At 47.4% G+C, this 57,671-nt stretch carries 52 protein-coding genes (1 of these 52 only partly in view); 28 read left to right on the top strand and 24 right to left on the bottom strand.

Translation table 11 applies throughout. The annotated features are described in order from the left end of the window. The 3 genes in view from EA58_RS14840 to EA58_RS14830 are tightly spaced (at most 28 nt apart) and all read right to left on the bottom strand, a layout consistent with a single transcriptional unit that may run on beyond the window. On the bottom strand, nt 1–2,483 hold the 5' portion of the coding sequence (locus EA58_RS14840) for a type I polyketide synthase (RefSeq protein WP_036754422.1). The gene continues 1,915 nt to the left of window position 1, outside the view; only the first 2,483 of its 4,398 coding nucleotides appear in the window; the start codon lies at nt 2,481–2,483; the stop codon falls past the left edge of the window. A gap of 18 nt (nt 2,484–2,501) precedes the next feature. Beyond that, nucleotides 2,502–4,217: a non-ribosomal peptide synthetase gene (locus EA58_RS14835; RefSeq protein WP_036754418.1), complete on the bottom strand. Its 1,716-nt coding sequence runs from the start codon at nt 4,215–4,217 to the stop codon at nt 2,502–2,504. Nucleotides 4,218–4,245: 28 nt separating this feature from the next. Next, a complete protein-coding gene (locus tag EA58_RS14830) occupies nt 4,246–5,235 on the bottom strand; it encodes a hypothetical protein (RefSeq protein WP_036754415.1) in 990 nt (329 codons plus the stop codon). A gap of 1,358 nt (nt 5,236–6,593) precedes the next feature. On the opposite strand from EA58_RS14830, the gene EA58_RS14825 reads away from it, so the two are divergent. The 4 genes from EA58_RS14825 (at nt 6,594) to EA58_RS14810 (ending at nt 11,800) form a co-directional block, all read left to right on the top strand. Further along, on the top strand, nt 6,594–7,814 hold the full coding sequence (locus EA58_RS14825) for a maltoporin (RefSeq protein WP_036754490.1): 1,221 nt from the start codon (nt 6,594–6,596) through the stop codon (nt 7,812–7,814). Nucleotides 7,815–7,928: 114 nt separating this feature from the next. Continuing rightward, nucleotides 7,929–9,890, top strand: coding sequence for a glycogen debranching protein (locus tag EA58_RS14820; RefSeq protein WP_036754412.1), 1,962 nt, complete (start codon nt 7,929–7,931; stop codon nt 9,888–9,890). Nucleotides 9,891–10,024: 134 nt separating this feature from the next. Next, nucleotides 10,025–10,402, top strand: coding sequence for a hypothetical protein (locus tag EA58_RS14815; protein WP_036754409.1), 378 nt, complete (start codon nt 10,025–10,027; stop codon nt 10,400–10,402). 12 nt (nt 10,403–10,414) lie between these two features. Continuing rightward, a complete protein-coding gene (locus EA58_RS14810) occupies nt 10,415–11,800 on the top strand; it encodes a class II fumarate hydratase (protein WP_036754406.1) in 1,386 nt (461 codons plus the stop codon). A gap of 29 nt (nt 11,801–11,829) precedes the next feature. Here the strand turns inward: EA58_RS14810 and EA58_RS14805 are convergent, their stop codons facing one another. Beyond that, nucleotides 11,830–12,612 (bottom strand): EAL domain-containing protein, encoded by a 783-nt coding sequence (locus EA58_RS14805; RefSeq protein ID WP_161781063.1) that lies wholly within the window; start codon nt 12,610–12,612, stop codon nt 11,830–11,832. A 295-nt stretch (nt 12,613–12,907) separates the two neighbouring features. Here EA58_RS14805 and EA58_RS14800 point away from each other — a divergent pair, with 295 nt between their 5' ends. The 3 genes from EA58_RS14800 (at nt 12,908) to EA58_RS14790 (ending at nt 14,949) form a co-directional block, all read left to right on the top strand. Next, nucleotides 12,908–13,612, top strand: coding sequence for an HAD family hydrolase (locus EA58_RS14800; protein ID WP_051642127.1), 705 nt, complete (start codon nt 12,908–12,910; stop codon nt 13,610–13,612). Nucleotides 13,613–13,840: 228 nt separating this feature from the next. Next, complete coding sequence (locus EA58_RS14795; RefSeq protein WP_036754399.1) at nt 13,841–14,383, top strand: cytochrome b; 543 nt, start codon at nt 13,841–13,843, stop codon at nt 14,381–14,383. Further along, the gene (locus EA58_RS14790) at nt 14,380–14,949 is read left to right on the top strand and encodes a YceI family protein (protein ID WP_036754396.1); all 570 of its coding nucleotides are present in this window, start codon (nt 14,380–14,382) and stop codon (nt 14,947–14,949) included. The genes EA58_RS14795 and EA58_RS14790 overlap by 4 nt, the downstream gene beginning before the upstream one ends. Nucleotides 14,950–15,002: 53 nt before the next feature. Here EA58_RS14790 and trpS read toward each other — a convergent pair whose 3' ends face one another. The 4 genes from trpS to EA58_RS14770 all read right to left on the bottom strand — a co-directional run bounded on the left by trpS (nt 15,003) and on the right by EA58_RS14770 (nt 19,572). Continuing rightward, nucleotides 15,003–16,001: a tryptophan--tRNA ligase gene (gene trpS, locus EA58_RS14785; RefSeq protein ID WP_036754485.1), complete on the bottom strand. Its 999-nt coding sequence runs from the start codon at nt 15,999–16,001 to the stop codon at nt 15,003–15,005. 249 nt (nt 16,002–16,250) lie between these two features. Beyond that, complete coding sequence (locus EA58_RS14780) at nt 16,251–17,933, bottom strand: hypothetical protein (protein WP_036754393.1); 1,683 nt, start codon at nt 17,931–17,933, stop codon at nt 16,251–16,253. Between the two features lie 116 nt (nt 17,934–18,049). Continuing rightward, nucleotides 18,050–18,919, bottom strand: coding sequence for an SDR family oxidoreductase (locus EA58_RS14775; protein ID WP_036754390.1), 870 nt, complete (start codon nt 18,917–18,919; stop codon nt 18,050–18,052). Next, nucleotides 18,916–19,572 carry a TetR/AcrR family transcriptional regulator gene (locus EA58_RS14770; protein WP_081819694.1) on the bottom strand — a complete coding sequence of 219 codons (657 nt, stop codon included), beginning with the start codon at nt 19,570–19,572 and terminating at the stop codon, nt 18,916–18,918. The genes EA58_RS14775 and EA58_RS14770 overlap by 4 nt, the downstream gene beginning before the upstream one ends. 203 nt (nt 19,573–19,775) lie before the next feature. Between EA58_RS14770 and EA58_RS14760 the strand changes: the two genes are divergently transcribed. Then, nucleotides 19,776–20,483 (top strand): DUF1223 domain-containing protein, encoded by a 708-nt coding sequence (locus EA58_RS14760; protein WP_036754383.1) that lies wholly within the window; start codon nt 19,776–19,778, stop codon nt 20,481–20,483. Between the two features lie 95 nt (nt 20,484–20,578). On the opposite strand, the gene EA58_RS14755 is transcribed toward EA58_RS14760, so the two are convergent. Then, the gene (locus EA58_RS14755; RefSeq protein ID WP_036754381.1) at nt 20,579–21,328 is read right to left on the bottom strand and encodes a thioesterase II family protein; all 750 of its coding nucleotides are present in this window, start codon (nt 21,326–21,328) and stop codon (nt 20,579–20,581) included. A 262-nt stretch (nt 21,329–21,590) separates the two neighbouring features. Next, nucleotides 21,591–21,770 carry a hypothetical protein gene (locus EA58_RS14750; protein WP_036754379.1) on the bottom strand — a complete coding sequence of 60 codons (180 nt, stop codon included), beginning with the start codon at nt 21,768–21,770 and terminating at the stop codon, nt 21,591–21,593. Nucleotides 21,771–22,278: 508 nt separating this feature from the next. Here EA58_RS14750 and EA58_RS14745 point away from each other — a divergent pair. From EA58_RS14745 to yjjG, 3 genes are all read left to right on the top strand, one after another. After that, nucleotides 22,279–23,208: a chemotaxis protein gene (locus tag EA58_RS14745; protein WP_036754376.1), complete on the top strand. Its 930-nt coding sequence runs from the start codon at nt 22,279–22,281 to the stop codon at nt 23,206–23,208. A 90-nt stretch (nt 23,209–23,298) separates the two neighbouring features. Further along, complete coding sequence (locus EA58_RS14740; protein ID WP_036754374.1) at nt 23,299–23,604, top strand: hypothetical protein; 306 nt, start codon at nt 23,299–23,301, stop codon at nt 23,602–23,604. Between the two features lie 130 nt (nt 23,605–23,734). Continuing rightward, entirely contained in the window at nt 23,735–24,418 is a 684-nt protein-coding gene (gene yjjG, locus EA58_RS14735; protein WP_036754483.1) for a pyrimidine 5'-nucleotidase, read from the top strand. 150 nt (nt 24,419–24,568) lie between these two features. On the opposite strand, the gene EA58_RS21875 is transcribed toward yjjG, so the two are convergent. After that, on the bottom strand, nt 24,569–24,733 hold the full coding sequence (locus tag EA58_RS21875; protein ID WP_200872187.1) for a hypothetical protein: 165 nt from the start codon (nt 24,731–24,733) through the stop codon (nt 24,569–24,571). A gap of 285 nt (nt 24,734–25,018) precedes the next feature. Continuing rightward, nucleotides 25,019–25,879 carry an HTH-type transcriptional regulator HdfR gene (gene hdfR, locus EA58_RS14730; protein WP_036754371.1) on the bottom strand — a complete coding sequence of 287 codons (861 nt, stop codon included), beginning with the start codon at nt 25,877–25,879 and terminating at the stop codon, nt 25,019–25,021. 162 nt (nt 25,880–26,041) lie between these two features. On the opposite strand from hdfR, the gene EA58_RS14725 reads away from it, so the two are divergent. The 3 genes from EA58_RS14725 to EA58_RS14715 all read left to right on the top strand — a co-directional run bounded on the left by EA58_RS14725 (nt 26,042) and on the right by EA58_RS14715 (nt 29,515). Further along, nucleotides 26,042–26,398 carry a MaoP family protein gene (locus EA58_RS14725; protein ID WP_036754481.1) on the top strand — a complete coding sequence of 119 codons (357 nt, stop codon included), beginning with the start codon at nt 26,042–26,044 and terminating at the stop codon, nt 26,396–26,398. A gap of 113 nt (nt 26,399–26,511) precedes the next feature. After that, complete coding sequence (gene gshB / locus EA58_RS14720) at nt 26,512–27,540, top strand: glutathione synthase (RefSeq protein ID WP_036754368.1); 1,029 nt, start codon at nt 26,512–26,514, stop codon at nt 27,538–27,540. Continuing rightward, nucleotides 27,524–29,515 carry a flavohemoglobin expression-modulating QEGLA motif protein gene (locus EA58_RS14715; RefSeq protein WP_036754366.1) on the top strand — a complete coding sequence of 664 codons (1,992 nt, stop codon included), beginning with the start codon at nt 27,524–27,526 and terminating at the stop codon, nt 29,513–29,515. Before gshB ends, EA58_RS14715 begins: the two co-directional genes overlap by 17 nt. 76 nt (nt 29,516–29,591) lie before the next feature. On the opposite strand, the gene EA58_RS14710 is transcribed toward EA58_RS14715, so the two are convergent. Next, nucleotides 29,592–30,110 (bottom strand): aminoacyl-tRNA deacylase, encoded by a 519-nt coding sequence (locus tag EA58_RS14710; RefSeq protein WP_036754363.1) that lies wholly within the window; start codon nt 30,108–30,110, stop codon nt 29,592–29,594. 112 nt (nt 30,111–30,222) lie between these two features. Then, nucleotides 30,223–30,771: an NlpC/P60 family protein gene (locus EA58_RS14705; protein ID WP_081819701.1), complete on the bottom strand. Its 549-nt coding sequence runs from the start codon at nt 30,769–30,771 to the stop codon at nt 30,223–30,225. 297 nt (nt 30,772–31,068) lie between these two features. Here EA58_RS14705 and EA58_RS14700 point away from each other — a divergent pair, with 297 nt between their 5' ends. Next, nucleotides 31,069–31,824: a 1-acylglycerol-3-phosphate O-acyltransferase gene (locus EA58_RS14700; RefSeq protein ID WP_036754361.1), complete on the top strand. Its 756-nt coding sequence runs from the start codon at nt 31,069–31,071 to the stop codon at nt 31,822–31,824. On the opposite strand, the gene EA58_RS14695 is transcribed toward EA58_RS14700, so the two are convergent. The 4 genes from EA58_RS14695 to EA58_RS14680 all read right to left on the bottom strand — a co-directional run bounded on the left by EA58_RS14695 (nt 31,784) and on the right by EA58_RS14680 (nt 34,462). Next, nucleotides 31,784–32,692, bottom strand: a complete 909-nt coding sequence (locus EA58_RS14695) for an alpha/beta fold hydrolase (RefSeq protein ID WP_051642126.1) — start codon at nt 32,690–32,692, stop codon at nt 31,784–31,786. The genes EA58_RS14700 and EA58_RS14695 overlap by 41 nt on opposite strands. A 53-nt stretch (nt 32,693–32,745) precedes the next feature. Then, nucleotides 32,746–33,342 (bottom strand): TetR/AcrR family transcriptional regulator, encoded by a 597-nt coding sequence (locus tag EA58_RS14690; RefSeq protein ID WP_036754360.1) that lies wholly within the window; start codon nt 33,340–33,342, stop codon nt 32,746–32,748. 220 nt (nt 33,343–33,562) lie between these two features. Continuing rightward, on the bottom strand, nt 33,563–33,811 hold the full coding sequence (locus EA58_RS14685; protein ID WP_036754357.1) for a hypothetical protein: 249 nt from the start codon (nt 33,809–33,811) through the stop codon (nt 33,563–33,565). Between the two features lie 360 nt (nt 33,812–34,171). After that, nucleotides 34,172–34,462 carry a hypothetical protein gene (locus EA58_RS14680; protein ID WP_051642125.1) on the bottom strand — a complete coding sequence of 97 codons (291 nt, stop codon included), beginning with the start codon at nt 34,460–34,462 and terminating at the stop codon, nt 34,172–34,174. 396 nt (nt 34,463–34,858) lie between these two features. On the opposite strand from EA58_RS14680, the gene EA58_RS14675 reads away from it, so the two are divergent. The 11 genes from EA58_RS14675 (at nt 34,859) to EA58_RS14630 (ending at nt 45,509) form a co-directional block, all read left to right on the top strand. Continuing rightward, nucleotides 34,859–36,400 (top strand): methyl-accepting chemotaxis protein, encoded by a 1,542-nt coding sequence (locus EA58_RS14675; protein WP_036754353.1) that lies wholly within the window; start codon nt 34,859–34,861, stop codon nt 36,398–36,400. Between the two features lie 149 nt (nt 36,401–36,549). Next, complete coding sequence (locus EA58_RS14670) at nt 36,550–36,849, top strand: DUF406 family protein (protein ID WP_036754351.1); 300 nt, start codon at nt 36,550–36,552, stop codon at nt 36,847–36,849. Between the two features lie 246 nt (nt 36,850–37,095). Next, entirely contained in the window at nt 37,096–37,968 is an 873-nt protein-coding gene (locus EA58_RS14665) for an NAD(P)-dependent oxidoreductase (RefSeq protein WP_036754348.1), read from the top strand. A gap of 165 nt (nt 37,969–38,133) precedes the next feature. Further along, nucleotides 38,134–38,697: a hypothetical protein gene (locus EA58_RS14660; RefSeq protein ID WP_235199620.1), complete on the top strand. Its 564-nt coding sequence runs from the start codon at nt 38,134–38,136 to the stop codon at nt 38,695–38,697. Between the two features lie 940 nt (nt 38,698–39,637). Continuing rightward, complete coding sequence (locus EA58_RS14655; RefSeq protein ID WP_036754345.1) at nt 39,638–40,081, top strand: SRPBCC family protein; 444 nt, start codon at nt 39,638–39,640, stop codon at nt 40,079–40,081. After that, entirely contained in the window at nt 40,069–40,893 is an 825-nt protein-coding gene (locus EA58_RS14650) for a sterol desaturase family protein (protein ID WP_036754342.1), read from the top strand. Before EA58_RS14655 ends, EA58_RS14650 begins: the two co-directional genes overlap by 13 nt. Before the next feature lie 145 nt (nt 40,894–41,038). Further along, nucleotides 41,039–41,581 (top strand): GNAT family N-acetyltransferase, encoded by a 543-nt coding sequence (locus EA58_RS14645; RefSeq protein ID WP_036754340.1) that lies wholly within the window; start codon nt 41,039–41,041, stop codon nt 41,579–41,581. A 362-nt stretch (nt 41,582–41,943) separates the two neighbouring features. Next, nucleotides 41,944–42,255 (top strand): hypothetical protein, encoded by a 312-nt coding sequence (locus EA58_RS14640; RefSeq protein ID WP_036754337.1) that lies wholly within the window; start codon nt 41,944–41,946, stop codon nt 42,253–42,255. A gap of 247 nt (nt 42,256–42,502) precedes the next feature. Continuing rightward, nucleotides 42,503–44,617, top strand: a complete 2,115-nt coding sequence (gene ovoA, locus EA58_RS14635; protein ID WP_036754334.1) for a 5-histidylcysteine sulfoxide synthase — start codon at nt 42,503–42,505, stop codon at nt 44,615–44,617. A gap of 88 nt (nt 44,618–44,705) precedes the next feature. After that, on the top strand, nt 44,706–45,017 hold the full coding sequence (locus EA58_RS21400; RefSeq protein ID WP_081819691.1) for a cysteine-rich CWC family protein: 312 nt from the start codon (nt 44,706–44,708) through the stop codon (nt 45,015–45,017). A 51-nt stretch (nt 45,018–45,068) separates the two neighbouring features. Then, nucleotides 45,069–45,509, top strand: coding sequence for an META domain-containing protein (locus tag EA58_RS14630; RefSeq protein WP_036754468.1), 441 nt, complete (start codon nt 45,069–45,071; stop codon nt 45,507–45,509). Between the two features lie 10 nt (nt 45,510–45,519). Here EA58_RS14630 and EA58_RS14625 read toward each other — a convergent pair whose 3' ends face one another. Next, nucleotides 45,520–47,304 carry a lysophospholipid acyltransferase family protein gene (locus EA58_RS14625; RefSeq protein ID WP_036754331.1) on the bottom strand — a complete coding sequence of 595 codons (1,785 nt, stop codon included), beginning with the start codon at nt 47,302–47,304 and terminating at the stop codon, nt 45,520–45,522. 590 nt (nt 47,305–47,894) lie between these two features. Between EA58_RS14625 and prsK the strand changes: the two genes are divergently transcribed. Together prsK and prsR are read left to right on the top strand one after the other, a co-directional pair. Next, the gene (gene prsK / locus EA58_RS14615; RefSeq protein WP_036754325.1) at nt 47,895–49,979 is read left to right on the top strand and encodes an XrtA/PEP-CTERM system histidine kinase PrsK; all 2,085 of its coding nucleotides are present in this window, start codon (nt 47,895–47,897) and stop codon (nt 49,977–49,979) included. Nucleotides 49,980–49,990: 11 nt separating this feature from the next. Next, nucleotides 49,991–51,337, top strand: coding sequence for a PEP-CTERM-box response regulator transcription factor (gene prsR, locus EA58_RS14610; RefSeq protein WP_036754323.1), 1,347 nt, complete (start codon nt 49,991–49,993; stop codon nt 51,335–51,337). A 395-nt stretch (nt 51,338–51,732) separates the two neighbouring features. Here the strand turns inward: prsR and EA58_RS14605 are convergent, their stop codons facing one another. Genes EA58_RS14605 through EA58_RS14585 form a run of 5 tightly spaced genes read right to left on the bottom strand, consistent with a single transcriptional unit; the run spans nt 51,733 to nt 57,466 of the window. Continuing rightward, nucleotides 51,733–52,902 carry an XrtA/PEP-CTERM system-associated ATPase gene (locus EA58_RS14605; RefSeq protein WP_081819690.1) on the bottom strand — a complete coding sequence of 390 codons (1,170 nt, stop codon included), beginning with the start codon at nt 52,900–52,902 and terminating at the stop codon, nt 51,733–51,735. A 2-nt stretch (nt 52,903–52,904) separates the two neighbouring features. Further along, nucleotides 52,905–54,359, bottom strand: a complete 1,455-nt coding sequence (locus EA58_RS14600) for a TIGR03016 family PEP-CTERM system-associated outer membrane protein (RefSeq protein WP_161781062.1) — start codon at nt 54,357–54,359, stop codon at nt 52,905–52,907. Beyond that, nucleotides 54,334–55,257 carry an XrtA-associated tyrosine autokinase gene (locus tag EA58_RS14595; RefSeq protein WP_036754320.1) on the bottom strand — a complete coding sequence of 308 codons (924 nt, stop codon included), beginning with the start codon at nt 55,255–55,257 and terminating at the stop codon, nt 54,334–54,336. The genes EA58_RS14600 and EA58_RS14595 overlap by 26 nt, the downstream gene beginning before the upstream one ends. Then, nucleotides 55,254–56,807 carry an XrtA system polysaccharide chain length determinant gene (locus tag EA58_RS14590; protein WP_036754318.1) on the bottom strand — a complete coding sequence of 518 codons (1,554 nt, stop codon included), beginning with the start codon at nt 56,805–56,807 and terminating at the stop codon, nt 55,254–55,256. The genes EA58_RS14595 and EA58_RS14590 overlap by 4 nt, the downstream gene beginning before the upstream one ends. A gap of 11 nt (nt 56,808–56,818) precedes the next feature. Beyond that, complete coding sequence (locus EA58_RS14585) at nt 56,819–57,466, bottom strand: XrtA/PEP-CTERM system exopolysaccharide export protein (RefSeq protein WP_051642124.1); 648 nt, start codon at nt 57,464–57,466, stop codon at nt 56,819–56,821. Nucleotides 57,467–57,671: the final 205 nt, after the last annotated feature.

The raw sequence follows: 57,671 nt of genomic DNA, 5'->3' as shown, positions 1-57,671 counted from the left end.
GACAGCTCAGGTGTAGCTGTCTCAGAGGTTCCAATATGAATGTCGCATCCAGAAACCCACAATTGAGACAAAACACGCAGATAAGCTTTGCGAGTGTCCGACTTCTTGCCGCTTAAACTGAGCGGAATGGTTTCATTCAACGAGATAGACTCGGATGTCGCCCTGCTCAGGAAACCATCGTCACTAAAATCGATCAGCAAGATTCGCTCCGACTGAGTCAGTGTCGATAGTTTTTTACCGACCACTCTGAAATCAATCGTACTTTCTAAATGCCTTGACCAATAAGCACGATCATTTGAGCGACTGCTATTGAGCGTCGGAATCCAGTGGGACTCGACATTCGGTTCTGCTGATTGGCAAATCAAGTTAAATTGCTCAGCAGCATCAGCAAGCAAAGGCGAATGATAAGGAAGCCCCATATCCAGCTCAATAAACACAATCCCCGCTGCGCTTAAACTTTCGCGCACCTCGTTGGCACTGTCTGGATGACATGAAATCAGTGTGCGTGTTTCACCGATACGAGCAGCCGTGAATGTACGGGGCGCGAATCGTTTGATCTCTTCCGGAGAGGACGCCACCATAAACATGTGACCCTGAGGTGCCTGCGCCAACACTTCACCCCGCTTCAGCAGTACTTCAATGACCGCTTTTTCGTCCACAGCGCCACCGACTGCTGCCGCAGCGTACTCACCCAGTGAATAGCCAGCGGTATAGGCTTCAGTGACACCCCGTGCACGCAACTGGGCAACAATGGCCATTTGAACAGCCACATGCAGCGCGTGTTCAATGCCTAAAGGCAATGAGGCCTGACCTGAAATGGCTTGCGCCAGAGCCGTCCGATCCAATCCGGCGTAGGTTGCCAATTCCACCAGTTTTTCAGTGAAAACAGGTTCCCAGTTCCATAAGCCCCGCGCCAGGTTCATCAAACTTGTCCCTTGGCCAGAAAAAAGGAAAACAACCGCGTTTTTCTCAGCCACCCAGCCTTCTACCGACGCATCCGGTGCTGCGTGTAATCCACGCACAGCCGACGCAACATCAGCAGCGATCGCAGCCAATCGGTATTTTCCGTGTTCCCGGCCCTGACACAGGGTATGGGAAACCGAGCCTAAATCGATGCCTTCCTGTCTTTCGATAAAATCAGATAACGCGATGCCATTTGAAATACATGAATCAGGACTTGTCGAAGAGACCGGGAGTATCACTGCGGCATCAGTGGAACCTTGCGAGTCCTTGAAAACACGTGTTGAATTCTGCTTTAAAACGACATGGACGTTCGTTCCGCCAAAACCAAATGAACTCACACCAGCCGCTTTACGCTGATCAAAATTCAGCGCTTTTGCAGCAGGCTCAACGATAAAACCATGTTCCGCAACGGCATTCACCGGATGACTGAGGTTTGCCATTGGTGCCATTTCACCATGAGCAATGGTTTCACATGCTTTGATAAAACCGATAACACCCGCACCGACACGCAAATGTCCAAAGTTCGCTTTTGCTGAACCCAAAACGATGCCAGATTCATGCCCAAACACTGAGGCAAGGGCTTCAAGTTCACTTTGATCACCTAATAGCGTCCCTGTTCCGTGGCATTCAATAAACCCCACATCTTCAGGAGATAATTCAGCAACAGTCAGTGCCTGAGAGATAACATCGGCTTGTCGTGACGGTTTAGGGGCTGAAAATGATGCTTTGTCTGAACCATCATTGTTGGCTGCCGAGCCAGCGATTTCCGCTAAAATCGGCCACCCTTCTTTCAGGGCAGTATCAAGATCTGCCAGCAAAACCAGACCACCACCGGAACCAAAGACGGTGCCGTTCGCGGCGGAATCAAACGGGCGACATACACCGTCTGAAGACAAGATCCCACCGTCCTGGAAGAGATAACTCATGGGCTGCGGAAACTCGATATCCATCCCGCCAGCTAATGCAAGATCGGTTTCTCCATTCAGGATCGCCTGTGCGGCTGAATGTATCGCCAAAAGAGACGAGGAACATGCAGAACCCACCGCCATTGCTGGCCCGGTTAAACCCAATTTATAAGAAATACGCGTCGCAGCGTAATGTCCGTCGCCCCCCATCAATTGAGAAGTCGCATCCATGCCACTGCGTGAGTGATCCAGGGTGTGTAATAAATAACCACTCAATCCACTGGCTGCCCAAACACCAATATCATAGGGAATCTTTTTCGGGGATACGCCAGCAGATTCAAGTGCCTCAACGGCACAATGCAACAAAAGGCGCTGTTGCGGATCAATGTCTTCTGCTTCTCTGGGCGAATATTCAAAGTATTCAGCATCAAATTGCTCAAAGCCCTCCAGAAGACCATAGGCATGGACGCGATCGCTTGCGGTCGCACCCACGTTGCTTGAAGCTCTTGTCACAACATCCATGCCTTTAGAAATAATTTCCCAGAATGCATCGGCATCCTGCGCCTCTGGGACACGTAATCCGTAGCCGATCACTGCAACTTTCGATGAACTCATGTTGTACTCCATAATTATTTATTGATTACGCTGACGCACACTGCGACGTAGGGCTGCCTTATTCTGAATATCGAGTGCATTTTGTTTTCTGGGCCGCTGTTTGACTGAATGATTCAGACCCATAGAGAATTGAGAGATTTGATCTTTGATAACGGGATGATCAAAAACCAATCGAACCGGAACTTTGGTGCCGGTGATCCCTTCGAGTTGTTTGATAAAGACAACCACACCAAGAGAATCGAGACCTGTCGCAAAGACGTCCGTATCCAGGCGAACAGAATCGCCCAGTAACTGCCGCCAAATAAAAATAATTTGTTCAGATATCGGCGCTTTGGCATCAGGCGCCGTGCCTGTATTCAATTGGCTCGTATCCAACTTTCCGTTTGGAAGTTTAGGAATACTTTGAACGGTATGAACGCAAACAGGGACAGGTTGAGGAAGTATGTCTGCGATCACACGGTGAATACTTTTCAATGGATCGTTTTTACGGGGAACACAGACGACATTCAATCGACCATACATACTGCCGTCGACAGAAGTCATTTCATCATAAAATGTCGCGACTTCACTGATCCACGCTTGCGCCAATAACGCCCGTTCAATGTCATCCAGGTCAACCCATACACCAGCCAGCTTTAGGGTCCGTGATGCCCTGCCAACAACGAACAGGCCACCACCGACTGCCCACTGCCCACGGTCGCCTGTTTTAAACCTTCTCTCGGGAGACGATTTAAATTTCTCATGATGCATCACACTGTTATGCAGATAACCGGCAGCAATGGAATCTCCGGATACGATAATTTCTCCGATTGATTCCGTATCAGACGGCGGAATAAAACTGCCTTCGTCATTGAGGATTTGAACGTCAATGCCAGAGATCATTTTACCGACATAACCAGCGCGTACGGATGGCCAATTCTCAGCATCAATCACATGTGAAGTGACCTGTCCTGACGTTTCCGTCGCAGCATACGTATTGATGACAGTAGAACCACTGTCTTTTAAAACGCGAGAAGCGGCTTCCCATGAAATACGATGTGCAGGTTCACCACTCAAAATAATATGAGAAGGGATGTATTCCGGAAAGTGATCAACATAGAGATTCAACTCTGAAGGTGTTAAACAGGAAACAACGGTACTTTCTGTTTTCACGATGTCAGCAAGTGCCTTCAGGGTGAGCGGCTCTTCACGAGGCAGAATACGCAATGTCCCTTTAAACATCAGACAACCCAGAATTTCACAAATTGAATACCCAAATGTCATGGGATGCAACTGCGTCCAGATTGCATAGTCTGGGATATCTTCACGCCATTCCGTTTGCAATCCTGTAAATACCGTCTGCAAGCCACGTCGAGTCACCAGCGTTTGCTTTGCGGCACCAGAGCTTCCAGAGGTCGACATAATATATGCGGGTTCATCTTGCTTTGTAATATAGGGTGGCCAAACATATTCTGATTCAGGCTGCCAAGTATCAGCACACTCACCTACCTCAAAGGGAATGCCGTACTGTAAGGCAGTCATAATCGTTACCAATGAATCAATGGTTCGCGCACGATTTATCCGGAGCAATTTTGCGCCACCACATTGATGAATTTCATCAAAACGATCGGACATTGCCTGAGTTAATTGCGCATAGGTCAGCGCTCTTTTGCCATCTGTGACAGCAATTCGTAAATGATCTTCGGCTTCCCAATAATCTGCCAGCCCAACAAGGCTGAGAAGTGATAAATCCATATCCTAATTCTCGATGAATATAAACCGATCAATATTTTGCTAACAATTGATGAAATTTAGATAAAGCTTCGATTTCTTTGCGTTTTAACGCATCCACATCCGCGATCAATTCCAATCGATTGAGAGACGATCCTGAGAATCGTTTTTGCACCAGCGCATTCCGGATACTTTTCGTAAAATCAGCAAGATGATTGAACTCGGGCGTTAATTCTCCGATCGCAGGGATAGACTCCGAAAGCCGAACTGACCGATCCAGCATCAGGCGTTTATGCTCCCATAAAACCTGCATGTTTCTGAGATTTAAAAATTCGCCATCATTGAATTCCTGCGCAAGACTTTCCTTCAGTGGCTCGTATGTTTCCACACCGTATACAAAGTCGCGGGGAACATAACCTGCAGCAAAATGTTCAGATGTATTGAACCCGGAGAGGTATTCCTCAATCGTGCGCGTAATCAGTGAAAGATTGATTGGATATTCTTTTCGAGGGTTTGGCCTGTAAAGGACAACCCGGGAATGCGAGAGATCCTTCTGCATAGCACTCATATAGGCTGCATATATTTCTCTCTCGTGAGTCCAGACTGAGGTTAAAAGCAGATCCTTATCATAGCCATAAATCAGAAACGCATTCGCTTCTTTATCATAACCATAGATGAGCGCATCATGTACAAACTCCCATTGACGGTAAGACTCTCTTGAAGGAAAGTAGAACTCATCAAAAAAAGTATAAATATACCATCCATCACTGAGGGCTCTTTTCAGACTATCAACGATATCGCCGTCTTCGAACCATGACATCGACATCGACATGACATCCAAAAGCGGGTTCACCGAATAGTCACTCATCGTGAAGCTGAATGGTACCGGCGCATGCTCCCCTCGCGTGTCAAATTCAACCTGAATAAAATTGGAGGCGATCCAATCTCGACTGTGGTGCATCGTTTGATTCACAGCCAATGGAAACGCATAGTACTGGTAAGCAGATGCCTTGGGTACGGGTAACGGTAATTCTATTTTCATCTTTCTCATCATCCCTAAAATAAATGAAATCAATCATCTGTGGACAATAAAACGCTCACTTGCATTTTCTGGATGTATTCAAGTGTCCGCCACAGAAATGATTCAATTAACATTGCATCAGATTCGAAATCACGAAATCTACTGCATCCCCTCAATTCAACACGGCTCTTCTATTGAATACAGGTTTGTAAAAACAGGTTTGAAAATAAATTTTTAGAACAGTACACCTGCCCATCTCTGCTCGCAACGTGTGGATCACCGCAAAAGATAAGATTTTTAAAACCACAAAAAAAGATACTACTCGTCTTTATTTCAAGAAATATTTTTTTAATAAAACATTTCTTGTTTCAATAAACAGCCGCTCATGGTAACAAGCTATTTCCCGCAGTATCACTCAGTAAGATAACCGAAAAAAAACCAAAGTTGACAACACTGAGGTGCATTTTTCTCACAGTACCGCTTACCCAAGCTGACTCTTTTTTCATTGTCTTAAATTTCTTATTTGTAATCGGTGACATATCATGAGTCACCCTAAGAATAACAACAACCTCACATCAGAATATTTGAATCTTCAAATCTACAGCGCATGAAATTTATCAACTTTCAAAATATGAGTCTGCGTCTAAGTTTCCATTCTCATTTCAATAGAACCGCAGAAAAAACTGTTTATCATCCCTGAACTGGAATGAAAAATTTGTAATGGAAATAACCTTGATACAACGTCCGGACACTATCGATGCGCACCAAATGTGTCAATATCTCCACTTATAAAAAATGAAAAACACAATATATCCAACAGAAAAATGTAAATGATACAAAACACAATTTTCATATTGATGGTATGGCTTGCCAGAACTTGAAACACTGCCCGCGTTCACGGAATTCACGTGCGCCTAACGCTGATTTTTCCTGACCGATTGAACAACACTTCCTCATCGACTTCGAGAGCCTCCTCCCCGACAAACAGTGATCTTGCTTTCGTTTTTTAACTGCTTTGTCATTTCAATAAAGCGATTTCGTGATCAATCCTTCAAAAAATCTCTACATCAACCTCGCTGAGCGGTCCTCCCCTACAAAGTGTGATCTCCGCACTCATCCCCCCGACTCCTCCGTGAATCAAGGGCCTAAAGGAGGATGTTACCGCTTGATGACAGGCGCAGAATAAAACCATCCAAATCGGACGCCCTCTGTGCAAAATGTACTCGGAATTTCTTGCGCCAGTGCAGCCATTCCGCTGAGGGACGAACAAATCAGGGTGACACAGCTCTGTACCGGTCACTCTGATTGCCTGCTCAGGCCATTGTCGAAGCAGAGCAACATAATAAAAAATGTATCCATCAAGGAGTTATGCAATGAAACTGAACAAAATCTGTCTGACAGCAGCAGCCGTCTCAGCAACATTGATGTCTGCCGCAACTTATGCAGAAGTCGATTTTCATGGGTATATGCGTGCCGGTGTTGGTATCAGCGGTGAAAACGGTGCACCTTTCGCTTATGAGAAAAACAAAGTTGGCCGTTTCGGTAACGAGAATGATGTTTACGGCGAACTTGGACTGGGGAAAGAAGTCTATAACGAGAATGGAAAATCATTCTATGTCGACTCAATGCTCGCCGTTGCAACCGACGGATCAAGTGACTGGGAAAGTCTGGGTGTGAATGATGATGGGTCTGACAACATCGCACTGCGCCAGTTCAACGTTCAGGCAAAAGGTTTCATTCCGGGTGATGCAGACGCCACACTGTGGGTCGGTAAGCGTTACTACCAGCGTCACGACATCCACATTTCTGATTTCTACTACTGGGATCTCTCTGGCGCGGGTGCCGGTCTTGAAAACCTGGGCGCGGGTCTGGGTAAACTGTCCTTTGCTGTCATTCGTGATGACTCCGATGAAGTGAACGTCAATCACATTGACCTGCGTTATTCTGAGATCAAACTGTCACGCAACCTGAGCCTGGAACTGGGTCTGAACTACGCGCTGGTGAATGCGACCGATGCACAAAAAGCCACAGAAACCTTCAATGATGGTGCGATGCTCACTGGTGAACTGACTATCGGAGACTTTTTTGGCGGCTTCAACAAATCAACCATTCAGGCGGGTGCAAACGGGTATGGCGAACAAATGGCCGGTCTGGGCGCAGGTCACTACTTTAATGCAAGCTCAAATGATGACGCGCTGGGCTATCGCCTGATTAACTGGGGTGTGATTGCACCTTCAGCGTCCTGGGAAGTCGGCCATCAGCTGATTTATGCAAAAACCAGTTTTGACAACCGCGATGATCACACAATCATGAGTGCCGTGGTTCGCCCGGAATACAAATGGTCTGATAACGTGAAAACCATCGTCGAAGCGGGCTACTACGATGAAGCAAATTACAAAAATTCAGATGGTTCAATTATCGACAAGTCTGGCAGCAAGCTGACCATCGCTCAGGCATTCACTGCTGGCCCTGGCTTCTGGGCGCGTCCTGAACTGCGCTTCTACGCCAGCTACCTGTCTGACTACGATAACGATAACGCCTTTGGTACGGGCAACGACACCGAATACAACATTGGTGCTCAGGTCGAAGCCTGGTGGTAATCACCGTTTAATGTTGCCTCCAAGCAGCCAGTCTTTGTTGACTGGCTGTTCTTATTTCAGCCCTTGAGGTTTTGCATGAAGACATCTGAGTCCGAGATTACTTTAGGAGCCGACATGAGCTTAGCGCCCAAAGTGGCTTTCGGTTCAACACTCACTACAGAAGGCTGCCACTTTCGCCTGCATGGCCCCGACAGCCATTCACTGCATGTGGCATTGTTCGGCAGTGACGGCCAGATCACGGAAACACACCCGATGGTCAAGCAGCACAACGGAGACTGGTCTCTGTTCATTCCCGCGCTTCAGGCAGATACAGCTTACAGTTTTTATCAGATAGACCCGGTCAGTCAGTCGCGTCAGTGGTTGCTGGATCCACATGCACACAACGTGTTACAGCGTCACAAAATCATGCGCCGACTCTCTGAGAATGCAGACACTGAAACCGACACACCTGAATGGGTTGCACTCACAACCTGTCATCGCTTTGACTGGCAAGGCGGGACACATCCGGCAACGCCACTGGACAGCACGGTGATCAGTGAGATTCATCTCAAAGGGTTCACTTTCCTCCACCCGGATATCCCGCCCGAGCTGAGGGGCACCTATCTGGGTCTTTGCCATCCGGCAATGATTTCTTTCTTCAAGACAAACAACATCACCTGTTTGCAACTGTTGCCCATTGCGACAAAAGCAGACGAAAGCCATCTCAAGGCGAAAAGACTCTCGAATTACTGGGGATATAATCCGCTGGCATGGTCAGCACCGGACCGTCGCTTTGCCATGGAAGATCCGGTGACTGAGTGCAAAACCATGATCCGAACCCTGCACGCCCACGGGATCGAAGTGATTCTGGATGTCGTTTACAACCATACAGCTGAAGAAGGTGACGGCGGGCCGGTGTATCATTTCAAAGCGCTGGATCACCTCACTTACCTGCACAATCGAGACGGCAGTCTGAAAAACTTCACCGGCTGTGGCAATACCGTGGATCTCTGTCATCCCGCTGCACTGGACGCCGTATTACAATCGCTACGGAACTGGGTTCTGAACTATCAGGTCGATGGCTTCCGTTTTGATCTGGCCGCCACCTTGGGCCGGAAAGACGAGACGTTTTGCAGTTACGCTAAATTTTTCAATGCAATCCAAACAGATCCTGTCCTGAGTCGGGTCAAGCTGATTGCTGAACCCTGGGATATCGGTCCGAATGGTTATCAGCTGGGCCAGTTCCCGGAAGCATGGCATGAATGCAATGATACATTCCGTGATACCTGGCGAAGTTACTGGCTGCAACGCGCTACCAACACTGAAATCGCTTCCTTGCTGTTTGGCACACAGCAGCACTTCCCTTCCCGAAACTGGCCTGCAAAAATGAGCGTCAATTATATCTGTTACCACGACGGATTTACGCTTCAGGACTTAGTTTCCTACGGTGATAAACATAATCATGCCAATGGTGAAGCCAATCAGGATGGCCACCCGGATAACCGTTCGAATAACCATGGCATTGAAGGGCCAAGCGACGTTACAACTATTGTCAAAAAACGCGAGCAACAGAAACGAAACCTGATGGCCAGCCTGCTCTTCAGCTTTGGCATTCCTCACGTATTAGGTGCCGACCTTCGCTCACACAGCCAGTTGGGCAATAATAATGCTTATTGCCAGGATAACGCGATCAGTTGGATCAACTGGCAAAATACCATGCAGTCGAACAGATTCTCGTTGTATTGCCAGTCATTGCTGGCATTACGGCAAAAAATCATGCCTGCGTTCACCCAAGCACTGTCAGACTGGGAGCAGCCGGTTGAGATTCAATGGATCAATGCCCTCGGAGAAAAGCTGTCTGAACAGGCATGGGCTGAAAACGCGCCTTTTGCGTGTCTGATCCGTAAACCGGATGATGAAAGCCTGATGTATTTATTCAATTCAGATGCCTGTCCCGTTCGATTTCCCCTGCCCGATACATGCTGGACATGCCTGACAGATACTGCCGATTTACATCCTCAACTGAAAACGCTCCGACAAGCCTCCACCTATGTTCGCCCGCATTCCATGATCATCCTTCATCGAACACCGAACTAATTGCAACTGAACTTTGTTCATGGTGCTTTCACCCGTCAAGCCTGCGACCTCGTATAAACTTCAGAAAGCAGGCTTGAAACTCAGGCATGGTAATGATAATAATTATCATTATTTTATTGAGGTGTGGAGCGTTTATGGATAAAACCAGAGAGCTGTACCGGCAATATTTCCTGGCAGAAGATCGTTTTCTCAACCACCCTCTGATTCCGGGATATGAGCAGGACATCATCATTGATATGACGCAGGCGGGCATGAATCTGGCCGCTTATTACGGACAACCAACACCAGTCAAAAACCCGTTACTCCAGGAACTATTTCTGCGACGGGTCTTTTTTCATTTACTGAACACAATCGACAACCGGCATCAATCGAGAATTTTTCGCCGCATCTGTCTGGACTATTTGTACTGTCCGCTTCTGGCGCTGAAAAAATTCTACGGCGACAGCCATACCGACAAATTCCTTTCTCTGAAACACAATCTTCTACAGTTACAACATTCGTCCGGATTATAAGGAACTGCTGACATGACGAAAGAATACCGAATTGAAAAAGACAGCATGGGTGACGTTGAAGTTCCCCTGAATGCGCTGTATCAGGCTCAGACCCAACGCGCGGTGAATAACTTCCCTGTCAGCGGACTGACCATGCCAACCCGATTCATTCAGGCACTGGCATTCGTCAAACAAGCCGCAGCAAGAAGTAATCTGGAGCTGGGCCTGCTGGATAGCGATATTGCTCACGCCATTATCGACAGCTGCCAGGAAATCATTGATGGTCGTCATCTCGATCAATTTCCGATTGATGTCTTCCAGACGGGCTCTGGCACAAGCTCGAACATGAATGCCAACGAAGTCATCGCAACCCTGGCAACCCAACGTGCGACTCAGGCCGTCAGCCCGAACGATCATGTCAACATGGGACAAAGCAGTAATGATGTTATCCCCACAACCATTCAGGTCAGTGCTGCACTTGCCTGCCATGAACATCTGTTCCCGGCCATGACGCACCTCTGCAAAACGCTGGATGAAAAATCAGCAGCCGTAGGTCATATCGTCAAAACAGGTCGCACGCACTTGATGGATGCGATGCCAGTCACACTGGCGCAGGAACTGCAAGGCTGGAAAGCTCAAATCGAAAAAGCACACCACGGGATTGTTCAGAGTCTGGAAAACGTCACTGCACTCGCTCAGGGCGGCACCGCAGTTGGGACGGGGATTAATGCCGATCCGCAATTTGCGGCCACTTTTGCCAATAACCTGTCTGTCTCTGCTGAAATCTCTTTCACCAGCAGTGACAATTTCTTCTATAACCTGAGCAGTCAGGACGCCATCGTCGGATTATCCGGACAACTGAAAACGGCGGCTGTAGCCCTGATGAAAATTGCCAATGATCTGCGCTGGATGAACTCCGGCCCACTGGCTGGTTTAGGAGAGATTGAACTGGAAGCCTTGCAGCCCGGTTCATCCATCATGCCAGGCAAAGTTAATCCGGTGATTCCGGAAGCAGCCGCAATGGTCTCAGCGCAAGTGATCGGGAATGATTCAACCATCACCGTGGCAGGCCAGTCGGGTAACTTCCAGTTGAATGTAATGCTGCCTGTCATTGCTTATAACCTGCTGCAAAGTATTGAATTACTGGCAAACGCCTTCACATTGCTGGCCGATAAAGCGATTGCCAGCTTTCATGTGCGTGAGGATAAACTCCAGGAAGCCCTGGCAAAAAACCCAATTCTGGTGACAGCACTGAACCCGGTGATCGGTTATTTAAAAGCGGCTGACATTGCCAAGAAAGCTTACAAAGAAAAGCGGGACATTCTGGATGTCGCCGAAGAGGAAACTGAGCTATCGCGCAGCGAACTGGAAAGTTTACTGGACCCGCAAAAACTCACCACGGGTGGCGTCGCTCACTAAGCACACAAGTGATAGAGCAAGGGTTTACCTCAGTAAACCCTTGATTCCAGCATTTCAGATAAGAGCTGCGGACGACCAAGATAAAAACCCTGCATATAATCGACCCCCAAACGAGTCGCGACTTCCCGTCCTGCTTCGTTCTCAACACCTTCCAGCAAGAGTGTCGCCCCTAATTCATGAGCAAGTGCCACAACCTGATTCAACGGCTGTGTCTCCCCAGCCAGATAGTCAGCCAATAAAGAACGATCAACTTTAATCATATCCGGATTTAACAAACGCGCCCGGCGTTCAGAAGAGGCTTTCACACCATAGTCATCAATCGCAATTTTCAATCCTTGCGCCCGCATCTGATGCAGAACACACTGAAGTTCATGATTGCATGAACAGTCGTGTTCAAGTAACTCCACATAAACCTGACTGGACAGCCCACCAAATTCGTTACGTTTTTCTGCTGATGCTTGCCTGTGATGTGCCAGGAGCATGTCTGGCATCATATTAATGAAAAGGAAATGGGTCGGAAAAAAACGGGCAAAATTTTTCACATGGATCGCTCTTGCCAACCTGTCCAGGTTGACTTGATCCGTGATATCAAGATATTCAGACGTAAAAAAAGGCTCTGTTTTCAGCTCATCACCCGCCTCATTATAGACACGGGCCAAGGCTTCATAGCCAAAGATGTCACCATGAACGGTATGAATCGGCTGAAACGCTGTTTTAATTTGATAGGCATCGTACGCAGCACTCATACTTCCGTCAGATTCCGTTCTCAGGTACATATCAATGTCTTGGATTGTGGCGATAATTTTGCTCACATTTATCTCTTCACACGATGAATGAATTGGCATACGCTCCGTCGGGCAAGCGATCCAGCTTGCTTACATCCTCACGTAAAACCGCCGAACTATAATAGAGAGTGGCGACCAAAAACTGTCTCAAATTTGAGACATGTGAAGTTTATGCGCTCACGCTGGGAAAAATGTCACAAAAAAGTTAATTTTCCTGAATCCACACAGGCGAGGTGACTTCAAACCGACATTTCACTGAAACATTCGTGTCATGCTTCGCACATAATCTTAGCCCTTAAATCTGAAGGAAAGGAAAGACACGTTGTTCTCCAACACGCAACCCATCACAAAATTACCTAATCTTGCCATCTTCGATTTAGATGAAACCCTGATTGCCGCAGACTCGGCTTCGCTATGGGTAAGATTTCTGGTCGATAAAGGTCTGGCGTCAGAGCATCTGCTCAAACAGGAACAGGCACTGATGCAAGATTATGCGAAAGGCAAGATGGATATGAAATCCTACATGGCTGCGACGCTTGCGCCAATCACGGGTAAATCAGCACAGGATCTGCTGCCATTCATTACAGAGTTCGTTGAACAACGAATTCAGCCTGCTATTTTCCCAGATGCCTCAGAACGCATTGCATGGCACAAGAAGCGGGGGGATACCGTCATTATTATCTCCGCAACAAGTGAGCATCTTGTCAAACCAATTGCTGAAATGCTGCAGGTTGACGATGCACTTGCAATTCATCTGGAGACCATCAACGGTATCTACACCGGCAGTACCACCGGCACGCTCAGTTATCGTGAGGGGAAAGTCACGCGATTAAATGCATGGCTGCTCAATCAAGCAACCCAATTTCAAAGCCTGTATTGTTACACCGATTCGATGAACGACCTGCCACTTCTTCAGGCCGTTGATTTCCCTTTCGCAGTCAACCCAGATCCTGCCTTAGCATTGCATGCCCAAATGCAGGAATGGACGATCATGAACTGGCGTCACGAAAATGACATTCAGCGTTAAGTGAATGATTAAGAAGCAATAAACTGCTGAACGACCCTCTTGAAAAGAGGGTTGTCATATCTATTTACAATTTCCTCTTCTTGATTTCTGGTCAATTACATCGCGATTTCATTGGCTTTTCCAGACTCGTTCGATTTATTCGAAGAGCTTGTTCAACATAATGCACTGATTTTTGAAACATTTGCCTCTAGAATAGGGAAGTAGTTCTCATTCAGGATATCCGGATACATGAAACAAGAGGTCACTCATTACGATTGGGTATCAATTACCCTGCATTGGCTTAGTGCTGTTGTGATTATCGGGCTCTTTGCGGTCGGCCTGTGGATGGTCGATTTGAATTATTATTCTTCGTGGTATACCACTGCCCCACACTGGCATAAATCGATTGGCCTGTGTCTGATGGCTGCGACCCTGTTTCGCCTTCTCTGGAAAAGGATGAAAAAGCAACCAGCAATCAATGGTTCTGATTTCGAAAAAATCTCGGCGAAATTGGCACACGCCGTCATTTATATACTGCTGTTCGGATTGTTTATCAGTGGCTATCTGATTTCGACTTCTGATGGTCGTGGCATTGATGTTTTCAACTGGCTGACTGTACCGTCGATGGGTGAACTGTTCCCGGATCAATCCGACATTGCTGGTGCAATACACGAATATCTTGCTTATACCCTGATTGGATTAGCTGTTCTGCATGCAGCAGCAGCCATAAAACACCATTTTATCAATAAAGATAATACCCTAAAAAAAATGTTGGGAGTGAAGGAAAAATGAAGAAGCATCTTACCGCTTTAAGTCTGGCTGCGGCTCTGGTTGTTCCAGGATTTGCCAATGCGGCAGATTACATGATTGATAACAAAGGTGCACATGCATCTGTCAACCTGAAAATCAGTCACCTGGGCTACAGCTTCATTAAAGCGCGTTTTAATACTTTTGACGGCAGTTTCAGCTACGATCCTCAAAATATCGCCGCTTCAAAAGTAACTGTGAATGTCGACACCACCAGCTTCGATTCAAACCATGCCGACCGTGACAAGCACGTTCGCAGCGAAGATTTTCTGGAAGTTCGCAAATATCCTGAAGCGACCTTTACCAGCACCAAAGTGACCGATAAAGGTAATGGCAAACTGGCCATTGATGGTGACCTGACCCTGCATGGACAAACCAAGCCAATCACGATTGATGCTGAATTTGTAGGTGCTGGTAAAGATCCGTGGGGCGGTTACCGCGCTGGTTTTACAGGCACCACCCGTATTGAACTGGCTGATTTCGGTATTCAAGTCATGGGTACCTCCAGCTATGCAGACATGGAACTGCATGTTGAGGGTGTTCGCAAATAACGCGAATTCACCCTCATCAATCCATCCGGCTGTATCTCTACAGCCGGATTTTTTCAGAACAGGGCAATCCCTAAAGCTCGCTTCACATCAAGTAACACGCCTTGACTGACTGTATTGGCTTTCTCTGTGCCAGCTCTGAGCACCTCAATCAGCATGGCTTTATCGGCCAGTAATCTTTCGCGCTCTGCCCGGATAGGATCCAGCATAGATTGCAAACAATCTTCCAGGATCTGTTTCGTTTTTCCGTCACCTAGCCCACCCCGACGATAATGTGCTTTCAGTTCCTCAACGAACGTTTTGTCCGGATGAAACGCATCCAGATAAGTAAATACGACGTTCCCTTCTGTCTGTCCCGGATCGTCAATGCGTAAGTGATTTGGGTCGGTGTACATCGCTTTCACCGCTTTGCGTATCTCATTCGCTGTGGCACCCAGCGAAATTGCTGTACCTAACGATTTCGACATCTTCGCTTTGCCATCAATGCCGGGAAGCCTTGGGAAGTGACTCAGCATCGCCCGGCATTCACAAAGCACCTGATCATGAACGACTGAGTTAAAACGCCTGACAATTTCATTGGTCTGCTCGATCATCGGCAATTGATCATCGCCAACAGGCACTTGTGTCGCCCGAAAAGCTGTAATGTCAGCCGCCTGGCTGATCGGGTAAGTTAAAAATCCGGCCGGGATCGTTTTTCCGAATCCCCGGTAATGAATTTCGTTTTTAACCGTCGGGTTCCGTTCCAGCCGGGCAATCGATACCAGATTCGAGTAATACATAGTTAATTCAGACAAGGCCGGTAATGCCGACTGAAGACAGATCGTGGTTTTTTCTGGATCAATCCCCACAGCCAGATAGTCTGCGACAACATTCAGAATATTATCTGAGATCTTTTGCGGATTCTGGCCGTTATCAGTCAACGCCTGTAAATCTGCAACCAGAATGGTTTGGTCGTGGGAATGTTGAAGTGTGACCCGTTGCTGAAGTGACCCGACAAAATGCCCTAAATGCAGGGGGCCGGTTGGTCTGTCACCAGTAAGAATGCGTTCTTTCATCTTGAGTTTCCTTGAATAAAGCCAGTTCATAGCAGCCAAAGGAAACATCAGATCGGAGAGATTGCGTTCATTGGCTGCCATTTCCGGCGGCAAATGAACGTAAAAATTCAGTGCCGCTCCCTTAGGAGCGCCACCAGCGAATAGATAAGGTGAATTGAGGAAAATTCGAGTTCATGTTCAACACACTAACGGCATACTCAATGGATTGCAAGAACGACTGATTCGTCGCTCTTGCCAATTACTGATGTATCAATAAATTGCCACACTACTGTTCAGATCATTGTCGGTGCCAGTTCCCTGAGGATTTCTGAGCTTTAAACCACTGGACCCAATTGCAACAGCACTGCCATCCTGACTCAGATCAATCGCATGACCAAAATACGCATGCCCTTGGCTTTCTCTGGCATGAAAAATGCCACTTTGCTGCCAGTTTTGCTGTTCATCTAACCTGTAAATATAAACGGCACCTGCTTTGGTAATTTGAACTCCCGGATTATCTGGATCAGCCACATCCGTAGCCATTGCCCCAATGGCTATCACTTGACCATCCTGACTGACACTCAGCCCACGCTGCCCAAAATCACTGTATTTATCCTGCTTTGGATCAGCAATCTCTGCACTGAAAGTCCAGTTGCTCGAAGACGTTCGTGTGTACACCCGAACTACTCCGGTTGCAAACCCATGTCTGCCAGGCATCGCAATCGCCAGTGTTTCGCCACGACTGTCCATATCAATTTCTGAGCCAAATTTAGCAACAGGTTTCCTTTCTCCGTTCAGAATTGCTTCGAGCTGCCAGTGGCCATCTGCATCTTTTGAATAAGTGAAGACTTCACCATAACGATCAGTACCACCAGAATAAGGCATCCCGACGACAAGTTGCGTTCCCGCACCGTCCATCGCCATGGTGTAACCATAGCCTGCCTCTCTTTCCAAGCCGGCTGCTTTCAGGTATTGTTTTTCAGTCCAGGTACCATTGGACTGGCGTTCAAACACATACACACCCCCCGTGTCTATTCTGGAGTTATCCAGCGGATCATCAGTTGTCGCTGCATCGTGACCGATGGCGGCGACAGCCAGCGTTTTCCCGTTACCGCTGAGTTCAACCTGTCCGCCAAAGTGATCCCATAGATCCAGGCTGGAAGCACTTTTGATGTACGCCGTTTCCTGCCAGTTCCCATCACCATTGGATTCGAAAATATACACAGCACCAACGGCATCATTCATATTTTCCGTCGGCCGGTCAACGAATGTGGACTGTTCGCCACTGGCTCCGACTGCCAGTGTTTTTCCGTCATCAGACAAGCTGATACCGATACCAAACCAATCGTAGCCATCGCGATTACTGGCGACAATCTGAACCGGATCTTTCCAGAAACCGGCTTCATCGCGTTGGTAGATGTAAACAGCACCTGCTTTTTGTTCAAAAAATGAATCACTGATATTGTCAAATGGTGCAGCAACCGCAATGGTGTTGCCATCCGCACTCATACTCACATTCGATGCAAAGACAGACTTTTGCTGGTCCGTGGCGGGGAGAAAGACCTTTGACGCTTTGGTCAGCGCTGCAACCGGGAGTGCCATCAGATTTGAATCGGTATAACCGTCTGAATTGATTGCGCGTATGAAATACTGGGGTTGTGTGAGTGCCTTGCTGTTTTGAAGCGTAAGTATCCGTTCATGACCTGTCGTTTCACCAATAGCTGTACACTGGCGCTGTGCTTCAATGCAGATCTGATAGCGTTCTGCCCTCTCCGACGGCAGCCAGGCAAAACTAACCCTTCCGGAGCCTTCCTGTTCAACCGTAACCTCCGTCAGGTTAAATGCTGCTGGCGGATTCCCCTTTTCTCCGTCACCACCACCGCAGGCAGCGATACCAAATAAAGCAACAACGGAAATTCCCCAAACTTTTAACCCATTGTGTTTGCTTCTCATATTCCTGTCCCTGATTGTTATATGCATTTATATGTGTATTTCTGATGCATTATCTAAAAACAAAACTGACTGTAAGCCAAACAATCAGTACAAAATCCACCCAACGCACTAAAATATCAGTCGCCACGTTGTGCATGCAGTGACTGGAAATAGGCTTCAAGCGTATGCTGGCCATAAACAGGGGCCACCATATCCTGAGCGGTCGCAGCCGCAAAAAACTCTACAGGGCCAGCGACTTGCTCAGGTAGTAAACGAGCGACAGCCAGCACGCTTTTTCGTAACCAGTCGGGCAAGCAAGTGACTTTTGCCGGCTGTTGCAGAACTCGGAAAGCAATATCAGCAATTTCCCGGTGGGTCAGAATTTGAGGCCCACCAACATCCAGCTCTTTGTCATCAGTCTCGATGGCTTCCAGACAAAAATTTGCCAGATCATCACCATGAATCGGATTCAACTTCAGTTTCCCGGTGCCAAAGAGGTATACACGCCCCCGTTTTGCCATCTTATAGAACTCGGTCATATCCGAGAAAAATCCATTCGGACGGATAACACAAGGCTTCGCGATCGTGGAAATCAACAGCCGCGAAGCAAAACGTTCTTTCGCTTTCAGTAACCGAACCATCTGAAATTTGGGCGCATTGAAAGCAGAAATATAGATAAACCGTTTCACGCCTGCGCGCTCTGCTTCCAAGAGCAAATTCAGATTGGCCTGGTAATCCACGTCCATATAACCCAGCCCGTCTCGCTGGCGGGTAATGCCAATGCAGGAAATCACAACATCAACCCCGTCACAGCATCCTTTCAGGGAGGCAGGATCAGTCACTTGTGCAATACGAATTTGGTGATCACTGAGTCCCATCGCATTTAGCTTTTCCGGATACCGGGCTAACGCCTGAAAATCACATCCGTGGCGCAGCAACTGCTTCGTCAGATGCGTTCCCAGATAACCCGTTGCACCCGCGATTAATATTTTTTCAGACACAGTTATTCACCCGATTCCCGTTCCAATAGGTTCATAAAGAATTGCGTTCTGTTTGCCACATGCTGTTCAAGCTGTTCTGGTGCCAACGACATCTTTCCCGTAAACCGGAGTTCATCGTAAAAATCACTTTTCCAGAGCTGAAACAGCATATCGGCCAGTTGCGCATGACTGAATAGCGATGAACTTACCCTGGCCTGAATCAGCATCTGGCTGATTTGACCCACGACACTTTGGGGGCCATGACGAAACAGCTGTGCTTTGAGCCCCTGAAACTGGGGGCCGGCCGCCGCAATCGCGTTATCAAATGCAATGACTCTGGGTTGGCTAATCAAAGTTACAACTTGTATTCCTAACCGAGTGAACGCCTGTGCCAGAGAAAATTCTCCTTGCGATTGTTCTTCTGAAGAAGGCAGGTCAAGCGCCGTTTGCGTAAAGCTATCAACATAAGCACTAATCACACCTTCAAGGTTGGTAAAGCGTCGATATAAAGTCACTTTCGACACTTTGGCTGTACTTGCAATCCGTTCAATGGAAAGACGGGCTATGCCTTCAACCGCCAGTATTTCGTCAATGGCTGAGAAAATCTGCTGCGTTTTTTGGTGATCAACGGGTCTGCCGGCCTGAGCAGGACGAACCTCTTTCTTCATCATGGTCTTCATCGTGCGTTTCTTTGAGAACAATCATGGTGAAAATATACTCACCCCAATTATGAAACGCAACCGTTCATTAATTATTACTTCGCAGTATGCCGAAAGCTGTCGCGAACAAGTCATGCTCAAAAATCCAATTCATTCACACCGTCTGAAATACATTCCTTGCAACCAAGGTCTGCTTCAAAAAGGCATAGAAAGAGAATAAAGCAATGAAAATGATTCTTGCCGCTGGCTTGTTCGCTGTCAGCCCATTCACCCTGGCACAAACCTGGCAACACTCGGGGCAACCTGCGCAGGTGATTGAGCTGTTTACGTCGCAAGGATGCTCCAGTTGCCCACCCGCCGATCATTTCACTAGCTCACTGAAACAACAATATCAGCTCTGGGAAGCGATCCTTCCTGTCGTTTACCATGTTGATTATTGGGATCATCTGGGCTGGAAAGACACATTTTCAAAGCCTGAATACAGCCTGAAACAGCGGCTCTATCATCAATATCAGGTCTTGAGCGGTGTCTATACCCCGGGCTTTGTCATTGACGGCAAAGAGTGGCGTGGTTTTTTCCGTGGGCAGCCTTTACCAGCCCGCCAGCCTCAGACGGCTGATAACCTGACTCTGAAACGCAGCGGTGATACATTTCAGCTCGAATACAAGGGGAAAGGCCGTTATGTGGCGCATTTAGTAATTCTGGCCATGAATGAAAAAATCCAGATCCGGCGGGGTGAAAATGCCGGAAAACAGCTTGAATATGACCATGTGGTGCTAAGCGACGCCCGCGATGTTTCAGAATCCACTTGGTCATTCCCAAAAATGGACATCCCGCCCAATGCAGACGCTGTGGCCGCCTGGCTGACCAGAGAAAACAGTTTTGTCCCGGTTCAAACCGTTGCAGGATGGCTGGAACAATCAGTACGCTAAGTACTCACATCAGTTCAACAGAACGTCAGAGCAACAGCGCAAATCACCCGATGCATTGAACATCTCATCGGGTGTAAGCACTGGGTTTTGCCCAATTACCGGATCACGCGTATTGACCGAATGATCAAGGCAATCATCTCGTTCAATACAGAATCATCCTGGATAAAAAAATGTCCCCCGGGAAACTGATGAACCTCAGGTGGCTGTACAAAGCCATTTTTCCATTCCGCCAGTTCTGACTCAGTAATTTCATCTTCAACTCCGGCAAGAACAGTCGCATGCACGGCTAATTGACGCGTTTCATCAGAACTATATTGCTCGACAAGCTGATAATCAGATTTAATAAATGGCGTACAAAGTGCCATAAGCTCTTTATTATTCAACACCTCTTCGGGAAAACCGCCTTTTCTTTTCAGTTCGTTGATAAACGCATCATCATTAAGATGACTGATGAATTTCGCCCGATTTTTTTTCCAGGGTGACTTTGCCGCAGAAAAAAATGCGTTGACCGGCACATGCTCGTTCTCCAAATGCAACTTTCTGGCGACTTCATAAGCAATCAGCGCGCCCATACTATGACCAAAAATAACCAATGGCTTATCTAAGTAGTCTTCCAAGCCGACCCAGATATCATCCATATATTCCTGCATTGTCATACAACTGGGTTCCGCCATGCGCTGAGCCCGTCCCGGCGGCTGATACGCCAATAGCTGAACATGCGACGGCAGTTTCGCCACCCACGGATGAAAAACCGCAGCACTCCCGCCCGCAAACGGAAAACAAATTAAATTCACTTCTGCTGTTGGATTTGGCTGATAACAGATAAAACGTCCACGAATATTCATAACATCCCTTTGAAACCGAACTCGAACTTCCATTACAATCGTTCATTACTGTCGTTATCCGGATTAAAAACAATTCAACACACAAGTGCAAATAGATTGTTAAACGCAGTCATTCAATGAAATCCATTTTCCACGTCATTTAGAAAAAATAAAACATGAATCGCATTTTTAGCCGACAGTCATCAGCATCACTTTTGCTTCAGAAAATCAAAAGCCAGCAAAAATAAAAAAAGCCAGAGCCGACATAGCTCTGGCTAAACATTCATTGATTCGAAGGATATTCACCTTCTTTTTTCTGACGGGACTGCCTGATCGTCCAGTGTTCATTGGGATCATAATTTTCATCGCATAGATCAATCGAGAATCCCATGTCGACGATTTCTTTTAACGTAAGATTGTCTGCCAGATGGGCAATGTCGCCCGTTCTATTCCGTAATTCCATAACCGCACCTATCTCCGAGTTCAACCGTCATCAGCTTTCCATGCGTTTCACTGCACCGGGTTCACTGCCGCTTCCTTGTATGCCTTTTGTCTATAACTATAGCTGTTCTCATCCCATTCCGGCGACATTCAGCGGATAACATCCAAGGCCGCACAATTGATTCGACTGGACCCATTTGATTCAGCCCGATTGGCTGACTTTACACATGTTCCAGCAACGCGATTGTATTTCTTAGCAGAGGAAACGAAGTACTGGCTCAAGCCATATCCACGCAGTATGAAATCGCAACCATCGTTCTCTCTGGCCCCGCCCCATGGGCCTTCTGGTGCCGAATGCCGGCACAGTTCCAGAGAAAAATCTGGATCAGCCTCAAAGTTCAGGTACTAAGAATAAAATCAATACGATGAATTCCTTTTGCCCAGGCTACAGGCTACTATAATCGGATTAAAATCTTGTCCTCCTCTGTAAAGACAGAAGGCATTTCGACGGGTGGAAAAGGGAAGCTGCAATGCTCAAAACCGCAACCAATCAATCTCAGGGGATGCTGCTTTTTCGGCTGAATTCCCGGCAACTTTTTGCCATCGGCACACTAAAAGTGAAAGAAATCGTACCTTTTACACCTTTAACCGCGATTCCACATTCCCACCCAACTGTTTTAGGAGCAGCCAGCCTCCGTGGTGACACGCTGCCCGTCATCGATATGGCGAAAGCCATCGGTTATCCGGCGCTCACACCAGAAGAGCTGAAGCAATGCTACATCATCATCACCGACTGCCGTCGCAAGCTGGTTGGTTTCCTCGTCCGTGGAATCAACAAAATTACTGAGTGTAACTGGCACAACATTGATGCACCGCCCCCCTCTCTGGGTCGGAACATTTTTGTTACGGGTGTGACAAATATTGAGAACCAGATGGTTCAGTTGTTAGATATTGAGTTGTTGTTGTCTAAAGTGTTTCCTGATTCTCCTGAAAGTCTGCATCCGGTTCTGACCGATGTTCAGCGTGAAATTCTGCGCCCCCTGAAAATTCTTCTGGTGGACGATTCCGCCGTCGCCCGTCGCCAGCTCTGCCAGGCAATGGACAGTGTCAGCATTCCTTATCACATCGCGACAACCGGAACCGATGCCCTCAGAATGCTGAATCAGGCTGCCGATGCCGGCCATCCTTTTGAAATTCTGGTCAGCGACATTGAAATGCCCGGACTGGATGGCTACGAGCTGGCATTTGAAGTCCAGAATAGCGCCAAACTCAGTGGCACTTATATGATTCTGCATACATCGCTGTCGAGCGAGATCAGTGTCTCTCAGGCGCACCAAGTCGGTGCTCATGAAGCACTGACTAAATTTGAAGCCAATGAGCTGATTCATGCCATGTTAAGAGGGGCGCATCAACACCAGGAAAATGTGTTGACTGAAGATCAAAAAAATTATGTCGAATAATCCAAATTAACAGAAAGCTGACATTCACTGCGGCAGCTATGGCACAGTTGCCGCTATGAGCAATATTCATCTTTTATTGACGGAACCCACATGTTTCAGCGCATCATTCTCAGTGCCATTCTTCTCAGCGCCTCCAGCTCAGTTTTTGCCAAGCCGGAACTGCTCGCGCCTGATGAAGCAAGTCATGGTTACTTTCAATTAGTCGAAACCATTGAAGTCAAAGGTGATATTGACGACAGTATTGCCCAGCTAGTCAAAAAATCCCTGAAAAATAAACCGGGCCAGTTTTACACCATAGACACCATCAAAGAAGATACGCAAAAAGAAACCCTGACCCTCGTGATCAAGCTTTACAATGAGCCGACAGGGATGATGACCGACAATCTGGCCGTCTAGTTATCGCGTCATTCTCACAACGCCTGTTACCGATATCAACCATCTATTTCTACGGGTGTCTCGGTTTATTTTGTTGCCGGACGTTGAAAAGAGTAAGATGTGGCTTTCCTCAACTTCACAGGCTTACTCTATGAAATACCAGTGGATATTGTTTGATGCTGACGAAACACTTTTCCATTTCGATGCTTACAGCGGCCTCAAACTGATGTTTTCCCGTTTTGAGGTTGATTTTACCCCTGAGCACTTCTCCGAATATCAGCGAATCAACAAGCCACTATGGGTGGACTATCAGAACGGAGATATCGGTGCCGACCAAATCAAACATCAGCGTTTTGAATATTGGGCTTCGAAACTGAATGTCACGACGGCCACGCTAAACAGCGCATTTCTTGAGGCCATGGCAGACACCTGTTCACTGCTCCCAGGCGCGGCTTCAATGCTGGAACGACTGAACCCAATTGTCAAAATGGGCATTATTACCAACGGATTTACAGAACTGCAGGATATCCGTTTACGTCGCACCGGGGTTGTCGATTATTTCTCGACACTGATTATTTCAGAACAGGTCGGCGCCGCTAAACCTGCCCCTGAAATATTTGATTACGCGATGAAGGCCATCGGTAACCCTGAACCGAGCAAAGTGCTTATGGTCGGCGACAATCCGCATTCAGATATCCTGGGCGGCATCAATGCCGGTATGGATACTTGCTGGCTGAATCATCACCGTCATGAAACCCCTGAGGGAATCCACCCGAGTTATATTGTCAGCCATTTAGATGAGTTGTCTTCACTCTTACTCAAAGACGTGGAATAACGTGCAATAAAAGCTGCTCTGACTGAATCAGCAATACCGGGGAAGAAATCCCCAACAATGACAAAGCGCACCACAGGGTGCGCTTCTCGTATCTGGTTACCAGTTGAAGATAAACAATTTCAAACCGGCGGCTATATTATGATGTTGTAATTACTCGTAGTCGAAATCCACGTATTCACCGCTGTCCTGACGCTGGCGCGATGGGCGGCGTTTTTTCTTCCGCGCCTGCTGATTGTAATCAATAAAGTCATCATCAAAATCATTCTTGAGTTTGGACTTCGACCCTTTGCGGAACTTCTCATCTAACTTTGCCATGCTTGTTTCCTGACACACAACCAGATAAAAACATTAAGGATATAAAGGCCAGCCACAAAGTGGCTGACCGTCACCACTAAGCATAGGGGAACAATTCCAAAATACACAAATGCTCAGCGGAATAACAAGAAGGCTGATGCTTTCACTGTACATAGCCAATACAGCTGGGCTTATTTTCCCTGAACCACCCTTCTTCTCAGCAGCGAGACTAATGCAAAGCCTGAATCCCTGTACAACAAGATATTTTAATCACGACAATAAATTAAATTACTCGTCAAGCCACGCTTAAACACTTTCACTGATCTCGCTGAATGCGACGTCCAGCAAGCGATCCAGCAACTCAATTTTCTCGTTGTCATCACGCCATATCAGATACAACGTTTGCTCCATCACCGGCGCATTTTTGACAACATAAAGCTCACCGGCTTCAACACTGTGGGCAATGACAGGAGAAGGCAGATATCCGACACCGCCATTATTCAGTAAGTGCTCCAGCGCCATCTTACTGGAATGCGTATGCAGAATCGGTGTTTTCTGCAATTCATAAATGCGGCTATGCTCTACCGCAAAACGGGTTCCCCAGTCCAGATAAACTAAAGGCAGCTCTTTCACACCGGCCATATCACAATCTGGCTGATGACACACAAGCTGTAACTGGTACTCCCTGACTTTATGGACGATCAGATTATCAATCTTGGGCGGTTCACTGGTAATGACGACATCAATACTTTTGTTCAGAATCTGTTTTGCCAGCCCTTGCCTGGAAACCGTTTCAAGCCGCAGTGCAAGGTCAGGGATTGCACCATAGATACGGCTAATCCAATCAGAAATGCCATCAAACTCCCACACGAGTGCTGAAGCGCCCAGCGTAATCTGATTGTTACAGGAATCGGATAATGCAACATCCTGCCTTGCACGGCTCCAGGTTTGTAAAATGGCCTCTGCGTAAGGCTGCAGCCGCTCTCCGGCAGCCGTCAGGTGTACATTCCCACGCTGACGAGAAAACAAAGCATTCCCCAATTGCGATTCAAGCTGGCGTATCCGAAAGCTGACGGCAGACTGCGTCAGGTACAGATTGTCGGCGGCCCGGCCAAAGTGCCTTGTTTTGGTAACTTCAAGAAATGTTTTCAGTAATTCGGTGTCCACAAGTTAACCCGTATATATAGAAGAAGGGACTCATGGCGATACTACACTGAGCTTCCCAGTCTTATCATTAAAAAGTTTTATCGTAACGACGAAAAAGCTTTGATTTACAACTCGACAAACCTGAAAGAATATCAGCGCAAATCTCACATGGCAGGTGATCAGATGAGAAATGTAGGCAAATTTTACGACGATAAAAATTTCCCACGCGGCTTTAACCGCTCAGGCGTCTTCACGCTCAGCGAAGCCAATATTCTGGAAAGTTATGGACGGACCATGCGTGGTATCCAAGAAGGTTTACTTCAGCCTGAAAATCCAGAAGAAATACAATTTTTTGCTGAAATTACAGGTCAGCAGGAAGTGGCTTCTGAGTTCGCGAAGTGCTGGATGAAGTACCTGAAACAAACATCGACCAAGGTACGTAGCTATACCTTGTGCAATTCTCCTCGCAAATCTTCAGCAAGCAGTTTTGAAGATGATAGCGATGATAGCGGCGGTAGCGATGAAGATATGGATTACTAAGTAATCTGTTGAATATCGCCATAGCAAGATGCTTTACCGAGCCATTCGCATAATCGCGCATGGCTCTTTTCTTTTTTGCCCCATGCAACCGGGCAATAAAATGGTTTATTGAAATGAAAATTTGTTTCGTGATGTACCCTTGGCACAAAGTAGAACCAGAAACTGACTCTACTTTACGATTAATCCATGAAGTTGCCAGCCGTGGCCATACTGTTGCGCTGACAACGCCAAGTAACCTGACCATGCGTGACAGTATGGCAATTGCCTTTTGTCGAGTGCTGAAGAAGACTGACGTCTCTAACAATGTTCCCAGCTTTTACCGTAAAGCGGAATTCCGCAAAGCCGAACTGCCACTGGCAGGGTTTGATGCGATTATCATGCGCGCCAATCCACCACTGGATACCATGGCACTGAACTTCCTGGACTCGGTACGTGACGATACATTTATTTTCAATGATATTGATGGCCTGCGTGTCGCGAACAACAAGCTTTATACCGCTTCCCTGCCCGATCCGAATCGTGAATTTATTCCGGTCACTCACGTCTCTAAGAACCGTGAGTATCTTGAGCGTGTGCTGGAAGAAAACCCAAATGACCGCATGATCATGAAACCATTAAATGGTTACGGTGGCAAAGGCGTGATTCTGGTTGAAAAAAATGCAAAATCCAGTGTGCGCTCTTTGCTGGACTTTTATATCGGCGATGACCACAACTATGTGATTTTGCAGGACTACATTGAAGGCGCTGAACAAGGTGATGTACGCATCATGATGCTCAACGGTGAACCGATTGGCGCCATGAGACGTGTCCCGGCCAAAGATGATGTCCGCTCAAACATTCATGCTGGCGGTCAGGAAGTGAAACACACCCTGACCAAGCAGGAACTGCGTCTGTGCCGTCATATCGGCCCGAAACTGGTCCGTGATGGCCTGTATTTCGTCGGCCTGGATGTAATCAACGGCAAGCTGGTTGAAGTCAATGTACTCAGCCCGGGTGGCATTACCCGTATCAACCGTCTGAACCGCACAAAACTGCAACGCGAAGTCATCGATTTTGTTGAAAGCGTTGTGAAAGCGAAAGACGTCAGCATCGCGCGTAAAAATAAATTCAGACAGGTCATCGAAGATGCGGCAGCTAGCTGAGCATGAAGTGCTGGCCCTGATCCAGCAACACATTCCTTTCGAAGCTCAGCTGGCTGATGGCAGTCTGACCATCCGTATTTCTGAGTACCAGCCGTTTGTGGCCACTGCCATTCACCACGGCAGCAGAATGCGTCCTGAACTGGTGGCCAAGTGCCACCTTTCAGAGCAGGAAAGGTATTTCGAAGAAGACCCTTATACGGGTGAGTTCGTCGCTTCCATGCCGATTGTGTTGCAGGGCGAAGATTCCCGGTATGAGTACGACCTTAATCGCGATCCAAAAAGCTGTATTTACACTCAGGCTTGGGGAAAAGATGTCTGGCACGCCCCACTGACTGATGCTGAAAGATTTGCCTCTCTGGCAAAGCACAGTTGCTACTACCGAATTTTTCATGCGCTGATCACGGCTCTGGAGCATAAGTTCGGCTACTGTGTCGTCTATGACATACACTCATATAATTACGAGCGCATTAGCACACCGTGTCCCACCTTTAACCTGGGTACGGCACAGGTCGATCGTAAAGAGTGGCAGCCTGAAATTAAGGATTTACTGACACGGCTGAGTCAGGTGAACCTGCCCAACCTTGCAGTGACTGCCGGTGAAAATCTGGTCTTCCAGGGGATGGGATATCAAGCCACCTTTGTTCGTGATCATTTCTCCCGCACCCTGATCTTACCGATTGAGATTAAGAAGGTGTATATGAATGAAAGTGGTGGTGAAAGTTATCCTCTGGTCATTGAGCAACTCAAAACTGAGCTGAAAGGCACGCTGACTGGCCATGCTGCTTTTGTGATCGAATCACGCATGAAGCAGCCGTCAACACGTCGCCGCCAAAAAGCGCATGTACTGGACTCCAAGCTGCCAAAGGAAGTTGTACAGCTTGATCGCCAGTTATATCGGTTTGCCCGTGGCCTGAATACCCTCAGCTATATCAATCCGATTAACCTGAAGCAGGAAAAAAGACGATTCCTGCATAACCGTGATGCCTACCAGCCTAAATTTACCTACCGGCAATTGGATCTGGATCCGTATAAATTCCGTGAGCAGCTCTATCGCCTGCCTGTAGAAGATATCCGGGATGCTGGCATCCAGGCGATGTATCGCAAGGTGATTGACCAGCTTGCCGTTCGTATCGACCTGTTAACCAGTCTGGGACATGAAGAGTTTCTTTATAACTCATTGCGCTACTATGGTCGTCCGGATGAGAGCGACATCGCCAATGCCCGCTTCATTTTGCATGCCCGTGAATACGCTGAGCACGAAGCGGCGACAATCAGCGCAGAAGAAGCCATTGATGCATTCCATCAGGCTGCCAATGATTACGGCTTCAGCTGTAAGATTCAGGGCACAACCAAGCTGATTGCCCGGGCTATGGTCAGCGGGCGCACCGTGAAGGTCAACCTGAACAGCCGGTTCAGCCCAGCCGACCTGTACGCACTGATTCACCACGAAATGGGCGTACATATGGTGACCAGTGTGAATGCAGAGACTCAGCCGCTGAAGGTCCTTCAGCTTGGTCTGCCCGGGAACACCCATACGCAGGAAGGTCTGGCAATTTTGTGTGAACATCTGTCGGGCAACTTCCCGCTCCACCGGCTGAAAACCCTGGCGCTTCGTGTTGTCGCAGTCGATATGATGGTGAATAAACGCAGCTTCAACGAAACCTTCAGCACGCTGAAATTCGATTACGGACTGTCTGACGATACGGCGTTTACGATCACAACCCGGGCTTACCGGGGCGGTGGTTTCACCAAAGACTTCCTCTACCTGCGAGGTCTGAAAGATGCGCTCCGCTTACACAGAGAAACCGATCTGACTTCTCTGTTTATCGGGAAAACCGGCTTTGAATTCAAACCATTGTTAGACGAGCTGATTGAACGCGAAATACTGTTACCCCCACAGTACATGCCGAAGGCTCTCTCGATGAACACGGAGACTGACCCGATTATTAATTTCATGCTGAATTGCATCGATTAAACATCGCAGACAAAAAGACGAGATGCCTGCAAGGGGATCTCGTCTTTATTTTTTCAGGCAGATAACTTACGGCCTGCTATTCCCATTCCCAGTGACGTCCGTCATGTTCCTGAGTAAACAGCATCCGATAGCCTGAAATATTGCGATGAGGAATATCCCGCATCACTTTATGGAACTGCTTGTTATTCAGATGGATCAGGTTTTCATGGTCCCCTGATTCGATATACAGTTCATCTTGCTCAAGCAGCAAATCGTCCACCAGCATATTGATCTGATATGCCTGTCCCAGTGAAGGAACCGCACCCGGCTCGCAGTCCTGGAAGATTTTGGACAATTCATGCTCGCCCATCAGAAAATACTGTTTCCCCATTATCCGGTTGATTTTATCGATCATCACCCGCCGGTTTGAAGGGACAACCGCCATCAGATGGTCTCCCTGTTGATCTTTCAGTAACACCGCTTTCGCCACTTGCGATGTAGGTACATGTGCAGAGATTGCAGAGCTGAAAGACGTATCAGTATGTCTGTGGTGTGTCAGGCTGAAGTCCACATTATGGCTATTGAGGAATTGCCCGACTGTCATTGCCATCGCCATAGATCACCTCCTGGAAATCCAGTCCCACACAAATTATGAGAGGGGTCAGGCCATTTTGCGAGTCAGAGGCTCAGAAAAAATAGTCAAGTATGTAAAGATGGGTCGCCAAGCGTCACTGTAACCGGCGTACCTGCCAAAACGCACGTCGCCAGTATGGGATATCCAGACTGGACACAACAACACCCTGCGAGGTAGAGGCATGCAGGAACGCATTGTTTCCCATGTAAATCCCGACATGCCGCAGGGTTCGTCCCGTACGGAAGAAAATCAGATCACCTTTTTTTGCCAATGATAAAGGCACCGGCTTCCCGATACGAGACTGCTCTGACGTTGTCCGGGGCAGCATTCGTTTGTATACCTCGGAATAGGTCAGCTGCACAAACGCTGAACAGTCAATGCCGCTTCGGGTGGTCCCGCCCAATCGGTAAGGCGTTCCCTTCCAGCTTTGGTATACCGTCATAAAACTGGGCGGTGGCGGCTGGATGGCAATGCTTGAAGGTATTTGAGAAGACGTTTGGGTTGCCAGTGTCTTTTCTACAGGTTCATCGTTCGTTTCAGGTTTGCTACTACAACCGGCCAGGATGAGGACGGCAGCAAGGGGAAAGACTTTCAACCATTTCTGTCGGAAGCAGAAGAATAAAGCCCACTTTATCTTGACCATCTCAACCTCAGCGCAAAAAAGTACCACAAAAGCGTGATTATGCATGAAGCCTTGCTCTGATGCACTCATGTCGCAACCATCTGGATAAACTGACAGCACTTTTGACAAACACCTTTTCAACCTGCGGGTCAGCTGCAATTTCATTGAAATACGAAATCCGCAAGGGATTGTTTTCTTTTTCAGTGAGTTAGCATGCCATTTTGTGAGTTGTTGCATACAACTCATCAGACCTCTTTTGCGAAATTCCCGGACTGGATTACGCTAAAGAAAAGCAGTTTGTGTATATAAGGAGTTGTTGTGCTCGCTTTTATCCGCCTCTTACTGGCCACGGTTTTTATCATCTTCACTTGTCTGTTCGCGCTGATTTACTGTTTATTCAGCCCACGAGACCCGAAACATGTTTATTTTTTCAGTCAGTGGTTCAAAGTGCTGAGAAAAATTGTCAACGTGCAGATTATTGAGCGCGGGGAAGAAAAAATTGCAGGTGTCGGTAAAGCGGTCTACATCTCGAACCACCAGACCGTCTTTGATTTCGTCACATCCCCAGGCATGGTCCGCCCGAGAACCGTCTCCATTGGCAAAAAAAGCCTGCTCTGGATCCCATTCTTCGGCCCGTTATACTGGATTACCGGGAATATTCTGATCGACCGGGAAAATAAAGCCAAAGCCCGGGATACCATCAAGCAGGTGGTCACAGCCATCCACGAGCGGAATTTGTCAGTCTGGATGTATCCAGAAGGCACCAGAAGTAAAGGCCGGGGCTTACTTCCCTTTAAAACCGGTGCTTTCAGAATGGCCATCGAAGCAGGTGTCCCCATTGTGCCAATGGTCGTCAGCAGCACTTACAATAAGATTAATCTCAGCAACCGGGATAATGGCACAGTGATTGCCGAGTATCTCGACCCGATAGATACCTCAAGCATGACAGTGCAGGACGCGAGAGCACTGGCAGACCGCTGCCATGAGATGATGCTGAATCATATCGCAAAACTGGATGCTGAAGTTTTGGCCCTTAACCCTCAACCTGAAACGGTTGCAGCGAAATCGAGCTAATGCGATGCCCCGATGCCATCGACTGACTGATGGTATGAAATGCATCAAAAACAGCCTGACTGTTCAGGATCCGGCTATGCCCTAACCCTTCGGTTTCGATCAAATCGACGTGGTTCAGGGCATTCGCATTTCGGGATTGTTCAATTTGTGCAAACCTATCCGCCATATCATGCACAATCAGAACCTTGCCCTGATGTTCAGACAGTCTTGCATTCGTATCGACTGTATCAATCGGATATTGGTACTGTTGCTCGATTTCCCCAACCACATCACGAAATAAGCGAAGCGAAAAACCAGAGATATCCACCATTCGATAGAGGTTGTCCCTGTAGTTCAGTACCGGGGCAATCAATAACATTGGTTTACCCACCAGCTTCGGATGTCTGCTTTCCAACACCATGGTACAGCCCATACTGTGAGCCACAACGCCAGCCAGTTCATCAACTTCCTGATCAATCACAGCCTCCAGCCCTTTCACAAAGCCCGGTAAATGGCCATGCTGGCCCTCGCTGTTGCCATGAGCCGGATTATCAAACGCCAGTGCTGTATAGCCTGCCGCTGCGATTGTTTCCATCAGCGGGAAAAACTGACTGGCTGAACCTGACCAGCCGTGTCCCAGCAACCACACCGGGCCTTTTCCCAAGGCATAAGTCATCAGGTTACCTTCTGAACTTTGAATTGTTTTGATGCGCATCCCTTCAGGCTGTTCCGATGGCTTAAGTATTTTTTCTGGGGTCAGTAATAAATTCCGCGCCGTCTTTACAGCATGTGATGGTGCGATTTTGTGATATGCACGTGTGATCAGATTCGTGGCACGGCGTCTGAGGTTCAGGCCACCGGATGTATTGAAGTAAATTTTGCTGCTCATTGCTTGTCTCCACAAAAATAGAACGGTCGTGCTTTTTTATGTCTTTTAAAAATTTATTTTGTTGCTCGCCATTCGGTAAAAATGGCCTCCACTTCCTGCCAGAAACGACGGCTCTCATCATCTTCCAGTGCCAGAGAATGAAAGAGCTGGCTACTCAGATAAGCGCCATACAGCCTAAAAACTGACTGCCATGTGTCTAGGTTTGCCCTGAACTCTCCTGACGCCTTCCCTTTTTCTACCTGACGACAAAGGTAGTCCAGCCAGCGACGCGTAATCATGTCCAGTTCTAACTGGACTGAATCATCACCATGTCGACGCTCTTTCCAGGCATCAATGAACATACACCGGCCCTGAAAAGAATGATTCCAGGCCAGCCAGTGAGTGAGCAGTGACCTGAGTTTTTGTTCTACCGAATCAAAATTGATCTGACGCACCGGTTGAATCACATGAAGTGCAAAATAATCACCTGCATACTGCAACACAGAGACTTGCAGGTTTTCCTTCGAATTAAAGTGTGCGAACAACCCGCTTTTCGACATTCCGGATGCTTTCGCTAGCTGACCAATTGTCAGACTGTCCAGTCCGTCTTTACTGGCCAGATCGAATGCCGTTTTCAGAATGTGTTCGCGCGTGACTCGCCCTTTACTCATTGCACTTCCTTTCCCTGGTGCTGCTGCATTGTCTGCTTAGATTCAAACCCTATCTGAGTGCGGCCAAAAACACGGCATCATTCAACAGACCTATCAAGTAAAGCACGATCGTTCTATTTCAGACAAGGAAAGAGTGGTCGAACCAGCCTAAGCTATCAACCACTCCGTCTCGTATCCAATGACCCATCCTCAATGTCCGGAGGACAGGCGTCATCCATCGTTAACGTTCAGAGAAGTGGAACAGACTATCAACTTTCATCGGACAATCGCCGATTTCGTGAACGATATCCTCCGCTTGCTTCAGTGAATCATAACTGCACGGAATGCCATACACATCCGTCAGCGGGTAATCATTCCCTTCATTATCTTTGAAGTTCACACTCCAGCCGGCACTGAGAAAATCATGAACCAGCCGGGCCTCAACCAATGTATGTTGATTGAACATTTCGCGACATTCAGAAAGAACCATATTCAAATCCTCTCAACTGCTCAGGTAAGGCATTGAAATTCCTTCTCCACCTCATCACGATTCTTATCAATATAAATATAGCTAATTCTGGCCATTTCCCGAGTTGCAGGTAAACCGTTCCTGCGGGTGCTCACTTCAGTCAAGGGAGGATTACGAGACATTGAACCATCGATTCCGACTAATTTGGCGTTTGAAATCAACCGGATTTCGAAGAGAAAGATCAGCAGACTCCAGCGTGGGATGTTGTTCAGGCTGGTTAAAATTTGGTTCTCCGAAGAGAAAGTTTAAACAAGAGGAGACGAACTTCACTGAAGCCTGCACACGCAGGCTCCAAATTTAAGATGACATCGTCAACAAAATTTATTCGCCAATCGCAATAAATGAGAAGCTTCTGTTCTGAAAGCTCCCATCCGCACCACCAACGTTGGCTGAAAACCCTGTTGTTTCAACAAATGGAAAAGCAATATTATCGAGTGGACTTTGATTAGAGCTATCGTAGTCAGTTTGAGACCCGACAACACTTGGCACTAAATGAAAGGCTTGATTAAAACCAACTTTGTACTGGCCCGTACCAACATTTTCAACGGTGAAGTCACCACTACCAGATACAATACTTCCATTCTTATCTATGTTTCCATAAATAATTTTCATAAATGCTCCTTATCTCTGATTAACCATCATGTGAATAAGTACCTTTATGAATTCAAACACACATCAATTCAATACCCCAAGAGCATAGCAAGGAAGGCAGTGATGTCAAATTAGCCAAACATGTTGTGTATATCTTATATACCCCTTTGAGATATCACAGATATTTCATCTGAACTGTTCCTCTGTTCAGCCTCACAGAACAATAAGCGTTGCATTGAATATCAGTTTTTTAGCGTGATCTCACACCACCAACGCCTTTTGCCATTAATTTTCGTGCGGTTATAGAGGATTTCGCTATCCACCTATTGAAATTTCAGCTGCATCTATGCTCTTATTCACCCGATAAAAATCATATTAGAACAAGGGTTATACGTGTCTGCTATTTCCATCCACACCATGAAGGACGGTGAGGTCACTTTTCCGGCTGGTGAACAGCTTGTGTCTGCGACCGATCTGAAGGGAACCATTACTTATTGCAACCCGTGCTTTTGTCAGGTGGCGGGCTATGCTGAAGCTGAATTACTCGGTAAACCCCACAATATTATCCGACATGCCGATATGCCCAAAGCCGCTTTCGCGGATATGTGGCGTCACCTGAAAAAAGGAAATGCCTGGCGCGGCGTGGTCAAAAACCGAACCAAAAATGGCGGTTACTACTGGGTTGATGCCTACGTGACGCCGATTTATGAGCATGGCAAGTTGGTTGGTTATCAATCTGTTCGGGTTAAACCAACCCCGGCCATGGTAAAAACCGCCGCGCAGGCTTATAAAGTCCTCCGAAGCAATGAAGGCAAAAGTTCACTGAAACTCTCAATGCCTGCCGCTGCGCGCTACAGTTTACTCGGTGCCGCGACTTTGCTTCCTGGCTTATACAGTCTGATGCAGGAAGGCTTCACATGGCATGCCTTCCTTGCACTATTGCCATTATTGGTGCTGGCGGTTTGTTTTCGTGAAGAGCTGTTCACAACGCCACAGCATCTTCATCAGCTCAGACAAAGTTACGACAGTATCAGCCGCCTGATTTATTCCGGAAACACTCAGTACTCCATTGCCGACTATCACCTGAAAATGGCATCGGCACGTATGCGTACCGTCCTTGGCAGAATGACGGACGCTGCCCAGCCTTTGCATGCTTTGGCTGAAAATCTGAGTGAAACGGCAACCCGGGTCAATCAGGCGATTCGTCATCAAAATGACAACATTCGTAATGTTGCCAATGCCTTAGATGATATGACCGGCTCTGCTCAGCATGTGAGCCAACATGCTGAAGAATCAGAACAGTTGCTACAAAATACACAAAATTTCAGCGATCAAACGCGCCATCAGTTGGATGCAACCCAACAAAACCTGCAAGTTCTTTCCGCTCAGGCTGAACAGGCGACTGCGGCAACCCAGCAGCTCAGTGATGAGGCAGCCAAAGTCAGCACGGTGATGACTGAGATCCGCGGTATTGCCGATCAAACCAACCTGCTTGCACTGAACGCAGCGATAGAAGCTGCGCGTGCTGGTGAACATGGCCGTGGTTTCGCTGTGGTCGCTGATGAAGTCCGTGCTTTATCTTCCAGAACCCAAACGGCAACAGAACAAATTCAGAACAGCATCGAGCATATGCTGAGCACGATCGACGAATGGCGTTCGGTCATTGAACATAATCGTGATCAAACCAATGAGTGTGTTTCGATTGCTGCTGAAGGCTCAGAAAGCCTGAGTAGCATGGAAGCGAACATGATTGAAATGAATCGCCTGATTCGTCAGATGGCTCAGGCTGCCGGCAATCAGGAACTACTCACTGATCACACCCGACAGCACATCCATTCCATTGCTGCTGCATCTGAGCAAAACTTTAAAGAGTTACTGCTGGTTGAAGAGTCAAGCGCAGGGCTGAGTGATAAAGTGGATGATTTTGAAGCGCTGGCGAAGCGCTTTGAGGAAAAATAACTCCTTCGATTTAGCTGACCTTACCTCAAGGTCAGCTTTTTTATGCTTACCTTGATCTATGACAAACCTTTCTCTTTGACTGCCATAGCGCATCTTTTCATCCGCAGATACACTCATACTGAGTTGTCGTAAGAATTGAAGGATATGTTATGGCTAATCTGCAACAAACCGAAGAACCCTGTGAAGCCTGTGGTGTCGTTGCCGAAATTGGCTTTTTGATCCGTGAAGGTGATGAAGTTTCAGAGCTCACCTTTGAAGGTGAGAATCAAGCTGCGATTGAAGCTGAATTTGCCCCTTTCCTGACACTGGCAAAAAGCGTCAACCAGAATATGCAACATCAGACAATTTATCGCCATGACGGAAAGCAGATGACTGCACGCCTGCAATTTGAATGTAGCGCAGAGAAAATCATCTTTGATCTGAAGTCCCGCTCACTGAACACACGTTAACCCTGATCCTTTGCACGATGTAGCACATTCGTTGTACTGCATCGTGCATACCAGCCTGAACAATTCTCCCTTCCTCTGGCGCTGTACTTCGCTGGGTGTGATAGAACCATCCTGTTTTCTGCCCACGATGCGATGCTCGACAAAAATACCCTCCCTGCCCTCATCATCGCTGAATGACAGTCCCACTTTCGCAGTTGGGTTGTGATATCATGCCGGCCGGATAGAAACGCAATAGGATGCACAATCATGACAAATAAAACAATTGCCTTTATTGGCTTAGGCACTATGGGTTTTCCTATGGCCGGACATTTAGCGAGAGCTGGATTTCAGGTTGTTGTCTTTAACCGCACGACAGCAACGGCAGAAAAATGGCTTGAGACCTATGACGGGAAAATGGCCCTAACACCTGCTGAAGCCGCACAGCATGCCGATGTCGTCTTAACCTGTGTGGGCAATGATCACGATGTTCGCGAAGTGTACTGTGGAGAACAAGGTATCCTGTCAGCTGTCCGCCCTGGTACCTTACTGATTGATCACACCACTGCATCCGCCGAAATTGCTCAGGAAATCGCTGAAGCCGCTCATCAAGTGTCCGCTTCATTCCTGGATGCGCCTGTGTCAGGTGGCGAAGCTGGTGCTGTCAATGGTTGCCTGACCATCATGGTCGGCGGAAGTGAAGATGATTTCAGCAAAGCCCAATCCGTATTCCAACCCTATGCAAAAGCTTCGACTCTGATGGGCGGCATCGGTTTTGGCCAAATCACCAAAATGGCAAACCAGATTTGTATTGCTGGCGTACTGCAAGGACTCTCAGAAGCCATCACTCTGGCAAAAGCAGCCGGGCTGGATATTCAAAAAATGACCGACGTTCTGAAGCATGGTGCTGCGGGATCCTGGCAGATGGAAAACCGAGCGATCACAATGGCCGAAGATAAATTTGATTTCGGTTTTGCCATTGACTGGATGCGAAAAGATCTTGCGATTTGTTTTGAAGCCGCTGAGAAATTAAACGTCTCACTACCGTTAACACATCAAGTTGATGCTGAATATGAAAAACTACAGCAAAAAGGTTTGAACCGGGCAGATACATCCGTCTTAATTAAGCAATTTGATTCATGATTTCAATGTTGCGCTGTATTCCATGCAGCGTAAATGGATTGTTTTTTCACGCCATGAGCTTTCGGTGATACTACTCCCATTTTGTTTCATGGCGCTGTCTTTTCTATATTTCCTGTTTACAATTCCACGTAATCAAAACAAAAGATAAGCTTATCTATGAGAAGTATGTCGAAAAGACTCCGCCAGCTCTGTCATTTCAGCATGTTTGCCCTCAGCCTGTCTCTTTGTCAGGCTCAAGCATCAAACCAATTTGTTTCTGAATTAAAACTGCTGAACTACACGGACAGCTATGGCAATGTGTCGTTAAGGCATTCCAAGCGCATCCGCTTACCCGACCCGCTACATGTCAAAGGGAATTTGGATCTGGAAAACAGTGATATACGCATCTTACCGAAAACAACCCGGGTAGACGGTAATCTCGATCTTGCCTATAGCGACATTACAGCATTGCCCAGAAAACTGGAAATTGGTGGGTATCTGAATCTGGCTCACACGAAACTCACCTATTTAAACCCGAATTTGCGAGTTCCTGGAGATTTAAGCCTGATTGGTATGCCACTCACTCAATTACCGCCCTATTTGCATGTTGGTGGTAACCTATACCTTGCTCATACCAAAATTACAGAACTTCCGGCGGGTATTACCGTGAAAGGAAGTATTTATTTAGGTGGGATTCAATTAAAATCGATACCGGAAAATATCATGGTTGGGGGAGAAATATACCAATAACGTCTGAATTCGACTTACCCTTGCCTCTACAACACTTACCTATAGACCTAATTTTCAAAATTTTTGAACATTCTATTGCTCTAAAAGCACTTAAGCCAGAAACACAATTCATGGGTGTTTCTGGCTACTTTCAATGGTTGGAATCAATTATCAATCTGATCGTTTTCTTTGGGTCGCTTACGTGCGAAACACGTTATCTACTTCTTAGTTTCGACTTAGAAGACTGCGATTGATAATAGAACCATTGTCTACGGCTTCTATTTGTCATAATTCACCTCTCGATAAAACATAGATAAAAAGCCAGATTTCATTCAAAGCTTTACTACCTAATCCGTATCACTTTATCCAAATACCGATGACAGTAAAATGACATTTGGATATCGTTTACGTGACTCATTCCAAAACAAACCTGAACTACACCACCAACAGATCGCTGTTGTGTCCTTAGTACTCAGGGTCTGGAAGTAAGATAATCATGAAGCGAGATGGCTTGCTTACTGAATTTCCTGATTTGATAACCAACCTCTCAAAACGTTTTGGGAAACGCTGTATACAGGGCTGATTAACTTTCGTGGGGCTCAGGTTATCCAAGTTTTTTTCAGTGTTATCACCATCTAGTCCACATCAACAAAATCAATATAAGAGCCACGGGCAATTTTTTCAACTGTATTTTTGACCTTTTTTGTGAGTTTTTGCTCACATTTTACTTAACAGCAAATCATACAAATTACAAAGCAATGTGAATCAATACGTTAACAGAATAAACAAATCAGACACACCAGTTCACAACGAACTGCATATAAAATCTTATCTAAATTGAAGAACCAATGGAGAAAAACAGAGTAAGTCATTGTAAATTAAGAAAACTATCATTTTGGACATATTTGACATCATAAAATTCACTGTTAACATAATGTTACCAAATTAACAGGAATCGATCATGCCAGTGCATACTATCTTACTGGAACAATCTGCCCAGGCTCCAAAAAAAATCTTGTTCGAGTTATTAACAGATCATCAAAACCTTGGCCGTTTCTTCGATGGGACTTATCACCTGGTGAAACCAGGAAAACCCAAACCCAACGGGATTGGCGCCATACGCCGTGTCTCAGCTGGCCCATTTACTTTCGATGAACAAGTCATTGACTACAAAGAAAACGAGCATTTGCATTACAGAATCGTAAATGGTGGTCCTGTTCAAGAACATGGCGGCTGGATCCAAGTGCAAAGCCTGAATGCGGATACCAGTAGAATTCAGTACCGTATTAGTTTTTCACCCAAAGTGAAAGGAACCGGCTGGCTCATCAAACTGCTATTGAAAAAAAGCATACAGAAAGCACTCATCAACGTTGCACGATATGGTGAATCGTCATGGAAGCGCTAATTTTACTCGCCGTCAGCCCCCTATTCTTCCTGGTCATGGTATGGGAATATCGACGATTACGCCGCCTTCAGGGGAGCCAGGATTACCACTGGAAAGAAGTCGTTTGTAACCTGACTTTGGCGGGATTGCACCAGACTGCTGATGTCATTGCCACCCTGCTGTTAATGCCCTTTTTTCTCTGGCTCTATCAATACAGACTATTTGATTTTCACTTATCCTTCGGCACTGTGGCTCTCGCGTTCATACTTCAGGATTTTTGCTACTACTGGTTTCATCGGGCTTCACATCACATTAATTGGTTGTGGGCTTCACACATTGTGCATCATTCATCACAGCACATGAATTTCACAACAGCATTCCGACAAAGCCTGACCTATCCGATATCCGGCATGTGGCTTTTCTGGCTGCCCTTAATTTTGATCGGTTATCCTCCCGAAACCGTCGTTCTGATTGTCGCGATCAACCTGGCCTTTCAGTTCTTTGTACATACCCGGGTCATTCATCGCTTAGGCTGGCTGGAGCTGATTTTTAACACCCCGTCGCACCACAGAGTCCACCACGCCCGTAACCCGGAGTACATTGATAAAAACTTCGCCGGCGTCTTGATTATCTGGGACAAAATGTTTGGGACTTTCGTCCCGGAAAACGACGACACAGTGATCCGATACGGCATCCGAGAAGATTTCACCGGCTGGCATCCTGTCACAGCCACCTTCCACCATTGGAAACACATCTTTCATCGCGCTATGGCACCGGAACAGTCAGTGAAGTCTCGCTTTTATCGGTTGTTTGGCCCACCCGGCCAGGACTGAACCCCTGCAGCAGACGAGGATCAGTGGATATTCTGTCATTTCACTGATCCCAATGCGCGTATTTTTGATCCAGGTTCAGTTCAATCCAAATGAAACAAATCTAATATAGGCTTTATTTTATCTATCCGGTTATCGGGAGTGAAAGATGAAGCAACCGAGCTTAACAACAGAACGTTTGTTACTCCGTCCGCTACAACTGGCAGATGCGGGACGCATTCAAAAAATGGCAGGCGCCCCTGAAATTGCATTAGGCACAACGAATGTGCCCTACCCTTATGATTCTGGTATGGCTGGTCAGTGGATTGGACGAGCCCTGGCAGGTTGGGATCAATGCACTCTGGCGATTTTTGCAATCACGCTAAAAGACACAGAACAACTCATCGGAAGTATTGGCCTGCATCATATCCAAAACAATACAGCACAGCTTGGTTTCTGGCTCGGCGTGCCTTTCTGGCAACAGGGTTATTGCACCGAAGCTGCCCGGAGCATCGTGCATTTTGGTTTTACGCAATTGAAGCTCTGTAAAATCTTTGCTCAGCACCGACGTCTGGACCCAAAACCAGGAAAAGTGCTTGAAAAGGCTGGCCTAGCATTCGTTTGCGTGAAGCCAGATGCCATTCGGGTCAACCGGGTCACAGAAGATTTATCTTATTATGAAGCGATGTCTCCATCCTTAGTCGAAGCCTGATATTCAGGCTTTCTTATCGCAAGAAATTACCATTTCTCAAAAAAATACCACAAAATTATTCACTTCATTTACACCCTGAAATGAAATAATCATCCGTTCATTTTGCGGGTTACTATAATAATGATGATGGTTAAGCAATGATTAAGTTATCAATCACTATATTCACTAGGGTAATAAGTGGGCAGACATACGAACCAAGCGGATACAGGAAGTGGCCACCCAAACTGGGATAGACTTAACACAGGATTGAAATTTCTTGGTACTAAGTAGGTCTAATTGTGAGAGCCCTGTAACAATTAACCCTAAGAAATTTAGGCGCAACCTAATCAATGGCTTTGCCACTGATAAATGAGGTGAATATTATGACTAGCTTTAAAGTACTCACTGCAACAGCTGTACTGCTTATGTCTACATCAGCCCTTGCTGACATCCGTGTAACCGATGCCAACAATGGTGCTTGGGTTACTGTAACTGAAAATGGCCAACCAGCAGCGAACGCATCAGTGTCTGTTGCAAACGTCCCTCAACAACGCAAAACCTATACGACCGATGAACGTGGTCGAGTCTTCATCCCACTGCAACTGAACTCTTCTCGTTCAGTGAAGTTTGAAGCAACCACAAAAGATGGTAAAAAATCATCACGTTATGCTTTTACTGGTTCACGTAAAAACTAAGCTTAATAATTTGTGGTTAGACTAAAGGCTCCCAGAAGGGAGCCTTTTGGTTTGTGCCTTCAGACCAAAAACCTAAAGACCCAAGAACCCAAGAACCCAAGAAAAAAGACATCGACTTGGGCTTGCTTGTGCTTGGAGAGCTGAAGTTGCACCGTCAGTGAAAGCCGAAAAGTTGGTGCAGCGAACCTAAACGGGCACGTTCAAGCACATCAGAAAAGGATTTACTGTGACAGGAGAGTAAGCAGCTATGGTTCAATTTCCGACAACAGCAACAAGAAGTGTGTTACTTACCGGAAGCTCCGAACAAGCCAAACGGCAAGCATTAAAAGCCGCATTCAACCACACATGGGAAGTGTATGAGTCTCTTTTCTCTTTGATTAGCAATCACCAAGCCTATTACAAGAAAGCCGAACCCCTTCGCCACCCTTTAATTTTCTACTTCGGCCACACAGCTGTCTTTTATATCAATAAGTTAAAGCTGGGGAAATACATCAGCACACGATTAAACGCTCATTTTGAATCTATGTTCGCCATTGGTGTCGATGAAATGTCCTGGGATGACCTGAACGATGCCCATTACGATTGGCCAAGTGTTGAGGAAGTCCGTGGTTACCGTGATCAAGTGAAATCCACTGTGAACCACTTCATAGACACCATGCCACTGTCGTTACCCATCAAGGAAGATGATCCGGCCTGGGTCATTCTGATGGGGATCGAACACGAACGAATTCACCTTGAAACCACCTCTGTCATTATCCGCCAGCTTCCCCTTTCAGACTTAACGCCCTCCCCTCAATGGGCTCCTTGTGAAGAAACCGGAAACGCGCCGACAAACCAGCTGGTCGCCATATCTGGCCGCACCATCACCCTGGGAAAGCAAGACGATGCAGAGACCTATGGCTGGGATAATGAGTATGGTGTGCAGCAATACAACGTTGATGATTTCAAAACCAGCAAATACCTGGTTTCTAACCAGGAATTTCTGGCATTTGTGAAAGATGGCGGTTATCAGCAAGAAAGATACTGGACTGAAGAAGGGATTGCCTGGCTTCAATATACAAAGGCACAAATGCCCCGATTTTGGATAGAGCGAGACGGGGTTCTGTTACAACGTAACCTATGTCATGAAATTCCACTCCCGCTCAATTGGCCCGTTGAAGTCAATCAATTAGAAGCCAAAGCGTTTTGTAACTGGAAAGCAGACACAGAACAACTCCCTGTCCGCTTGCCGACTGAAGCCGAATGGTATCTGCTCCGCAACAACTTAAATACAGCTTCACCAGACTGGCAGGAAGTGCCGGGCAATACTGAACTGGCTTACTTCGCCTCTTCATGTCCGGTAGATCGCTTTGAACACAATGGGTTATGCGACATCATCGGCAATGTCTGGCAATGGACAGAAACAGCCATTGATGGCTTTCAGGGCTTCAAAGTTCATCCTTTATATGATGACTTCTCAACCCCGACCTTTGATGGCAAGCATAATTTGATGAAAGGCGGATCCTGGATTTCAACCGGCAACGAAACCATTCCGGAGTCACGCTATGCCTTTCGTCGCCACTTTTATCAGCATGCCGGTTTTCGCTATGTAGTTTCAAAACAGGATCCGGACAGTATGACGCATCTGAACATCTACGAAACCAACGAGCTGATTGCACAATACCTGGAATTCCATTACGGCAGCCCGTACTTCAACGTCACGAATTTTTGCGTGAATGGGGTCTCACAATGTCTGCAAGAGATTTCTCTGCATCATACACATCGAGCTTTGGATATCGGCTGTTCCGTCGGTCGTGCCAGTTTTGAGCTGGCGAAAACATTTGATCACGTCGACGGTATCGACTTTTCTGCCCGATTTATTCAGCAAGCCTATACTCTGCTGGAACAAGGAGAAAAGCGCTACACCATTCCCACAGAAGGGGATCTGGTGGAGTTCAAGAGTGTCACACTCGACGACCTCGGGTATCGGAATCTCAAAGACAAAATTCACTTCAGCCAAGGTGATGCCTGTAACCTTAAGCCTCAGTACAGCAACTATGATCTGATCTACGCCTCAAATCTGCTGGACCGCTTAGCCGATCCAAAAGCGTTCCTGACCAGCATCGCAGGCCGGATTACGGAAGGTGGTTATCTCGTGATAACCTCACCATACACCTGGCTTGAAGCATACACACCCAAAGACAAATGGCTGGGAGGGATCAAAGTCAATGGGGAGAATTTCACCACCCTGGATGGTTTAACCGAAACCCTTATCCCTTACTTTGAACTGATTGCAGTGAAAGAAATTCCGTTTGTGATTCGTGAAACCAAACGGAAGTTCCAGCATACCGTCTCGGAGATGACGATCTGGCGTAAACGCTGACCGAACTGACTGTGCGACGACCTCAGGCCATTACTTTTATGTGGGCCTGGGGTAGAATGCCCGCTTTTCACTGCAGTGAGTCAAACACGTGAAAACCCTTTGCGTTGCAAAATGTAAGAATCATGAAGGCATCTGTCGTGGCTGCCTGAGAACCATGAAAGAAATTAGTGAGTGGCGACTGATGAATGATGAAGCGCACACCCAGACGATTGCTCAGATACAGGGAACGAAAACGACCCATGACTGCATATTATGCGGACAGCCCGCGTACTGCGGTGTTGAGGATGGCAAGCAGGAGTGCTGGTGTTTCGAACTGGCGAAACGTGACACCAGTGGCCTGCCTAAAGGCCAATGTGTTTGTCGCGCTTGCCTCTCTGGGCTACCGCTTCTGCAGGCGTAAACTGCTACTATTAATAGGGACATCGACTCTATGCTTGCGAGTGACGCTCAGATGAAAAAGTGGTTCCTATTTGCAGTCTTGCTGAGCCTTCTGGGCTGTGACCAGCCCCCAAAAGCAGGATTTACCGCCAAAGATTTGCAGCAAGATTGGGTGCTCACCAAGATTGATGGCAGAGATCTGTCTCAGGCTGAAAGTCGTTCCCCGATCGGCCTGAGTCTGGACAGTCAGTTCAAAGCAACCGGATTCAGCGGCTGTAATCAATTTATGGGACTGGCTGAACTTAAAAATGGCAACCAGTTTCGCATCACCGCTTTCGTGTCAACCAAAATGGCCTGCATTCAGAATGAAATTGCAACCATAGAATCCGTTGTTGTCAGCTCCCTGCAACAATGGAATACCACGGCCCTGGAAAGTAATACGCTCACACTCACCACAGAGCAACATGTGCTGACTTTTGTACCAGAAGAACTGCACATGCCGCCTGCGGGTTAGCCTTCAGAGATTATGCTTTCCCATCGTGATAAGCCAGATACGCAGATGCCTTTTCCGGATCCATGTATTTTGCCAGTGTTTTTTCCGGAACCCGGGTTAAATCAACCACAATGAGTCCGTCCAGCGCATCATTGAAATCCGGATCCACATTAAAACAAACCAGCTTGCCATTCAGGCCAAGATACTGACGTAGCAAAACCGGCACACTTTTCCCTGTATCCATACGGGCTATCACCCGCGATAACAGCTGTACATCTGCCAGCGCCGTCAGCATATCCGGCTGCCAGAAGACACGTTGATCGCTTGCCAGCGGATAAGTCGGAGCCACCAGCTTTGCACTATCCTGATCCGAATGGTGCACTGTCATACAAGTCGCCATTAACTGTCTGGCTTCCTGGCTATATTCATCACTGATACTGACCGGCCCAAACAGATGGGTATATTTCGGATGGCGACACACAAAGGCTGAAATCCCTTTCCACAGTAGTAAGAGTGCACTCAAACTGCGTTGGTATTCTTCTGCCACCACTGAACGTCCCAGTTCAATCGACGCACCATACTGCCCGATAAAGCGTTCGTCATAACGGAACAACGTCCGGGAGTAAAGCCCTGCAAGGCCGTTTGCAGCTATCAATTCATCGGTCAGACCTAAACGATACGCACCCACAATTTTTCTGGCCTGCCGGTCCCAGACAAACAAATGAAGATAGTTCTGATCAAACCCATCCAAATCTGTCGATTTTCCGGTTCCCTCGCCGACCGCTCGAAAGTTAATTTCGCGGATACGACCGAGTTCTTTCAAAACCGATGGAATTTGGGCGGCTCTGGCACAATAGACGTCAAACTCACCACTGCTAAGCATCCGCTCGGCTTCTCCGAGGTTCGCGATATCTGCTTCCAGCAAAGCAGCCGCTACAGGGGGGTCAATCGGTTCTGCTTCTGGTATTACCCGGGCGGTTGGCTTCATTGAGATGAAGCCCGACACGCTTCGATTGGTCTGATTACCCAACAGGTAGGTGTTGAACTTCAGGTAATTCACCAGTTGTTGATCGTCCTGAATATTTTTGACTTCGCTGTAACGAATACTTTCACCAATCGCAATCGGGATCTGAGTGGCTCGCTTATTCAGCATTTCGCGGCCCAGCATCAGGGTACGCAGCATCGGGTGAACTTTGCCAGCCATATAAAACTGACGACTGTTCCGCCCGCCAATAAACACGGGGACGGTTGTCGCTTTATGTTTGTGGATCAAACGACTGACCGATTTACTCCAGACTTTATCTCGCAGCTGTCCGGATTTTCTGTCGTAGACAGACACTTCACCAGCCGGGAACATCAGCAGCAACCCACCAGCCGATAGGTGTCGGTTCGCTTCGCGTAAAGCCCTGGCATTCGCACGAACAGCACCTTGCCCCTCAAAAACATCCACACCGATAAACAGTGCATCAAGTTCAGGGACATTTTTCAGATAATGATTGGCAAGAATTTTTACATCCGGACGAATCTGACGCAGAATCTGCGCCAGAATCACGCCTTCTGCACAACCCAGAGGATGGTTCGCGACAACGACCGTTGCCCCCTGTGCAGGAATATGCTGACATCCGCCTTTGACAACCTGATAATCGATACCAAGCACATCCAGGGTATACCGAAGGAATGCCTCAGTATCTTGTCCGGCCGGACGTTCTGCATAAAAGCGACTCAATCTGTGCAAACCAGTTGCCCATTCAGTCAGTTTTTCACCAACCCCAAATGGGGTTTTCCGTGGCAAACGAAAAGGACTTGCGGTTTCCATACTATCTCCATCCGAAGTAGGTATTCGAGACAAGTATGAGAATGATTTGTGACTCAACCGTGTCAGTTGTGCGGCAGTATGATGAGAGAAATACGTCAGTTTCATGAATCAAATCGAAGCTACTGTTCTGATGACAAATTCATTCAACCGTTCTTAACATTAAGTCAAAATTTGACCTGGGAGCAGACTATCTTTGTGATCATCAGAGAAGAAATTTTCCACTAAGGAAGGAGGGCTCCGGAAAAAAGAGGATGAGTTGCTGTGAAAAAAATCATGCTGATCCTGGTCCTGAATTTTGTGCCACTGCTGTTTTTACTCTTGGCCCTGACCTGGCTGCCCGAACATTGTGAGAATACAATGGCTGGATTAATCCACTGGCTGAACCATCAACCAGAGGCTCCCCTACATTCGATCTGTCACACATCTGCTACAAAGTTATTCAGCTCACAACACCTGCCAACAAATTGACACTTTCTGAACTATTCTCTCAATAGAGATCACAAAAATGTTCTAGTGCGCGGCTTAGGTCTGCGCAACAAAGAACATCTCAACCCAACGGATGATCCCGGCATCAAAAAAGGAAGTGGCAATTGGATACTTTGCTTGGCACGATTGGCTATTTGTCAGCCGCAGCAGGCTTTCTGTTCGTTTTCTTACTGCTGTTGACCACCAAAGCAAAAAGCTTACCCAAACGGTTACTGCAAATTACCTGCCTCTTGGGCACCGTCTGGGCAACGACGTCATACCTTCAAGTTCATTATCAGCTATCGATCCTCCCTGTACTGTTCACAGAAAGTCTGCTCAGTCTGGGCTGGTGCCTGCTGGTCACCAGTAGTTTGTCAGATACCCATCACTTCACTCGGATCTTTGCTGAAAAAACCCCGACTTTTTTATGTCTTGCGATACTGATGGTTGCATTGACAGAAGCAGTTCGTTTTATCTGGCCAGTACTTGAACAACGAAACTTTCTCTTCCTGCACCTGTGCCAGTCCATTATTGGCCTTTGGTTTGTCGAACTTCGCTACCGCCGGACAGTCAGAGAGGAACACTGGGCGATCAAACCGCTCTGCCTGGGACTCGGGATGTTTTTTGCCTATCATTTTGCCCTCTATGCTGATGCATTTCTGACCAATGTACTGACCCCTGGCTTCTGGCTGAGCCGTGGCTGGATCACGCTGATCGCCCTGCCCCTGATTTTGCTGACCGCCAGGCGCGCTGAACACTGGCAAAGCCGAGTCTATGTCTCTCGCGACATCATCTATCACAGCAGTTTATTGCTGGTCGCAGCAGGCTATCTGCTGGTCATGTCGCTGGCCGGTTTTTACATCAAATCCATGGGAGAAACCTGGGGCGATACCGTCCAGATCCTCTTTTTTGCCCTGAGCGGCCTGGTGCTGGCGAGTTTGTTTCTGTCTGAGACATTTCGCAAAAACATCATGGTGTTTATTACTAAACACTTCTTCGCAAATAAATATGAATACCGTGAAGAATGGATGCAATTTGCCACCGCGCTTGAAAACACGGAAGGCACTCAGTACGACACCGCCTTACAGGCCATGCTGCATCCCTTTGGCTGTGACCGTGGCGTTCTCGCCACGCTCCAGGGACCGAGACTGAAAATACGGGCCTGCCAGTCAATCGACTGCCAGCACCCGGATATATCGCTTTTACTTTCCACCGTCGCCCTGCCCGCTATCGAACATCAATGGATACTCGACATTGAACAGGCCAGACAGGGAAAAGAACCCGCACCGTTTCCAGTCGATGCATCCGCTTTAGCCGGTGTATCGGAACTGGCCTATCTCATCCCACTGACCAGCAGCAGTGGCACCCGAGGCGTGTGTCTGTTATCCAAGCCCACATCGACCGAGAAGGTCAACTGGGAAGACAGAGATTTAATGAACGCCATCAGCCGCCAGCTTTCTGTTTATCTGAATGTATTTGAAACGAACCAGAAACTCGCAGAAAGTCAGCAGTTTGATACCTTCAACCGCATGTCCGCCTTTCTGGTTCATGATCTGAAAAATGTCCTGGCGCAACTGCAACTCCTGACAAAAAATGCGGCCCGTCATAAACACAACCCGGATTTCATTGATGATGCCTTTGACACCGTCGACTCCGCTGCCAACAGGCTGACGAAAGTGTTATCTCAGTTGAACAATAAACGCGTCGAAACCCAGTCGGTGGAGACTCAATCTGTGGCGATCATCGATGTGGATGAACTCATCCGACAGGTCTGCGATCACCGGTCCGTAAAGGCGCCAGCTCCCCTTTTCATTGAATGCGCCACGGCGCCATACCAGCTCACTGCTGACAGAGAGCGTTTCAGTAATATCCTGTCTCACTTGGTTCAGAATGCACAGGAAGCAACGGATGAATCCGGCTATGTTCATCTTTCAACGGCCCACTGTGGAAATTTTTACCAAATCACGATTACAGATAACGGTGTCGGCATGAACCGTGATTTCATCGAGAACCGATTGTTTAAACCTTTTGACACCACGAAAGGCAATGCCGGCATGGGGATTGGTGCCTATGACGCAAAAAATCTGATTGAACAGCTGGGCGGTTATATTGATGTGGCATCTGAACCCGACAAAGGCACCACAATCTCCATTCATCTGCCGTTCAACACCTCATCTAATTCTGCCAGCAACCGTGAAACTTGCCAGTAAGGAATGAAAAGATGGACACGTTACTTGTCATTGAAGATGATCCAGGCATTCAAAAGCAACTGAAATGGTGCTTCCCGCAATATGAAGTGGTGATGGCACAAGATCGCCGTTCTGCCATCACCGCTTTACGCCGCTATGAACCCAAAGTTGTGACGCTTGATCTTGGCTTGCCTCCGGATGAAGCCAATGCCTCTGAAGGACTGGCCGTGCTTCAGGAAATACTGGCACTTTCTCCCGATACCAAAGTGATTGTCATTACCGGGAACGACGACAAAACCAATGCCTTAAAAGCGATTGAACTGGGTGCCCACGATTTTTACCAAAAACCAATTGATGACGACATACTGGCCGTGATCATCGATCGCGCTTTCGTTGTTGCCAACATCGAAATGGAAAATAATCAGCTTCGCCAGTCGTCATTGGAAGCCAATGGCTTTATCGGCAACAGTCCGCAAGTTCAGCATGTCTGCCGTATGATAGAACGTATCGCGCCCACTGAAATTACCACCTTGATTCTTGGCGAAAGCGGCACCGGAAAAGAAGTGATTGCCCGGGCAATTCATGCGAAAGGCCCCAGAGCGAATAAACCCTTTATCGCGATTAACTGCGCCTCTATTCCCGAACACCTGCTGGAAAGTGAGCTTTTCGGTTTCGAAAAAGGAGCTTTTACCGGCGCACATAAAACCACAGCAGGCAAGATTGAATGTGCCGACGGTGGCACCCTCTTCCTGGATGAAATAGGCGATATGCCCTATCCGCTTCAGGCAAAGATTCTCCGCTTTCTGCAGGAAAAAGTGGTTGAGCGTGTCGGCGGTCGTCAGGAAATCCCGGTTGATGTCAAAATCATCTGCGCGACACACCAGAATCTTGAACAAATGATGTTAGAGAAAACTTTCCGGGAAGACCTTTTCTACCGCATCAGTGAAATTACGATTCAAAACCCACCCCTTCGTGAACGCGATCAGGATATCCTCTTACTGGCCCGATATTTCCTGCAGCAGACGAATCAGCAAAGCCAGCATAAAATCACCGGTTTCACCGATGATGCCATTCGCGCCATGCTGCAACATCCTTGGCCCGGTAATATCCGGGAGCTTCAAAATAAAGTGAAATCGGCAGTGATCATGTCAGATAACAAACTAATCAGCACCCTCGACCTGGCACTTCAACCCGCAGAAGATGAAGCAGAGCCCATCGCTTTGAATCTGCGTCAGATTCGCGAAGCCGCCGAAAAGCAAGCCATCACCAAAGCCCTGTCCCTGAGTAACGGAAATATGTCCAATACCGCCAACATCTTAGGGATCACCCGCCCAACGCTTTATTCCTTGATGGACAAATATATGGTGAAAAATGAGTGAACTCAGAACCGGGGACCAGAACCGGGGACCAGAACCGGGACAGTCATCGCTAGTCTTGCGACCGTCAACGTGTGTCTGTCCCTACAAACTGCCTACAAACTGAGAAACTGTCTTTCTTTCCCGCGATATTGAGTCTATCGACAAGCTTCAATTGCAGCCTGAACTGAAACCGCAGAACTGGGACAGGCACTTTCAAGCCCACTGACACAAAATGAGGACAGGCACACTCAAACCCAACGTGCAAAAGTGCCTGTCCCAGAAAGCCCCGAAGAAAACCAACAGAACCAGGACAGACACTGACAACCCTTGGTTAAAGTGCCTGTCCCGATATCCCCTCTCGATAAACCAATAAAAAAGCCAGTGGAACGCCACTGGCCTGTCAATTCAGATAAAAGCTATTCTGATGATTTCATTAGTTGCCTCACCCAGTATTTTTCACGTAAACCGGGCGGATAATCTTCATTGAGAATCAATTCATCGTCGATGCCTTCTTCCCCTTGTTGCAGCAACATTTTTCGCTTCATGATCAGCAACTGGTCCAGTTTTCTGATCGTCGCGATTTTACGCTCAATCACATTGTTCAACACTTTTTCAATCTCATTGAGTGCCTGGAATGCATTTGATGAACTGGACGACTTAGGAGGTTCACGATGATCTTGCGCATGATAATTATCATATTCTTCCCGGGCTGAGTATTCATACCTGGGCGCTTTGTCTTCTGCCAAACCACGGGATGCCTCCCGCGGTGTTTCTTCAGGCAATTCATGACTCATTTCGGCAATCACTTTTTCAACATTCACGGTATTGATTGCGCTGAGCCCTTCCATACACGCAAACAGAAAAATGCGATCAGCCAGAATATTAATTTTTCTCGGAACGCCATGAGTATATCGGGTAATGGCTTCAAATACGCCGTCACTCAGAGCAGGTGTCCCCCGCCAGCCAACACAGCTAAGCCGATGTAAAATATACTCTTTCACCTGATCTGCCGTAAAAGGCTGTAAATTACAGGATGCAATAATTCGCTGTCTCAACTGTTCCATTTCAGGCAGACGAATAATACTTTTCAGCTCTTCCTGCCCCAGCAAGAAACTTTGCAGTAAAGGTTTGTCATTAAACTGAAAGTTCGACAACATTCTCAGCTCTTCAATACTCTCCGCAGGTAAGTTTTGAGCCTCATCGACCAGCAGAACAGCCCGACGACCTTGCTGTCGTAGCCCGTACAAGTACTGCTCGAACCGTTTCAGAATATCAGCTTTCGACAAACCTTCTGTGGCGACACCGAATTTTGATGCAACCAGCTTCACCAGTTCATCAGGTGAGAGTCGGGTTGTCGACATCTGCACCGCCACAATTGACTCATCAATGCCAGACAATAGCCGATGGACTAAAATAGTTTTCCCGGTGCCGACCGGTCCGGAAACCACAATAAAACCCTCCCCTAAAGAAAGGCCGTATTGCAGATAAGACAATGCTTTTTCATGATGAGGACTGGCAAAGAAAAAGCGTGGGTCGGGACTTAATTTGAACGGTTTATCCGTAAATCCAAAGTGCGCTTCATACATAGTTAAAACTCCACCCTCACATCAAAAAATAGTCGGGTTTCATCGTAATCTTTCAAAGAATTCGATGAGGAACGGTTGTAATACTTCACCCCAGTTTTCGTGACCAGCTCCGGCCTGAACGCATAGGTCGCATCCAGACTGAACGTATGATAGTCATCACTGTCTTTTCCTTCCGAGACATAAGTGAACTCGTAACGCTCATAGCCATAGCCGATATGTCCAGACAATGCCCGGGATAACCGGTGATTCACATCCAGCTCAACCCCACGAGAGTCATCATCTGTCAGATCAGACAGTGATTCGAGTGTTTCCCGATCAATCTGATACAACGAAAAGCTGTATCGGGTTCGGCGTAATTCCAATTCGGACAACCAGCGAGCTTCTTTTCTCAGGTAGAGTTCATCAATGCGCCCGCCTTCCACAAATCGCTCCCGTTCGTAGCTGTCCGGTGTTTCTTCATAGGTTAATGTGTTTGTCCAGCGCCGGGAGCGGTTCCGTATTTCCACGGTATACGCATCCCCTCTCAGGCGTTTATCATACTGAACATAAAATCTTGTTTTGTCGTTCGGGCTCAGGTTCAGAGACCCGGCCCAGAAATCACTGTTGACGTCGTCTTCCGAGAAGTTATAGCTCACATCAAGATAAGAATAACGGTCCCAGAAATAGCGTGTCCCCACACCCCAGTTAAAGATTTCATTCTCAGGCGAGTCGGTCACGCCATTATAATTCTCGTAATTCAGACGTAAAAAAGGGGCAAATCCACCAATCGTCTGTAATCCTAATATCTCACTGATCCGAGATAATTCTGTCGATGCCCCGTCATCTTTTCCATCCCTGAAGTCATAACTTACACTCAACAGCCAGAAAGCATCTTTCACAGCCCGGCCATTCGCATAAGTTACATTGCCACCCCACCCGGTATAGTTGCCTATCTCATCTTCGTTATCGATGACCCGGGTATACACTCTGGAACGCAAATCCATGGTACTGAGCGGATTCGTCCGATAACTCAGCCCGACCTCAGCTTGATTACTCTCAATCGTATCGCCACTGATCACATCAGCATTCGCATCAGTGGCAATATCGGTGGCAATATTCTCAATCGAAGCGCTGGCATCAACCTGAAACCCACTTCTGCCCAGCCCCTTAAATGCATAAAAATCAAGCGACTGATAAAACTTATCACTGCGATCTGCATTGTCGTAATAGAGATAACTCAGATCATAATCGAGCCCAATGTATCCCCGGCTCCCTTGCACTGTGGCACCAACACCAGCTTCCAGCGCGGTGATCAAACTGCTCTGTTTATCGCTCTTTGTCCTGTTTACATTATCCGTAAAGGTGAGTTCTGTCCCCACATAAGGCGTTAACTCTACATTCGCCGCCTGGCTGGAATGCCCTATCAGTGAGAGGCTTCCCAGCAAATAAATACTAGGATTGATCCTCTGTCGTGCCATAGTCATATCCATGTCTGTATTGACCATATACATTGCGCACGGCTTTGTTCATCACAAAACCGATTGCCATATCCTTATTCAGTTGTGACACTGCGACATCTACGTCATCCAGACGCGTTTTGTCCTGTTGCACGACAAACACTGCCTGTCCCAGCAATTTAGACAAGGTGATAGTTTCCACCACACCCAGCACCGGCGGGCAATCAAAGATCACCATTCGATCCGGATACCGGTGAGCCAGCTCATTCATGACCCGTTCCATTTTGTTACTGGCAAGCAGCTCGTTACTGAGGTGGTGTGGTTTCCCCGCTGGAATGATCCGCAAATTCGGGATCGACGTCGGATAGATAATTTCCGACAGATGGCTCACTTTTCCCTGAAGATAATCAATGAGTCCTACCCGAGACTCGATGCCCAGCATATGACTGACGCCAGGTTTAAGGACATCGGTATCCACCAGCAACACGGTTTTATCTTTTTCCGAGGCCATACTGAGCGCCAGATTCACCGCGGTGAAGGTTTTACCCTCCTGGTAAGCGGCGCTTGTTACCATCACCAAATTCACCCGCTGATGAAACTGCGCCCCGCTGCTGAAAGCATTGTGAAACAGCTTTTGTTTAATCAGCCTGAATTCATTGGTAATTGTTGCATTCGCCAGCTCATTGGTATGAGAGACCATCCCCATCCGTTTCAGACGATTCACATCGATCTCGATCGTCGCTGGCGGATGCCACGCGGATGGAAAGCCATCCGCGATCACCGGCTGAGCGCCAGCGTGAAGCATCGGGTCCACATGCGTCAATCCCGGATCTCCCCCCTGCTCAGGTTGCTGATACTGAGATTGTTCCTGCTTCGCCTGAGCTGTTTTTTGCTTCATCGCTTTTTGAATAATACTCATAACCACCCCATCTCCTGCATAATCCGCGCATGAATAGAGGTATCAAGGTTTAGCGCCAAGAAACCCAAAAAACACACCACTAATGCGGTACTCACCCAGACAAACCGCCAGTTATCCTTTCGCACGGCAGCCATGATGCCAGATTGGCTGGTCGGTGAGACCCCTCCAAGTACTGGCAGACCTGTCATCTGATACAGCTGTCTTGCAGAGGTTGCCGCCGGATAAAGCTGGCTGACAAAAAACGCGAGTCCAATACCTGTCCCTAAGCCAGCAACCAGGACCATGGCCAACAAGAGGGGACGAATCGGACCGGATGGCTTAATTGGCGCGCGGGGCGGGTCAACCACTCTGAAGGTAATGTCATCTGAAGCGGCCCCCACTTTCTGAGAAATCAGCGCAGATTCCCGACGGGACAAGAGCTCCTCATACTTATTCTTCGTGATGTCATAACTTCGGGTCAGCCCCGTCAGTTGCGCTTCCACTTCAGGCATTTGCACTAATTTTTCCTGAAGATAAGTTGCTTTTTCTAACTGTGCCTTTTCACGCACCTGTAAAGACGCAACCTCGTTTTCAAGCTGACTAATCAGGAGTTTTAAGTTCTGGAACAGTTCCGTATTTCTGAACTCACTGTTATCACCGCTGGAAAGCGACAACGATGCTTTTTTCTGCTGTTCTAATTCCTCAATCTGGCGTTTAGTTTCTTTCACATCCGGATGCTTATCGGTGAACCGAAACAACAGGTTATCCAGTCTTGTTTGCAGATATTCCAGCCTGTCATCAAACTCCGTCGGTTGTTCTCCCTGATTTCTGGCTGCTGTGATCATCTCTTCTCGCAGCTTACTTTTAGCAGTCTCCAACTGCGTTTGCCGCTCCTGTAATTGCAGTTGCGTGCTTTCAATATCACGGTTCAGCACATCAAGCTGACGCTGAAATCCCTGCTCCGAACTCGGCAGATACCCGGCATGCTTTCGCTTGAATTCAGCTAACTTACTTTCCGCTTCAGCAAGACGCCGTTCGTAGTCGGAAAGTTGGCGATTGATGAACTCATTCGCTTTATCCGTGTCCTGGCGGTTTTTCCCCAATGTATTCTCAACAAAAACATCCAGTGCAGACTGCACAACATTTTTTACGAACACCGGGTCTGTCCCGCTGTAACTGATCGTGAAAAGGTTTTCCCGACCAGCCGATTTGATCTCAATCGTCTCTTTCAGCTCGGTGAGAATTTCCTCATACTCTTCATTATTTGTCGCTTTCAGATCAGCATCTGTATAGCGGGCAATGGTCTCCAGGTTCTTACGGCTGAGCAGCGTTTTCACCATCAGGTTCAGCTCTTGATTGGAGTCATTCGGAATCGCCAGACCTTTTAACAACGGCTGAAGGATCGAACGGGTATCTGCATAAACCCTGGCTTCCACCGTGTACTGATTGGGCCAGAGCGTTACAATGACCCAGCCCAGCGGACAAAGGATCCAACTGGCGATAATGATCCAACGCCGCCGTACCCACACCCCATGCAAGTACTCAATCAGGTTCTGAAATTGCTCCTGCATAAAACCTCCAATTAGAACCAGGCTTCAGGAATAATGATGATATCTCCGGGCAAAATGTCGACATTACTCGCGATATCACCACTTCTCAGCAGATCGCCCAACTGCAAGGCATAGGCTTTTTGCTGGCCACCGATAACGCGAATCAAACGGGCATCATTCCCATCAGCAAAATCTGTCAGTCCGCCAACAGCCACCATCACATCCAGCAGTGTCATGTTTTCCCGGTAGTTGATCGCCATGGGTTGCTGTGCTTCGCCAATCACCCTCACCTGTTCGCTGTAAGGTCCGACAAAGCCATTCACAATGACACTGACAATCGGATCTCGTACATACTCAGCCAAACGAGCTTCTAAGCTGCTGGCCAATTCCGTTGGCGTTCGTCCCGATGCCGGGACATCCTCCACCAGAGACGTCGTCAGCATGCCATCCGGCCGGACTATATAAGCGCCTGAAATCTCGGGATTCCCCCACACAAAAATATTCAGGGTATCGCCGGGACCGATCAGGTACTTGTATTGATTGATATTTTTTGTCAGAGAAGGTTGAGGCGTTGCCGTCGGTAAAGGTGGCAACGAGTTCGACGAACAACCAGCCAGAAGCACCATCAGTGTTGCAACCGTCAAACTGGTCGTCTTCAATAGGTGACCGCTTCTTGTCATAACAGCATCCATCCTGCATTTAAGTCCGTGTCTTACATGCCTTTTTCAAGGCTTGAAGGGTTCAACTAAGTTGCAATGACTGCTGGCAAATGCCTCATTGAACTAATTTAACTATATATGATTTTTTTATTTTGCAGATTTTTTATGCTTGTCGATACTCATTACAGAAGCGGTGATAAATAAATTAATTACACCTGGGATAAGG

This window comes from Photobacterium galatheae, assembly GCF_000695255.1.
In the GTDB taxonomy this organism is placed as follows: Bacteria; Pseudomonadota; Gammaproteobacteria; order Enterobacterales; family Vibrionaceae; genus Photobacterium; species Photobacterium galatheae.
The sequence above is the reverse complement of the archived record's forward strand: the minus strand, read 5'-3'. Positions and strand labels throughout refer to the sequence as shown.

Excerpts from the sequence above, each read along its gene's own strand:
- EA58_RS14815 (WP_036754409.1), top strand. The coding sequence starts at position 10,025 with ATGGATAAAACCAGAGAGCTGTACCGGCAATATTTCCTGGCAGAAGAT.
- EA58_RS14650 (WP_036754342.1), top strand. The coding sequence starts at position 40,069 with ATGGAAGCGCTAATTTTACTCGCCGTCAGCCCCCTATTCTTCCTGGTC.
- EA58_RS14755 (WP_036754381.1), bottom strand. The coding sequence starts at position 21,328 with ATGAATATTCGTGGACGTTTTATCTGTTATCAGCCAAATCCAACAGCA.
- gshB (WP_036754368.1), top strand. The coding sequence starts at position 26,512 with ATGAAAATTTGTTTCGTGATGTACCCTTGGCACAAAGTAGAACCAGAA.
- EA58_RS14680 (WP_051642125.1), bottom strand. The coding sequence starts at position 34,462 with ATGAAAATTATTTATGGAAACATAGATAAGAATGGAAGTATTGTATCT.
- EA58_RS14660 (WP_235199620.1), top strand. The coding sequence starts at position 38,134 with ATGTCGAAAAGACTCCGCCAGCTCTGTCATTTCAGCATGTTTGCCCTC.
- EA58_RS14770 (WP_081819694.1), bottom strand. The coding sequence starts at position 19,572 with ATGAAGACCATGATGAAGAAAGAGGTTCGTCCTGCTCAGGCCGGCAGA.
- EA58_RS14760 (WP_036754383.1), top strand. The coding sequence starts at position 19,776 with ATGAAAATGATTCTTGCCGCTGGCTTGTTCGCTGTCAGCCCATTCACC.
- EA58_RS14750 (WP_036754379.1), bottom strand. The coding sequence starts at position 21,770 with ATGGAATTACGGAATAGAACGGGCGACATTGCCCATCTGGCAGACAAT.
- EA58_RS14715 (WP_036754366.1), top strand. The coding sequence starts at position 27,524 with ATGCGGCAGCTAGCTGAGCATGAAGTGCTGGCCCTGATCCAGCAACAC.
- EA58_RS14745 (WP_036754376.1), top strand. The coding sequence starts at position 22,279 with ATGCTCAAAACCGCAACCAATCAATCTCAGGGGATGCTGCTTTTTCGG.
- EA58_RS14810 (WP_036754406.1), top strand. The coding sequence starts at position 10,415 with ATGACGAAAGAATACCGAATTGAAAAAGACAGCATGGGTGACGTTGAA.
- EA58_RS14740 (WP_036754374.1), top strand. The coding sequence starts at position 23,299 with ATGTTTCAGCGCATCATTCTCAGTGCCATTCTTCTCAGCGCCTCCAGC.
- EA58_RS14605 (WP_081819690.1), bottom strand. The coding sequence starts at position 52,902 with ATGTATGAAGCGCACTTTGGATTTACGGATAAACCGTTCAAATTAAGT.
- EA58_RS14830 (WP_036754415.1), bottom strand. The coding sequence starts at position 5,235 with ATGAAAATAGAATTACCGTTACCCGTACCCAAGGCATCTGCTTACCAG.
- EA58_RS14725 (WP_036754481.1), top strand. The coding sequence starts at position 26,042 with ATGAGAAATGTAGGCAAATTTTACGACGATAAAAATTTCCCACGCGGC.
- EA58_RS14820 (WP_036754412.1), top strand. The coding sequence starts at position 7,929 with ATGAGCTTAGCGCCCAAAGTGGCTTTCGGTTCAACACTCACTACAGAA.
- trpS (WP_036754485.1), bottom strand. The coding sequence starts at position 16,001 with ATGAAAGAACGCATTCTTACTGGTGACAGACCAACCGGCCCCCTGCAT.
- EA58_RS14655 (WP_036754345.1), top strand. The coding sequence starts at position 39,638 with ATGCCAGTGCATACTATCTTACTGGAACAATCTGCCCAGGCTCCAAAA.
- EA58_RS14685 (WP_036754357.1), bottom strand. The coding sequence starts at position 33,811 with ATGGTTCTTTCTGAATGTCGCGAAATGTTCAATCAACATACATTGGTT.
- EA58_RS14705 (WP_081819701.1), bottom strand. The coding sequence starts at position 30,771 with ATGGTCAAGATAAAGTGGGCTTTATTCTTCTGCTTCCGACAGAAATGG.
- EA58_RS14590 (WP_036754318.1), bottom strand. The coding sequence starts at position 56,807 with ATGCAGGAGCAATTTCAGAACCTGATTGAGTACTTGCATGGGGTGTGG.
- EA58_RS14630 (WP_036754468.1), top strand. The coding sequence starts at position 45,069 with ATGAAAAAGTGGTTCCTATTTGCAGTCTTGCTGAGCCTTCTGGGCTGT.
- EA58_RS14780 (WP_036754393.1), bottom strand. The coding sequence starts at position 17,933 with ATGAGAAGCAAACACAATGGGTTAAAAGTTTGGGGAATTTCCGTTGTT.
- yjjG (WP_036754483.1), top strand. The coding sequence starts at position 23,735 with ATGAAATACCAGTGGATATTGTTTGATGCTGACGAAACACTTTTCCAT.
- EA58_RS14835 (WP_036754418.1), bottom strand. The coding sequence starts at position 4,217 with ATGGATTTATCACTTCTCAGCCTTGTTGGGCTGGCAGATTATTGGGAA.
- EA58_RS14670 (WP_036754351.1), top strand. The coding sequence starts at position 36,550 with ATGGCTAATCTGCAACAAACCGAAGAACCCTGTGAAGCCTGTGGTGTC.
- EA58_RS14675 (WP_036754353.1), top strand. The coding sequence starts at position 34,859 with ATGAAGGACGGTGAGGTCACTTTTCCGGCTGGTGAACAGCTTGTGTCT.
- EA58_RS14600 (WP_161781062.1), bottom strand. The coding sequence starts at position 54,359 with ATGGCACGACAGAGGATCAATCCTAGTATTTATTTGCTGGGAAGCCTC.
- prsR (WP_036754323.1), top strand. The coding sequence starts at position 49,991 with ATGGACACGTTACTTGTCATTGAAGATGATCCAGGCATTCAAAAGCAA.
- EA58_RS14695 (WP_051642126.1), bottom strand. The coding sequence starts at position 32,692 with ATGAGCAGCAAAATTTACTTCAATACATCCGGTGGCCTGAACCTCAGA.
- EA58_RS14665 (WP_036754348.1), top strand. The coding sequence starts at position 37,096 with ATGACAAATAAAACAATTGCCTTTATTGGCTTAGGCACTATGGGTTTT.
- EA58_RS14645 (WP_036754340.1), top strand. The coding sequence starts at position 41,039 with ATGAAGCAACCGAGCTTAACAACAGAACGTTTGTTACTCCGTCCGCTA.
- EA58_RS14585 (WP_051642124.1), bottom strand. The coding sequence starts at position 57,466 with ATGACAAGAAGCGGTCACCTATTGAAGACGACCAGTTTGACGGTTGCA.
- EA58_RS14640 (WP_036754337.1), top strand. The coding sequence starts at position 41,944 with ATGACTAGCTTTAAAGTACTCACTGCAACAGCTGTACTGCTTATGTCT.
- EA58_RS14625 (WP_036754331.1), bottom strand. The coding sequence starts at position 47,304 with ATGGAAACCGCAAGTCCTTTTCGTTTGCCACGGAAAACCCCATTTGGG.
- EA58_RS14710 (WP_036754363.1), bottom strand. The coding sequence starts at position 30,110 with ATGGCGATGGCAATGACAGTCGGGCAATTCCTCAATAGCCATAATGTG.
- EA58_RS14790 (WP_036754396.1), top strand. The coding sequence starts at position 14,380 with ATGAAGAAGCATCTTACCGCTTTAAGTCTGGCTGCGGCTCTGGTTGTT.
- EA58_RS14595 (WP_036754320.1), bottom strand. The coding sequence starts at position 55,257 with ATGAGTATTATTCAAAAAGCGATGAAGCAAAAAACAGCTCAGGCGAAG.
- ovoA (WP_036754334.1), top strand. The coding sequence starts at position 42,503 with ATGGTTCAATTTCCGACAACAGCAACAAGAAGTGTGTTACTTACCGGA.
- EA58_RS14795 (WP_036754399.1), top strand. The coding sequence starts at position 13,841 with ATGAAACAAGAGGTCACTCATTACGATTGGGTATCAATTACCCTGCAT.
- EA58_RS14690 (WP_036754360.1), bottom strand. The coding sequence starts at position 33,342 with ATGAGTAAAGGGCGAGTCACGCGCGAACACATTCTGAAAACGGCATTC.
- EA58_RS21875 (WP_200872187.1), bottom strand. The coding sequence starts at position 24,733 with ATGGCAAAGTTAGATGAGAAGTTCCGCAAAGGGTCGAAGTCCAAACTC.